This is a genomic window from Halomonas stenophila, assembly GCF_014192275.1.
In the GTDB taxonomy this organism is placed as follows: Bacteria; Pseudomonadota; Gammaproteobacteria; order Pseudomonadales; family Halomonadaceae; genus Halomonas; species Halomonas stenophila.
The window spans coordinates 1-56,080 of the sequence record NZ_JACHXR010000004.1 but is presented as its reverse complement, the minus strand read 5'-3'; the positions used below and the strand labels follow the sequence as shown (position 1 = coordinate 56,080).

47 protein-coding genes (1 of these 47 cut by a window edge) are annotated in these 56,080 nt (G+C 69.8%); 25 read left to right on the top strand and 22 right to left on the bottom strand.

The window, feature by feature from the left end:
• The 3 genes from FHR97_RS08735 to FHR97_RS08725 all read left to right on the top strand — a co-directional run.
• A protein-coding gene (locus tag FHR97_RS08735; RefSeq protein WP_183383419.1) for a prenyltransferase crosses the window boundary here: on the top strand, nucleotides 1-384 show its 3' portion. The gene continues 546 nt to the left of window position 1, outside the view; the window shows 384 of its 930 coding nt (coding positions 547-930); its start codon lies beyond the left edge, outside the window; its stop codon occupies nucleotides 382-384.
• 130 nt (nucleotides 385-514) lie between these two features.
• Nucleotides 515-1,837, top strand: coding sequence for a sensor domain-containing diguanylate cyclase (locus tag FHR97_RS08730; protein WP_183383418.1), 1,323 nt, complete (start codon nucleotides 515-517; stop codon nucleotides 1,835-1,837).
• Nucleotides 1,838-1,910: 73 nt separating this feature from the next.
• Nucleotides 1,911-2,129, top strand: a complete 219-nt coding sequence (locus FHR97_RS08725) for a hypothetical protein (protein WP_183383417.1) — start codon at nucleotides 1,911-1,913, stop codon at nucleotides 2,127-2,129.
• 51 nt (nucleotides 2,130-2,180) lie between these two features.
• On the opposite strand, the gene FHR97_RS08720 is transcribed toward FHR97_RS08725, so the two are convergent.
• The 6 genes from FHR97_RS08720 to FHR97_RS08695 all read right to left on the bottom strand — a co-directional run bounded on the left by FHR97_RS08720 (nucleotide 2,181) and on the right by FHR97_RS08695 (nucleotide 10,284).
• The gene (locus FHR97_RS08720; protein ID WP_183383416.1) at nucleotides 2,181-3,593 is read right to left on the bottom strand and encodes a PhoH family protein; all 1,413 of its coding nucleotides are present in this window, start codon (nucleotides 3,591-3,593) and stop codon (nucleotides 2,181-2,183) included.
• A 433-nt stretch (nucleotides 3,594-4,026) separates the two neighbouring features.
• Nucleotides 4,027-4,401 carry a nitrite reductase small subunit NirD gene (gene nirD / locus FHR97_RS08715; protein ID WP_183383415.1) on the bottom strand — a complete coding sequence of 125 codons (375 nt, stop codon included), beginning with the start codon at nucleotides 4,399-4,401 and terminating at the stop codon, nucleotides 4,027-4,029.
• Between the two features lie 149 nt (nucleotides 4,402-4,550).
• Nucleotides 4,551-7,091, bottom strand: a complete 2,541-nt coding sequence (gene nirB, locus FHR97_RS08710; protein ID WP_183383414.1) for a nitrite reductase large subunit NirB — start codon at nucleotides 7,089-7,091, stop codon at nucleotides 4,551-4,553.
• The gene (locus tag FHR97_RS08705; protein ID WP_183383413.1) at nucleotides 7,088-8,404 is read right to left on the bottom strand and encodes an NAD(P)/FAD-dependent oxidoreductase; all 1,317 of its coding nucleotides are present in this window, start codon (nucleotides 8,402-8,404) and stop codon (nucleotides 7,088-7,090) included. Before FHR97_RS08705 ends, nirB begins: the two co-directional genes overlap by 4 nt.
• A 243-nt stretch (nucleotides 8,405-8,647) precedes the next feature.
• On the bottom strand, nucleotides 8,648-9,694 hold the full coding sequence (locus FHR97_RS08700; protein WP_183383412.1) for a CmpA/NrtA family ABC transporter substrate-binding protein: 1,047 nt from the start codon (nucleotides 9,692-9,694) through the stop codon (nucleotides 8,648-8,650).
• Entirely contained in the window at nucleotides 9,691-10,284 is a 594-nt protein-coding gene (locus tag FHR97_RS08695) for an ANTAR domain-containing response regulator (RefSeq protein WP_183383411.1), read from the bottom strand. Before FHR97_RS08695 ends, FHR97_RS08700 begins: the two co-directional genes overlap by 4 nt.
• A 384-nt stretch (nucleotides 10,285-10,668) precedes the next feature.
• Between FHR97_RS08695 and FHR97_RS08690 the strand changes: the two genes are divergently transcribed.
• From FHR97_RS08690 to FHR97_RS08675, 4 genes are all read left to right on the top strand, one after another.
• Nucleotides 10,669-13,416, top strand: a complete 2,748-nt coding sequence (locus tag FHR97_RS08690; protein WP_183383410.1) for a nitrate reductase — start codon at nucleotides 10,669-10,671, stop codon at nucleotides 13,414-13,416.
• A complete protein-coding gene (gene cobA, locus FHR97_RS08685) occupies nucleotides 13,373-14,296 on the top strand; it encodes a uroporphyrinogen-III C-methyltransferase (RefSeq protein WP_183383409.1) in 924 nt (307 codons plus the stop codon). The genes FHR97_RS08690 and cobA overlap by 44 nt, the downstream gene beginning before the upstream one ends.
• Before the next feature lie 43 nt (nucleotides 14,297-14,339).
• Nucleotides 14,340-14,678: a toll/interleukin-1 receptor domain-containing protein gene (locus tag FHR97_RS08680; RefSeq protein WP_343065586.1), complete on the top strand. Its 339-nt coding sequence runs from the start codon at nucleotides 14,340-14,342 to the stop codon at nucleotides 14,676-14,678.
• Between the two features lie 175 nt (nucleotides 14,679-14,853).
• Nucleotides 14,854-15,423, top strand: a complete 570-nt coding sequence (locus tag FHR97_RS08675) for a hypothetical protein (RefSeq protein WP_183383407.1) — start codon at nucleotides 14,854-14,856, stop codon at nucleotides 15,421-15,423.
• 13 nt (nucleotides 15,424-15,436) lie between these two features.
• Here FHR97_RS08675 and FHR97_RS08670 read toward each other — a convergent pair whose 3' ends face one another.
• The 6 genes from FHR97_RS08670 to FHR97_RS08645 form a co-directional block, all read right to left on the bottom strand.
• Nucleotides 15,437-16,291, bottom strand: coding sequence for a dienelactone hydrolase family protein (locus tag FHR97_RS08670; protein WP_183383406.1), 855 nt, complete (start codon nucleotides 16,289-16,291; stop codon nucleotides 15,437-15,439).
• Between the two features lie 246 nt (nucleotides 16,292-16,537).
• Complete coding sequence (locus FHR97_RS08665; protein ID WP_183383405.1) at nucleotides 16,538-16,966, bottom strand: GFA family protein; 429 nt, start codon at nucleotides 16,964-16,966, stop codon at nucleotides 16,538-16,540.
• A 33-nt stretch (nucleotides 16,967-16,999) separates the two neighbouring features.
• The gene (locus FHR97_RS08660) at nucleotides 17,000-17,488 is read right to left on the bottom strand and encodes a peroxiredoxin (RefSeq protein WP_183383404.1); all 489 of its coding nucleotides are present in this window, start codon (nucleotides 17,486-17,488) and stop codon (nucleotides 17,000-17,002) included.
• A 38-nt stretch (nucleotides 17,489-17,526) separates the two neighbouring features.
• Complete coding sequence (locus tag FHR97_RS08655; protein WP_183383403.1) at nucleotides 17,527-18,219, bottom strand: SDR family oxidoreductase; 693 nt, start codon at nucleotides 18,217-18,219, stop codon at nucleotides 17,527-17,529.
• 140 nt (nucleotides 18,220-18,359) lie between these two features.
• Complete coding sequence (locus tag FHR97_RS08650) at nucleotides 18,360-19,709, bottom strand: MFS transporter (protein WP_183383402.1); 1,350 nt, start codon at nucleotides 19,707-19,709, stop codon at nucleotides 18,360-18,362.
• A gap of 264 nt (nucleotides 19,710-19,973) precedes the next feature.
• Entirely contained in the window at nucleotides 19,974-20,714 is a 741-nt protein-coding gene (locus FHR97_RS08645; RefSeq protein WP_183383401.1) for a murein L,D-transpeptidase catalytic domain family protein, read from the bottom strand.
• A 192-nt stretch (nucleotides 20,715-20,906) separates the two neighbouring features.
• Between FHR97_RS08645 and FHR97_RS08640 the strand changes: the two genes are divergently transcribed.
• Nucleotides 20,907-22,541, top strand: coding sequence for a L,D-transpeptidase family protein (locus FHR97_RS08640; protein WP_183383400.1), 1,635 nt, complete (start codon nucleotides 20,907-20,909; stop codon nucleotides 22,539-22,541).
• Here the strand turns inward: FHR97_RS08640 and FHR97_RS08635 are convergent.
• The 3 genes from FHR97_RS08635 to FHR97_RS08625 all read right to left on the bottom strand — a co-directional run bounded on the left by FHR97_RS08635 (nucleotide 22,538) and on the right by FHR97_RS08625 (nucleotide 27,383).
• Complete coding sequence (locus tag FHR97_RS08635) at nucleotides 22,538-24,406, bottom strand: ABC transporter ATP-binding protein (protein WP_221187741.1); 1,869 nt, start codon at nucleotides 24,404-24,406, stop codon at nucleotides 22,538-22,540. The genes FHR97_RS08640 and FHR97_RS08635 overlap by 4 nt on opposite strands.
• Before the next feature lie 209 nt (nucleotides 24,407-24,615).
• A complete protein-coding gene (locus tag FHR97_RS08630; protein ID WP_183383399.1) occupies nucleotides 24,616-26,319 on the bottom strand; it encodes a peptidoglycan DD-metalloendopeptidase family protein in 1,704 nt (567 codons plus the stop codon).
• A gap of 212 nt (nucleotides 26,320-26,531) precedes the next feature.
• Nucleotides 26,532-27,383, bottom strand: a complete 852-nt coding sequence (locus FHR97_RS08625; protein ID WP_183383398.1) for a pirin family protein — start codon at nucleotides 27,381-27,383, stop codon at nucleotides 26,532-26,534.
• A gap of 99 nt (nucleotides 27,384-27,482) precedes the next feature.
• Between FHR97_RS08625 and FHR97_RS08620 the strand changes: the two genes are divergently transcribed.
• Nucleotides 27,483-28,397 carry a LysR family transcriptional regulator gene (locus tag FHR97_RS08620; protein WP_183383397.1) on the top strand — a complete coding sequence of 305 codons (915 nt, stop codon included), beginning with the start codon at nucleotides 27,483-27,485 and terminating at the stop codon, nucleotides 28,395-28,397.
• 81 nt (nucleotides 28,398-28,478) lie between these two features.
• A complete protein-coding gene (locus tag FHR97_RS08615; protein WP_183383396.1) occupies nucleotides 28,479-29,483 on the top strand; it encodes a glutathione S-transferase family protein in 1,005 nt (334 codons plus the stop codon).
• 43 nt (nucleotides 29,484-29,526) lie between these two features.
• Here FHR97_RS08615 and FHR97_RS08610 read toward each other — a convergent pair whose 3' ends face one another.
• Entirely contained in the window at nucleotides 29,527-29,976 is a 450-nt protein-coding gene (locus FHR97_RS08610) for a YaiI/YqxD family protein (RefSeq protein ID WP_183383395.1), read from the bottom strand.
• A gap of 504 nt (nucleotides 29,977-30,480) precedes the next feature.
• Between FHR97_RS08610 and FHR97_RS08605 the strand changes: the two genes are divergently transcribed.
• Both FHR97_RS08605 and FHR97_RS08600 read left to right on the top strand, forming a co-directional pair.
• Nucleotides 30,481-32,202: a DEAD/DEAH box helicase gene (locus tag FHR97_RS08605; protein ID WP_183383394.1), complete on the top strand. Its 1,722-nt coding sequence runs from the start codon at nucleotides 30,481-30,483 to the stop codon at nucleotides 32,200-32,202.
• 118 nt (nucleotides 32,203-32,320) lie between these two features.
• Nucleotides 32,321-33,319: a DMT family transporter gene (locus tag FHR97_RS08600; RefSeq protein WP_183383393.1), complete on the top strand. Its 999-nt coding sequence runs from the start codon at nucleotides 32,321-32,323 to the stop codon at nucleotides 33,317-33,319.
• Between the two features lie 67 nt (nucleotides 33,320-33,386).
• Here FHR97_RS08600 and FHR97_RS08595 read toward each other — a convergent pair whose 3' ends face one another.
• The 3 genes from FHR97_RS08595 to FHR97_RS08585 all read right to left on the bottom strand — a co-directional run bounded on the left by FHR97_RS08595 (nucleotide 33,387) and on the right by FHR97_RS08585 (nucleotide 35,933).
• A complete protein-coding gene (locus FHR97_RS08595; RefSeq protein ID WP_183383392.1) occupies nucleotides 33,387-34,124 on the bottom strand; it encodes a glutamine amidotransferase in 738 nt (245 codons plus the stop codon).
• 1 nt (nucleotide 34,125) lies between these two features.
• The gene (argE, locus tag FHR97_RS08590; protein WP_183383391.1) at nucleotides 34,126-35,286 is read right to left on the bottom strand and encodes an acetylornithine deacetylase; all 1,161 of its coding nucleotides are present in this window, start codon (nucleotides 35,284-35,286) and stop codon (nucleotides 34,126-34,128) included.
• A gap of 77 nt (nucleotides 35,287-35,363) precedes the next feature.
• Nucleotides 35,364-35,933: a putative antibiotic biosynthesis monooxygenase gene (locus tag FHR97_RS08585; protein WP_183383390.1), complete on the bottom strand. Its 570-nt coding sequence runs from the start codon at nucleotides 35,931-35,933 to the stop codon at nucleotides 35,364-35,366.
• 301 nt (nucleotides 35,934-36,234) lie between these two features.
• On the opposite strand from FHR97_RS08585, the gene FHR97_RS08580 reads away from it, so the two are divergent.
• From FHR97_RS08580 to FHR97_RS08530, 11 genes are all read left to right on the top strand, one after another.
• Nucleotides 36,235-37,002: a FadR/GntR family transcriptional regulator gene (locus FHR97_RS08580; RefSeq protein ID WP_183383389.1), complete on the top strand. Its 768-nt coding sequence runs from the start codon at nucleotides 36,235-36,237 to the stop codon at nucleotides 37,000-37,002.
• A 57-nt stretch (nucleotides 37,003-37,059) separates the two neighbouring features.
• Entirely contained in the window at nucleotides 37,060-38,208 is a 1,149-nt protein-coding gene (dgoD, locus tag FHR97_RS08575; RefSeq protein WP_183383388.1) for a galactonate dehydratase, read from the top strand.
• Nucleotides 38,209-38,320: 112 nt separating this feature from the next.
• Nucleotides 38,321-39,328 (top strand): 2-dehydro-3-deoxygalactonokinase, encoded by a 1,008-nt coding sequence (locus tag FHR97_RS08570; protein ID WP_183383387.1) that lies wholly within the window; start codon nucleotides 38,321-38,323, stop codon nucleotides 39,326-39,328.
• A 41-nt stretch (nucleotides 39,329-39,369) separates the two neighbouring features.
• Nucleotides 39,370-39,984: a 2-dehydro-3-deoxy-6-phosphogalactonate aldolase gene (locus FHR97_RS08565; protein WP_183383386.1), complete on the top strand. Its 615-nt coding sequence runs from the start codon at nucleotides 39,370-39,372 to the stop codon at nucleotides 39,982-39,984.
• A 25-nt stretch (nucleotides 39,985-40,009) separates the two neighbouring features.
• On the top strand, nucleotides 40,010-40,951 hold the full coding sequence (locus FHR97_RS08560; protein ID WP_183383385.1) for an SMP-30/gluconolactonase/LRE family protein: 942 nt from the start codon (nucleotides 40,010-40,012) through the stop codon (nucleotides 40,949-40,951).
• Nucleotides 40,952-41,278: 327 nt separating this feature from the next.
• Nucleotides 41,279-41,881, top strand: coding sequence for a virulence RhuM family protein (locus tag FHR97_RS08555; protein ID WP_221187740.1), 603 nt, complete (start codon nucleotides 41,279-41,281; stop codon nucleotides 41,879-41,881).
• A 420-nt stretch (nucleotides 41,882-42,301) separates the two neighbouring features.
• Nucleotides 42,302-43,714, top strand: a complete 1,413-nt coding sequence (locus tag FHR97_RS08550) for a DegQ family serine endoprotease (RefSeq protein ID WP_183383384.1) — start codon at nucleotides 42,302-42,304, stop codon at nucleotides 43,712-43,714.
• A 490-nt stretch (nucleotides 43,715-44,204) separates the two neighbouring features.
• Nucleotides 44,205-44,597: a hypothetical protein gene (locus tag FHR97_RS08545; protein ID WP_183383383.1), complete on the top strand. Its 393-nt coding sequence runs from the start codon at nucleotides 44,205-44,207 to the stop codon at nucleotides 44,595-44,597.
• A complete protein-coding gene (locus FHR97_RS08540) occupies nucleotides 44,597-45,913 on the top strand; it encodes a carboxypeptidase-like regulatory domain-containing protein (RefSeq protein WP_183383382.1) in 1,317 nt (438 codons plus the stop codon). The genes FHR97_RS08545 and FHR97_RS08540 overlap by 1 nt, the downstream gene beginning before the upstream one ends.
• Before the next feature lie 148 nt (nucleotides 45,914-46,061).
• Nucleotides 46,062-47,795: an SWIM zinc finger family protein gene (locus FHR97_RS08535; protein ID WP_183383381.1), complete on the top strand. Its 1,734-nt coding sequence runs from the start codon at nucleotides 46,062-46,064 to the stop codon at nucleotides 47,793-47,795.
• Between the two features lie 148 nt (nucleotides 47,796-47,943).
• Nucleotides 47,944-48,942 (top strand): Vgb family protein, encoded by a 999-nt coding sequence (locus FHR97_RS08530; RefSeq protein WP_183383380.1) that lies wholly within the window; start codon nucleotides 47,944-47,946, stop codon nucleotides 48,940-48,942.
• 109 nt (nucleotides 48,943-49,051) lie between these two features.
• Here the strand turns inward: FHR97_RS08530 and FHR97_RS08525 are convergent, their stop codons facing one another.
• The 3 genes from FHR97_RS08525 to FHR97_RS08515 all read right to left on the bottom strand — a co-directional run bounded on the left by FHR97_RS08525 (nucleotide 49,052) and on the right by FHR97_RS08515 (nucleotide 54,569).
• Nucleotides 49,052-49,912: an SDR family oxidoreductase gene (locus FHR97_RS08525; RefSeq protein ID WP_183383379.1), complete on the bottom strand. Its 861-nt coding sequence runs from the start codon at nucleotides 49,910-49,912 to the stop codon at nucleotides 49,052-49,054.
• 83 nt (nucleotides 49,913-49,995) lie between these two features.
• Nucleotides 49,996-53,319: an AAA family ATPase gene (locus FHR97_RS08520; protein WP_183383378.1), complete on the bottom strand. Its 3,324-nt coding sequence runs from the start codon at nucleotides 53,317-53,319 to the stop codon at nucleotides 49,996-49,998.
• Nucleotides 53,316-54,569 carry an exonuclease SbcCD subunit D gene (locus FHR97_RS08515; RefSeq protein ID WP_183383377.1) on the bottom strand — a complete coding sequence of 418 codons (1,254 nt, stop codon included), beginning with the start codon at nucleotides 54,567-54,569 and terminating at the stop codon, nucleotides 53,316-53,318. The genes FHR97_RS08520 and FHR97_RS08515 overlap by 4 nt, the downstream gene beginning before the upstream one ends.
• A gap of 76 nt (nucleotides 54,570-54,645) precedes the next feature.
• Between FHR97_RS08515 and nfi the strand changes: the two genes are divergently transcribed.
• Both nfi and FHR97_RS08505 read left to right on the top strand, forming a co-directional pair.
• Nucleotides 54,646-55,350, top strand: coding sequence for a deoxyribonuclease V (gene nfi, locus FHR97_RS08510; protein WP_183383376.1), 705 nt, complete (start codon nucleotides 54,646-54,648; stop codon nucleotides 55,348-55,350).
• Nucleotides 55,351-55,430: 80 nt separating this feature from the next.
• Complete coding sequence (locus tag FHR97_RS08505) at nucleotides 55,431-55,988, top strand: DUF1415 domain-containing protein (RefSeq protein ID WP_183383375.1); 558 nt, start codon at nucleotides 55,431-55,433, stop codon at nucleotides 55,986-55,988.
• Nucleotides 55,989-56,080: the final 92 nt, after the last annotated feature.

Genomic DNA, 56,080 nt, shown 5'->3' with positions numbered 1-56,080 from the left:
CTGGCAATGACCGTCTCCCTGGTGCCGACCCTGCTGGTCAGCGCCTTGCTGCTGCTCAATCAGGTGCCGGATATCGATGCCGACCGTCGGGTCGGCCGGCGTCACCTGGCGATCCTGCTGGGGCGACGTCGGGCCGTGCGGCTGGCGGGCATGCTGGTGCTGGCGGCCTTCCTGGTGGTGCCGGCCGGGGTCGCGGTCGGCCTCCTGCCGGCCGCTACCTGGCTGACCTGGCTGCTGGCCCCGGCGGTCGCCTGGCTGGTGCGCGGCCTGTGGCGGCTGAACGTGGCCGACGTGGCGGCGCTCGTGCCCTGGCTGGGGGCCAACGTGGCCCTCCAGCTCGGCACCCTGGCGCTGCTCAACCTGGGGCTCTGGCTGGCCGGCTGAGCCCGGCCCCTTGGCGGCTCGACGCCGGCCCGGTATAGGCCCTGGCCGGCGGTAGTGCGTGTGCCCCGCGCGCGACTGCGCTAGGGTAGGACGATAGCGGCACGATTCCCTGTCGATGGAGACCCCACGGATGCGGGGTATTTCTCGGATTCTGGACAAGTGGCGCCGGCGACGATCCTCGCCGGCCACCAGCCTGCCCGAGCGGCTCTACGCGCATTTCCCTGGCGCGGTGATGCTGCTGGATGCCCATGGGGTGATCCTCGAGGTCAATCCGTCGATGGCGCGCGTCACGGGGCATGCCGACGAGTCGCTGGTGGGGCGTCGCGTCACCGGCCTGGACGAGCAGCCGCTGCGCGGTCCGCTGTCCCGGGCCCTGGATCATTGCGTCCAGCAGCGCCAGTCCTGGCACGGACTGCTGCATTGCCGCCATGCCGACGGTCGACGGCTCTACCTGGATACCCTCATCCAGCCCCTGGTCGAGGGACCCGACGCCCCCCTCCGGCTGCTGTGCATCCAGCACGACGTCGGTACCCTGCTCGAGCCCGCCATCGCCGACCGGGAGCGGCTGGGCCGGCTGGAGGCGGTCGTGACCGGCTTGCCGGGCGTGGTCTTCCAACTGCACCAGACGCCGCGGGGGGCACTGTCCTTCGGCTACCTGAGCGAGGGGCTGATCGCGCTGTGCGGGTTGACGCCCGACGCCGTGATGGCGTCCCCCGCGCGGTTGCTCGATCGGCTGGTCGGCGAAGATCGCCAGGCCCTGACCAACACGCTGGCCCAGTCGTCGGTGAGTCTCGAGCCATGGCAGTTGGCCTTTCGCATCGAGACACCGGAGGGCGTGCGCTGGCTGGAGGCCACGGCGGGCGTGCGGCGCGAGTCCGGTGGGGGCACGCTCTGGGACGGCTGGCTGCAGGACGTCACCCGCCGCAAGGAGGCGGAACGGCGCACCCAGCACCTGATCAGTACCGACATGCTGACCGGCCTGCTCAACCGGCGGGCCTTCCTCGCCAATGGCGAGGCGTTGCTGGCCCATGCCACCCGCAATCGTCGCCGGGTGCCGGTGGCGATGGTCGACCTCGACCACTTCAAGGCGCTCAATGACACCCATGGCCATGCGGCCGGCGATATCGCCCTGCAGCGCTTCGCCACGACCTGCCGAGACTGCCTGCGTCCCTACGACCTGATCGGTCGCCTCGGCGGCGAGGAGTTCGCCGTGATGCTGGTGGATAGCGAGCCGGAGGAGGCCTGGGGCGTGCTGGAGCGCCTGCGGCAGGCCGTGGCGGACAGCGAGCTGGCGCTGGGCGGTGAAACGCTGCATTTCACGGTCAGCATGGGAGTGGCCTTCCTCGACCCCGGGGGGAATCTCGGCGAGGCGCTGGGCCGGGCCGACCACGCCCTCTACCGGGCCAAGCGGGCGGGGCGCAACCGCATCGTCGGTCCCGAGACGGTGATCTGAGGCACTGACTGGCGAGTCCGCTGTCCCATGGTTCTGAGGTGCCGTCATCAACACCGTGCAAAAGGAGCAGCCGATGTCACTCTCCGAGGATTTTCGTCTACCGGTGGCGTGCCCGAACTGCGGCAGTCACCTGATGCGCGTCTCCAGCGTCAAGAATCCCGACGACCAGGTGCATTGTGCCTCCTGCCAGCGCTTCGTCTGCCTCTATCACGAGGCCCAGACGGTGCTCCGCCACGGGCCCGGCAGCCAGAGCGAGGCCTTGATCGAGAAGGCCGTGAATCGCGGTTCCTGAGCGGGTGCAGGAGGCGGGCGGGCCGACGCCGGGGGCGTCGGCCCGCCGCATTCAGAGCAGCTCCTCGCCGGCCAGCGCCAGGCGCGAGCGCTCCACGCTCTTGAGGGTGACATGGCCGGCATGGGGCCAGTCGCGGAAGCGTTGCACCACCGCCGCCATGCCGCAGGTGTTGGCGGTGAGATAGGGCGTGTCGATCTGGCCCACGTTGCCCAGACAGACGATCTTGGTGTTGCGCCCGGCCCGGGTGATCAGCGACTTGAGCTGCTTGGGCGTGAAGTTCTGGGCCTCGTCGATGATCAGGAAGGTGTCATTCAGGGTCCGGCCGCGCATGAAGCCGGGGGCGCGGATCTGTACCCTCGAGCCGAGCAACTGACGCGTCGCCTCCTGGTTCCAGGTGGAGCTGCCGTCATGCTCGTCGCGCAGCAGGTTGTCCATGTTGTCATGGAAGGCCCCCATCCAGGGCGACATCTTCTCCTCCTCGGTGCCGGGCAGGTAGCCGATGTCCTCGCTCATGGAGATCGGGGCCCGGGTGAACACCACGCGCTCGAAGCGCTTGCCGTCCAGCGTCTGCTGGAAGGCCGCGGCCAGGGTCATGAAGGTCTTGCCGGTGCCCGCACTGCCGGCGATGGTCACCAGGTCGATGCCTTCGTCCATCAGCAGGTTGAGGGTGAAGTTCTGGCGGCTGTCATGGGCATGCACGCCCCACACGCTGGCGCCATGCCGGTAGTTGGTCAGTAGCTCCAGATGGGCATGGCGTGGGCCCAGGTCGCGGACCACCGCCTCGAAGCTTGCCCCGTCATCGCTGTCCGAGACCAGCATGCCGAGGTGCCAGTCGGTGGGGATCTCGCCGGTCAGGCGGTAGATCACGCGACCATTCTCGCGCTCCACCTTGACCTCGGTCTTGAGGGTCTCCCACAGGCCGCTGCCATCCTGGCCCGCCTCGGGAAAGACCCGGGCGCCGCCGATCATGGCATCGCTGTCGTCGAAGGCGCGATCGGTGAGGTAGTCCTCCACCGGCACGCCCAGCGCCGCGGCCTTGACCCTCAGGTTGATGTCCTTGGTGACCAGGATCACCGAGGCGTCGGGGCGCTCGTCGCGCAGCCGACAGGTCTCGGCGAGCAGGCGGTTGTCGGGGCTGTCCTCCAGGTTGTCCGGGACCGAGAGGTTGTCGTAGCACAGCAGGCGCAGTCGACCCTCGGGGCCGGTGAGCCGGGTGATGGGAATGCCGTCGCGGATCTGGTGGAGGTCGACGTTGGCGGTGAGGTCCGAGAGGGTCCGGCTGACCTGCCGGGCGGTGCGGGCGATCTCGCGGATGCCGTTCTTGTGCTTGTCGAGCTCCTCGAGCACGGTCATGGGAATCACCACTTCGTGCTCATCGAACTGATAGAGGGCGGCGGGGTCGTGGATCAGGACATTGGTGTCCAGCACGTAAAGCCGGGTGGCCTTCTTGTCGATGCGTACCATCGGCGCAGCTCTCCTGATTGTCACCGGAACGGCGTCAAGGATGACGCCTCGATGTCGACACTGTCAGCGCCGGATGTCAGTTCCGTGACAAGGCGCGATGTGCCGGTTTCACGGTTTGTGGTGAGCACCTCCTATTGTCATACGACCGCAATACTTGCCAATTGGCTCCCAGCATGGCCCATCTTTGCCGCCCTGCACAATTCCGGCCTCAACGCTGTGTCGTTTCGCTCGCCGCCGACCGGGACGCAGGGATGGCCAGCCCGGAGCGCGATCGCCCGCCTGTTGCGGGAGGAGAGAGCCGTCCTCCCGGGCACGGCCGACACCCCAGCCGGCGGCGGCCGATGGACGTTGATACTGGCCACCCGCTACGCCCTGGACAGGCCCTGGCGGCGTGCCGCCGGGTGGCGCGAGGGGGCGGCCGCCAGGGGCGGGGTCACGCCTGGATCATCACCCGGTCGCCCTCGAAGCAGACCGCCCAGCAGCGCAGTCGCACCGCCTCGTCTTCCAGGCACTGGCCGTCGTCAAGGCGGAAGTGCTGCTTGTAGATCGGGGAGGCCACCACCGGCGCCCCCGAGACGTCGCCGACGATGCCGCGGGCGATGACGTTAGCGTCGGAGAAGGGGTCGTGATGGTCCACGGCGTAGAGCTCGGTGGCATGGCCCGGCAGGTAGAACAGGGCCACCTGGGCCGGTCCCTCGGTCGTCTCGATCCAGGCGGCGACGCCGGAGAAGGGCACCAGGTCGGCCTTGGTGCACAGGGGTTGCCAGGTCTGGGTCATGGTCGGGGCTTCTGCGGTTGCGCTAGTCATAGATTGGTAGTCCTCGCGATGATGTCGAGAAATTGGCGAGCGAGATGAAGCGCTAGGCGCGCGGCGCACCGAAGGCGAGACATAACGGGGGGTTAGGCGAGCCTTCGGGGTGCCGCGCAACAACGCGATTCGCTCGCGCAGCCATTTCCTTACGCAGGGCGGAGCTGGCCGCGCTCCTCGGTCACGATGATGTCCGGGTCGGGGCGTGCGTCGTTGACGAAGCTGCGGAAGCGCTTGAGCTTCTCCGGGTCCTGGAGGGCGCCGGCCCACTCGCACTCGTAGTGGTCGATGACGGTCTGCATCTGCGCCTCGAGCTCGTCATTGATGCCCAGGCTGTCCTCGAGCACCACTTCCTTGAGGTAGTCCAGGCCGCCCTCGAGGTTCTCGCGCCACACCGAGGTGCGCTGCAGGCGGTCGGCGGTGCGCACGTAGAACATCAGCAGGCGATCGATGGTGCTGATCAGCTGCTCGTCGTCCAGGTCGGTGGCGAAGAGCTCGGCGTGGCGCGGGCGCATGCCGCCGTTGCCGCACACGTAGAGGTTCCAGCCGTGCTCGGTAGCGATCACCCCGACGTCCTTGCTCTGGGCCTCGGCGCACTCGCGGGTACAGCCGGAGACCGCGAACTTGAGCTTGTGCGGCGAGCGCAGGCCCTTGTAGCGATGCTCGAGCCGGATCGCCATGCCCACGCTGTCCTGCACCCCGTAGCGGCACCAGGTGCTGCCCACGCAGGACTTCACGGTGCGCAGCGACTTGCCGTAGGCATGCCCGGTCTCGAAGCCGGCCGCGATCAGCTCGCCCCAGATGTCCGGCAGCTCCTCGAGGTGGGCGCCGAACAGGTCGATGCGCTGGCCGCCGGTGATCTTGGTGTAGAGGCCATACTTCTGGGCCACCTGGCCGAGCACCACCAGCTTGTCCGGGGTGATCTCGCCGCCGGCGACACGCGGCACCACCGAGTAGGTGCCGTTCTTCTGCATGTTGGCCATGAAGGTGTCGTTGGTGTCCTGCAGCGGGATATGCGCGGCGTCGGTGATCGGCTCGTTGAAGCAGGAGGCGAGGATCGAGGCCACCGCCGGCTTGCAGATATCGCAGCCAAGCTTCGGGGCTGATGAAGAGCCCAGGCCCTGAGTTTGTGGAGAGCCGTGCTTGCCGATCAGCTCGCCGAAGGTCTTGATGCCCTCGACGCGGACGATGTCGTAAAGCTCCTGGCGGGTGTGGGCGAAGTGCTCGCAGATCGACCGGTCGACCTCCACGCCGCGGGCCTCCAGCTCGTGGTCGACCACGCTCTTGAGCAGGGCCGCGCAGCCGCCGCAGCCGGTGCTCGCCCTGGTCTCGGCCTTGACGGCGCCCAGGTCGGTGGCGCCGGCGTCGAGGGTCGCGCAGATCGACCCCTTGGTGACGTTGTGGCACGAGCAGATGGTCGCGCCCTCGGGGAGGGCGTCGGCGCCCAGGGTCGGCGCGCCCTCGGTGGAGGGCAGGATCAGCGCGGCCGGGTCCTCGGGCAGCTCCAGGCCGTTGCTGTAGTACTGCATCAGGGTGTCGTAGGTGGCGTTGTCACCCACCAGCATGGCGCCGAGCAGCTTCCTGCCGTCGCTGGAGACCACCAGCTTGCGGTATTCCTGCTTGATCTCGTCCAGGTAGCGGAACATCCGAGCGCCGGGATTCTGGTTGCCGTGGGCATCGCCGATGGCGCCCACGTCGACGCCGAGCAGCTTGAGCTTGGTGCTCATGTCGGCGCCCGCGAAGGTCAGCTCGCCGCCCAGCAGGGTGTCGGCGGCGGCCTTGGCCATCTGGTAGCCGGGGGCGACCAGGCCGAAGATGCTGTTGTTCCACAGCGCCACCTCGCCGATGGCCAGGATCGCCGGGTCGCTGGTCAGGCAGCGATCGTCGATCACCACGCCGCCGCGCTCGCCCATCTCCAGGGCGGCGTCACGGGCCAGCTCGTCGCGGGGGCGGATGCCCGCCGAGAACACGATCAGGTCGGTCTCCAGCACCTTGTCGTCCTGGAAGACCATGCGATGGAAGCTGGCCTGGCCGTCCTCGATGTGCTGGGTGGCGCGGCCGGTGAGCACCTGGACGCCCAGCGCCTCGATCTTCTCGCGCAGCAGCTCGCCGCCCTCGGTGTCGACCTGCATCGGCATCAGCCGCGGGGCGAACTCGACCACGGCGGTGTCGAGGTCGAGCCCGCGCAGGGCGTTGGCCGCCTCCAGGCCCAGCAGGCCGCCGCCGACCACCACGCCGGTGGTGGCCGTCTCGGCCGCGGCGCGAATGGCATCGAGGTCGTCCAGGGTGCGGTAGACCAGGCAGTTGTCGCGGTCGTTGCCGGGAATCGGCGGCACGAAGGGGTAGGAGCCGGTGGCCAGCACGACCCGGTCGTAGGCGTAGCGGCCGGCCTCGGTGACCACCTCGCCGGCGTCACGGTCGAGGGCGGTCACCGCCTCGTTCAGGCGCAGCTCGATGCCGTGCTCGGCATAGAGGTCGGCGTCGCACATGGCCAGGAACTGGGCGTCCCGGCCACCGAAATACTCGGACAGGTGGACGCGATCGTAGGCCCGATGACGCTCCTCGCCGAAGACCGTGACGCGGTACTGCTCGGTGGCGCCGCGTTCGATGAGCTGCTCGACCAGGTGGTGGCCGACCATGCCGTTACCGATGACGATCAGGCGTTGTAGTTCGGACTGGGGCGTGTTCATGCGGCCTCCTTCTCGGGGCTATCGGTGTCTCGGAGAGTGGTCTCGTGCTCGGCGAGCAGGGCCTCGACATCGGCCTGGCCGAGGGCCAGGGCCTGCCGGACGGCGTCCAGCCGGGTGCCGGCCCGGGCCTGGGTGAACAGCCAGGGCCCCATGGCGGTGTCGCCATAGAGCACGGCGCCCTCCAGGCGGCCGTCACGCAGCAGCAGGCGGCGGTATTCGCCCTGTTGCGGATCGTGATAGGTCAGCGCCTCGTGGCCCGGCCCGGCCTCGGTGGGGCCGAAGGCATACAGGGACACGCCGCCGACCTTGAGCTTGGTGGCGGTCGGGGCGTCGGCGAAGCCCGCCGTCGCTTCCCCGGCCAGGTGGCGGGCCAGCACCTCGACCTGCTGCCAGATCGGCTCGACCAGCCCGAAGGTGCGGGTCTCGAACTGGCAGCATTCGCCGAGGGCATGGATGGCCGGGTCGGAGGTGGTCAGCCAGGCATCGACCCGGATGGCGCGGTCGCAGGCCAGGCCGGCCTCGCGACCGAGCTCGGCATTGGGCGTGATGCCGGCGGCGATGACCACCCGGTCGGCGGGCAGCCGTTCCCCGGTGGCCAGGCGCGCCGCGGCGACATGGCCGCGGCCGTCGTCCTCGAGGGCGGCCAGTTCGACGCCGGTGTCGATCGCAAGCCCGCGGCCCTCCAGCTCGCGGCGCAGCAGCGCCGCGGCGGTGGCATCGAGCTGGCGGTTCATCAGGCGTTCGCTGCGCTGGAGCACGCGGGCCTGCATGCCGCGCTGGCGCAGGCCCTCGGCGGCCTCCAGGCCCAGCAGGCCGCCGCCGACCACCAGGCCGCGACCGCCGCGCTGCGCGGCTTCGGCCAGGGCCTCGGCGTCGTCCAGGTCACGAAAGCCGCCGACCCCGGCCAACGCGATGCCCGGCACCGCCGGCAGGGCGGTACGCGAGCCGGTGGCCAATACCAGCCGCTCGTAGGCGATGGCCTCGCCGCGCGCGGTCAGTACCCGGCGCCGCTCCCGGTCGATGCGGGTGACCCGCTCGCCGAGCCGGGTGGTCAGGGCGATGCCGGCCCGGTCGGCGATCTCGGGCAGGCGCAGGTCATCATGGCTCATGTCGCCCGCCAGCCAGGGGGAGAGCAGGATGCGGTTGTAGGCCGGGCAGCGTTCCTCGCCGATCACGGTGATGCGGCGCGGCGCATTGGCCTGGCGCACGAGCGTCTCGACCAGGCGCTGGGTGGCCATGCCGTTGCCGACGATCACCAGGTGCTCGATGGGCTGCGGGTTCGGGGCGGACCCGGGTAGGGCATCGGGGCACATGTCGAAACCTCCTGAAACGCAAAAAGACGCCTCGGCACCCCCTGGCATCGGGGGTGCGGAGACGCCTTCGTCTGGAATTCGGTGGGCGATCGCCGTTGATCGCGAGGGAGAGGCCTGGGCCCGCTCCGGTTACCTACAGTCTTTCAATTATCGAGCCAATATTTTGTTTGTTTCAATTAAATCAAATATTTACGTTCGTCGTGGCGGACGGCGGCGGGATGCCCGCCGCCGCCCGGACGGGCCTTATGCACGCTCCTGGTGCGTGGCGGCATCGAAATGCACGGGGCTGTAACAGGCCGACAGTCGGGCGGGGGCCAGCCGGCCACCGCGGGCCCGCAGCGCATGGTCGAGGTGGGCGGCCATGGGGGCCATGGCCGCGGGGGAGGGCCGCAGGTCGCCGCCGAGGCGTTGGCGTGCCGGGCCCGTGTCGGGTGCCAGCGTCTCGAGATGGCTCGCGGCCCGGTCCAGGTAGGGCGGCAGGGCCAGCCAGTCGCGTGCCTGGCGGGCATGCTCGGGTGAGGCCCCGAGCCAGTCGGCGGCCCCGGTCAGGCCACGGATCAGGGCGGCGAGGGTCGCGGGGTGGCGCTCGGCCCAGGACGCGGTGACCCCGAGGACCTTCTCGGGGTGGTCCGGCCAGAGCTGGGCGCCGCTGGCGACGATGCGACCGCCTCCCCGGCGCTGGGCCAGGCTGCCCCAGGGCTCGCCGACGCAGAAGCCGTCGATGCGCCCCTCTTCCAGGGCCTCGGCCATGCGGGACGGTGGCAGGACCACCCGCTTGACCTCGTGGTCGGCGTCGATGCCGCCGAGTGCCAGCCATTCGCGCAGCTGGTAATGCTGGCACGAGAAGGGATGGACGATGGCCAGGCAGGGCGGCGGTCCGCCACGATGGCGCAACCGCCGGGCGAAGTCGCGGGCGCCGGCGGCGGGATCCGGGTCCCCCGGCGGGATGGCGGTCTCCGGCAGAGGCATGCCCTCGCTCCAGCGCGACGACAGCACCAGGGTGTTGCCGTTGCGCCCCAGTACCAGCGGGGCCAGGGTCTCGCAGGCGGCGCCGGAGATCCCCAGGCTCATGGCCAGGGGCAGCGGGGCCAGCATGTGGGCGCCATCCAGCAGGCCGGCGGCGAGCTTGTCGCGCAGCGTCGACCAGGCATTCTCGCGGGACAGCGCGACGTCGAGCCCTTCGGCGGCGAAGAAGCCGCCCTCGCGGGCGATGATCGGCAGGGCGGCATCCAGCAGCGGAATGAAGCCCAGCGTCAGGCGCTCGAGCCCGGCGGTGCGACTCGCGGTCATAGGCCTTTCTCCAGTCGTTCGAGGATATCGATCACGTTGGCGGCCACCTCGCCGATGCGCTGGCCGCGGTCCATGGCCAGCTTGCGCAGCATGCGGTAGGCCTGTTCCTCGTCGCAGTCCTGGTGCTTCATCAGCAGCCCCTTGGCGCGCTCGATGCGCTTGCGGTCGGCCAGCTGGCCGCGCGCCTTGTCGAGCTCGGTGCGCATCGACTGGAAGGAGGCGAAGCGGGCGATGGCGACCTCGAGGATCGCCTTGACCCGGCTGGGCACCAGGCCGTCCACCACATAGGCGCTGACACCGGCCTCCAGGGCGGCCTGCATGGTGTCGGGCTGGTGCTGGTCGGCGAAGAACACCACCGGACGCGGGTTCTCGCGATTCAGCAGGGACATGCTGTCGAGGGTGTCGCGATCGGGGGATTCCATGTCGATGATCACCACATCGGGGGCGTGACGCGCGACCATCTCGTTGAGGCTGGCCGGACTCTGCAGGCGGCAGACGACCTCATGGCCCTCCTGGCCGAGGGCCTCCTCGACCATGGCGGCGCGCACGATCTCGTCATCGACCAGCAGGATCTTCAGGGGCTGGGGCATAGGGCGTGGCTCGTTGCATCGGTCGTTTGCAGGGACTAATGCAAGATCCGTTCCAGGCGTCGCGATGCCGGAAAGGAGCGGGGTCGGGCGCCGGTCCTGGCGCCGACGCCCTCGACCGCCGAGAAGATTGTTGCACCGCAGCGGTGCGGAATCGGGCGCCGACGGCCCCGGCTGGTGCAGATCGGCGCGAATGCCCGGCACCGGCCGGCCCGGAAGCCCCACCACTGGAGGCTTCGGGTCTGTTGGCACGCGGTTTGCTTGATACTGGTCAATCATCTCCCGGGCCGCCATGGCGGTGGCCTCAGGCAACGACGCCCACCATCGCGCTGACTACCGGCGCGGTGGTGGGCGTCGTCGTTGGGACCCACGATCGAGGAGTGCGTTATGCATCAGGCGCGAACCACTTGCCCCTACTGCGGTGTCGGCTGCGGCGTGCTGGCCGACATCGACGGCGACCGCATGGTCGGCGTCGAGGGCGACGCCACGCATCCGGCCAACTTCGGCCGCCTGTGCGTCAAGGGCTCGGCGCTCGCCGAGACCCTGGGCGAGCAGGGGCGTCTGACGCGCCCCCGGGTGGACGGGGTCGAGGTGGACTGGGGCACCGCGCTCGACGCCGTGGCCGAACGGCTCCAGGCGACCCGCGAGGCCGCCGGCGACCCGGCGGTGGCCGGCTACCTGTCCGGGCAGTTGCTCACCGAGGACTATTACGTCGCCAACAAGCTGTTCAAGGGGTTTCTCGGCACGCCGCACCTGGATACCAACTCGCGGCTGTGCATGGCCTCGGCGGTGGCCGCCTACAAGCGTTCGCTGGGCGCCGACGCCGTGCCCTGCAACTACGAGGACCTGGAGGAGGCCGAGCTGGTGGTGCTGGTGGGGTCCAACCTGGCCTGGAATCACCCGGTGCTCTTCCAGCGCCTGCGTACCGCCAAGACCCGTAACCCGCTGATGCGGGTGGTGGTGATCGACCCACGGGTCACCGACAGTTGCGAGCTGGCCGACCTCTACCTGGGGCTCGCGCCCGGCAGTGACGCTCGGCTGTTCAACGGCCTGCTGGCCTGGATGGCCGCCAAGGGCAAGCTCGACCGGGTCTACCTGGAACAGCACACCCGGGGGCTGGATGCGGCGCTGGCCGCGGCCCGCGAGGACGACTGCGCCGTCGAGGCCATCGCCGCCGACTGCGACGTCGACCCGGAGCGCCTGGAGACCTTCTTCTACTGGTTCGCCAGCCAGCTGCACGTGGTGACCCTCTATTCCCAGGGCATCAACCAGTCGTCCAGCGGCACCGACAAGTGCCACGCCATCATCAACTGCCACCTGGCCGGCGGCAAGATCGGCCTGCCCGGTGCCGGTCCCTTCTCGATCACCGGCCAGCCCAACGCCATGGGCGGTCGCGAGGTGGGGGGCCTGGCCAACCAGCTGGCCGCGCACATGGACTATGACAGTCCCGGCGCCCTCGATCGGGTGCGCCGCTTCTGGACCACCGAGCATCTGGCGCCGACCCTGCCCGAGGGGCCCGGTCACAAGGCGGTGGCCCTGTTCGAGGCCATCGAGCGCGGCGAGATCCAGGCCCTGTGGATCATGGCCACCAACCCCGTGGTCAGCCTTCCCGATGCCGACCGGGTGCGGGCGGCCCTGGCCAGATGCCCGCTGGTGATCGTCTCCGAGTGCATGGCCAACACCGACCTGCTGCCCTATGCCGATATCGTGCTGCCGGCCACGTCCTGGTCCGAGAAGGACGGCACCGTGACCAACTCCGAGCGGCGCATCTCCCGCCAGCGGGGGCTGCTGCCCCCGCCCGGGGAGGCGCGTCACGACTGGTGGATCATCGGCGAGGTCGCGCGGCGGCTGGGCTATGGCGAGGCCTTCGGCTATGCCCATCCCGGCGAGATCTTCGCCGAGCACGCGCGGCTCTCCGGCTTCGAGAACGCGCCCGACCACCCGGGCCATGGTGCCCGGATGTTCGATATCTCGGCGCTGGCCGAGCTGGATCGCGAGGGCTACGACGCCCTGGCGCCGATCCAGTGGCCGGTGACCGCCGACGCCCCTCATGGCACCGCCCGGCTGTTCGAGGATGGTCGCTTCGCCACCGCCGACGGGCGTGCCAGGCTCTTTCCGGTGCGCCCGCGGGGGCCCGTCCAGGCGCTCGACGCGACCCATTCGCTGCGGCTCAACACCGGACGCGTGCGCGACCAGTGGCACACCATGACCCGCACCGGCCGCGCGGCGCGGCTGATGAACCACCGGGCCGAACCCTTCATCGAGATCGCCCCGGAAGATGCCCAGGCGCTCGGGCTCGGCGACCAGCAGCTGGCGCGCCTGACGAGTGCCACCGGCGAGTACCGTGGCCGGATCCGGCTGTCGCGCGGCCAGCGACGCGGCGAGGTGTTCGTGCCCATCCACTGGACCGATCGCTTCTCGTCCCGGGCCCTGGCCGGCAGCCTGCTCGCGGCCCATGTCGACCCGCTCTCCGGCCAGCCCGAGACCAAGCACGGCGCCGTGGCGGTGACGCCGCTGGCCACGGCCTGCGAGGCCACCCTGGTGGTCGCGGAGGACCACGAGGTCGCCGGGACCGTGCGACAGAGCGCCGACTACTGGACGCGGATCCCGCTGGCCCATGCCGACCGCTGGCAGCTGGCCTGGGGCGAGGGGGAGGTGGGCCTGGCCCGCCTCACCGAGAGCCTGCCGGTGCCGGCCTCGCTGTGGTGTGACGATCCCGCCACCGGCCGCTGGCGGGCGGCCGGCCTCGAGGACGGCCGCTTGCGCTGGTGGCTGATGGTGGGGCCGCCCGCCGAGCTGCCGGGCCTGGCCTGGCTCGACGCACGCTTCGCCGAGGCGGCCGAGGGCCTGCCCCTGGAGGACGGGCGTCGCCGTCGGCTGCTGGCCGGCTGCGATGACGGTGGCGCCGCCAACGGCCCGCTGGTCTGCAGCTGCCACCAGGTGGGCCAGGCCGCCATCGTCGCTGCCATTCGCGCGGGCGACGCCAGCGTCGAGGCGCTGGGCGCGCGACTTGCCTGCGGCACCCAGTGCGGCAGCTGCATTCCCGAACTGAAATCCCTTATTGAAGAAAGTAGCGAAGAGGAGGGGCCCCATGCGCGCTCCGAGCAGACGCCTGAAGCCGTCCAAGTGGTCTGACGTCGTGGCACGCGTCCCCGATGTGCTGGTGCGGCTGGGCCGGGACGCCTCGCGTTGGCTGGCCGCCCCCTGGGTCTCGCGGCACGCCCCCGAGCTCCCGGGACGCTCCCGGCAGGGGGACTGTCGCCCGGGCAGCGTCTACCTGGTCGGCGCCGGCAGCGGCGATGTCGAGCTGCTGACCCTCAAGGCGGCCCGACTGCTGCAGCAGGCCGACGCGGTGGTCTACGACCGCCTGGTGGGCGATGACGTGCTGTCCCTGGTGCCCGCCGGTCGCGAGCGCTATTACGTGGGCAAGGCGCGGGGCCATCACAGCGTGTCCCAGGCCGAGATCGGGGCGCTGCTGGTCGAGCTGGCGCGGCAGGGCAAGGCGGTGGTGCGCCTCAAGGGCGGCGACCCGGGGGTATTCGGGCGCATGGGCGAGGAACTCGCCGCACTCGCCGAGGCAGAGGTACCGGCGCACATCGTGCCCGGTATCACCGCGGCCTCGGCGGCCTGTGCCTCCATGGGCATTCCGCTCACCGACCGTGGCCACGCCCAGCAACTGCGCTTTATCACCGCGCAACTGTGCCGGACGGAAGGGACCCCCGATTGGGCCGCGCTGGCCCGGCGGGACGAGACCCTGGTGTTCTACATGGGCCTGGCCAAGGTCGCGGCGATCTGCGCCGGCCTGCGCAGTGCCGGGCTGCCCGACGACTGGCCGATCATGCTGGTGGCCAATGCCAGCCTGCCCGACCAGGCGGCCCTCACCGGCACCCTGGCCGATATGCCGGACAGGCTCGCCGCTCACCCGCTGCCGTCGCCATGTTTGATCGTGGTGGGCAGCGTGGTGAGGATGGTCGAGACCAGCCCGGCGGTGGCGACGGCGGGTCATCTGGGCTGATTGCAGCCGTGCACCAGGGCGAGCCAGGGCTCGTTGATGAGCGATATCTTTATCAGCTACAAGAGAGACCGAGGCCAGGGCGTTGGCAGGGGCACTCGAGGCCGACGGCTGGTCCGTGTGGCGGGCCCCGAGGCTCCGCACGGGTGAGCACGTCGACGCGGCCATCGAGCGTGAACTCGGCGAGGCGCAGTGCGTGATCGTGCTCTGGTCCAGCCGCTTCATCGCGTCGCAAGACGTGAAGGACGAAGCGACCTACGGGCTGACGCTGAACAAGCGGGTCCTGATGGCCATCGACGACGTCACTCCCTCCTTTCGCCCCCAGGGGCGACATACGCATTACCTGCGCGACGGGGCATCGCGACCTTCCATACTTAAAAAATGAAGGTATTGGAAGTATCGATCAAGGTGGCCGATGGTGAAGTTACGGGATCTTTCACTTCGTTGCCCGTATTTCCACGAGGCGTCACGACTGTCCGGGACACCGTGGGTTCCCGAATATCTCTCGCGGCAACAGCAGGGTTGGCGGTCGAGGCGCACGGTAGAGGAGGGCATCCATCATGTTTGACACCGAACAGTTCATCGCCGATTGTCGCAGCGCGCTTGCCGCCGACGAATCCCCCCGGCTGGTGCGGGAAGTGGTCGCGAGAGCGGTTTCCGATCCGGCCGCCATTCTCAAGGAACTCGGGGAACCGACACGCGGCGGGCTCCACCCGCTCTATCGCTCGGAGGATCTGACCATCATCAACATGGTGTGGGCGCCTTACATGACGCTTATGCCACACGACCATCGAATGTGGGCGGTGATCGGCATCTATACCGGTCGCGAAGACAATATTTTCTGGCGGCGGCTTTCAAGCCGGCACGGGCACATCGAGGCAGTGGGCGCCAAGGCACTGGCCGCCGGTGATGCCGCGCCGCTGAAGCACGACATCATTCATTCGGTGACCAACCCGATTCCCCGTTTGACCGCGGCGATCCATATCTACGGAGGCGACTTCTTCGCCGTAGAGCGCAGCGAATGGGACCCGGAAACGCTCGATGAGCAGCGCTGGACTACCGAACACGCCATGCGTCGGTTCGAGGAATCCAATTGGATCATCGATCATCTCGGGGTCGATGCCGCGTGATGTCGTCGTCCGGTCAGTCGTTGTCGTTGAGGGCGGCGTCCAGGGTCAGCAGCGCCGCCTGCCAGGAGGCGGCATCGGCGGCGGCATCATAGGCCAGCGGCAGATCGTGCTGGGTGGCCAGCGCGTCGGCCTCGGGATTGGTGAAACCGTGCTTGGCCAGGGGATAGTTCGTCACCTCGACGTCGGCGCCCTGGGCCTCGAGGGCCTGGGCCATCGCCATCAGGTCGTCGCGGGCGACGAAGCCGTCCTCGGCGCCGTTGTGGATGCGCACGCTGCCCTCGAAGGCCTGGGGCATCTTCACCGCCATCGTCGGGCCCCCATGAAAGCTGATGGCGGCCTCGAGCGGCATGCCGGACAGCGCCATGTTCATCACCACGCTGCCGCCGAAACAGTAGCCGATCGCCGCCATGCCGCCATCGGCCACCGCCGGATGCTCGCCGAGCCTGGCCATCGCGGCCTCGAGCCGGGCGCGTGCCGCCGGCCAGTCCTGCATCACCCGGGTGGAGAATGCCTGGGCCTCGGTGGGATGCGCCGCCAGCCGGCCATCGCCGTACATGTCCACCGCCAGGGCCACGAAGCCGAGCGCCGCCAGTTGATCGGCTCGGGCGCGGGCATAGCGGTCCAGCCCCCACCATTCATGCACCACCAGCACCGCCGGTTGCGGCTGGTCGATGCTGGCATTGCGCGCCAGGTAGCCCTCATAGGTGGTGCCGCCGGTGGCATACTCGAAGACCTCACCGACCACGCGTGGCCCCGACTGGATGGTGACCTGCTCGTCGCCGGGCGAGGGCTCGTCCTGTGCCTGGATGCCGGCCGCGCCCGCCATCAGGCCCGCGGCCAGGCATGCCAGGGTGAATAGGTGTCGCATCAGGGATCTCCTTGCCTGTGATCGGGGTCGTCCTCGACGTCGGTCGCCTTCGCTCATTCATTCTTTCTTAATATAGCCAGACGGGACGGCGGGCGTCACCCGTTTCGGCCAAGGCGTGTCGTGGCGCGGTCGCGCGGCGGAGGCGGCACGATCCCCTACCCCCGGAATGGCCGGGAGACAGGGGCCGTCGGCGGGAGGAGGCGTATCGGCTCCGGGACCGCCGATGTCGCGCGATCCCGGGGCCGCTCAGTCCTTGCGTGCCTCGAACGCCTCGAAGACCTCGCGCCCGGTCAGGTCGCGGGTGGCGTTGGCGAAGTGGTACCAGGGCGGCTTCTCGTCGATGAAGATCTGGGTATCGAAGGTCCAGGCCTCCCCGTCATCGACCAGTCCCGCCGGCACGGCATAGTGCTCGCCGGTTCTCAGGCGATAGAAGAGGTGGGTGCCGCAGTGGCGGCAGAAGGCGCGCTCGGCCCAGTCCGAGGAGGCGAACACGGTCACGCTGTTCTCGCCCTCGATCTCGACGCGGGAGACCGACTCCAGGGCCAGCAGCGGGCCGCCGCCCCAGGTGCGACACATCCGACAGTGGCAGGCGCCGATGTTCTGCCGGGCGGCCTCCACCGCCAGGGTCACGGCGCCGCACAGGCAGCTGCCGCTTAGGGTCATGGCATCGTGCATGGTCGTCTCCTCGATGCGGGCCGCGGCCTCGGATCAGCCCTTGAGCCGGGCCAGGATGGTGTCGGCGCTGCTGGCCTCGATCACCCCCTTCTGGGTGTCGACGCCGAGGTACTCGACCACGCCATCATCGGCAATCAGCGCGAAGCGCTTGCTGCGGGTGCCCATGCCGCCGGCACTGGCATCCATCTCCAGGCCCAGGGCCCGGGTGAAGTCGGCGTTGCCGTCGGCCAGCATGGTGAAGCGTCCGGCGTTCTGGTTCTGCTGCCAGGCATCCATCACGAAGGCATCGTTCACCGCCAGGCAGCCGATGGCATCGGCACCGGCGTCGAGGATATCGTCGGCGCGGACCACGAAGCCCGGCATGTGGGTGTTGGAACAGCCCGGGGTGAAGGCGCCGGGGACGGCGAACAGCACCACCCGACGGCCGGCGAAGAAGTCGCCGGTGGAAAGGTCCTTCGGTCCCTCGGGGCCGTTGGTCTTGATGGTGATGTCGGGAAGGCGGTCACCGGTGGCGATCGTCATGGTGTGGCTCCTGTCGTCATGGGGAATGAGGTGTGGCGTCAGTCATCGTCCCGGGGCGGCGTGGGACGCACCAGGATCTCGTTGACGTCCACGTGCTCGGGCTGGCCGACCGCGTAGAGGACGGCCGCGGCGATGTCCCTGTCGTGCAGGGCATGCTCGGGGGGCTCGTCGAAGAAGGGCGTGTCGACCATGCCGGGCTCGATCAGGGTCACGCGAATGCCGCTGCCACGCAACTCCTCGCGCAGGTTGTAGCCGAGCCCGGTCACCGCCCACTTGGTGGCCCCGTACATGGAGCCGGGAAGGGTGGCGCGGCCGGCGGCGGACCCGGTGAGCAGCACATGGCCGCGGCTCTTGCGCAGGGCCGGCAGGGTGGCCTGCACGGTGAGGCCCACGCCGTAGATGTTGGTGAGGATCATGTCGCGCCAGGCCTCGTGGTCGGCCCCGCCGAAGCCTCCGGGGGAGCCGCCGCGGCCGGCATTGGCGAAGACCACATCGAGACGGCCGAAACGCTCCAGCGCCTGTTCCACCATGGCCTGCTGGGCGGCCATGTCGGTCACGTCCATGCCGACGGTCAGCACGTTCTCGGGACCGAGCTCCTGGGCGAGGCCGGCGAGGCGTGTCTCGGAGCGGGCGGCCAGCACCAGCTTGTAACCCTCCCGGGACGCGGCCCGGGCGGTGGCCGCGCCGATCCCGCTGGACGCCCCCGTGATCAGGAATACACGATCCACCATGCGCTTCTCCCTTTCGGGTCACTACCCGCTTCCAGCATGGCCAGAACTGCGGTCCCCTGCAAACGCGAACGCCACCGCCGCGGCGAGGCGACGATGGCGTGACGAGGGGGATGGGGCATCCCTGCCCCTCGAGCCGGGGCTCAGCGCAGCGACAGGGCCGCCGCGGGCTGGTCGCCGGCCGCATCCTGGTAGGCGGCATTCTCCTCGGCCTCGACCTCGGGGGAGAAACGCACCAGCAGGGCGCACAGCGAGGCGATGATCACCGCCATCCCGAGGTAGAACAGGCCCTGCTGGTAGGTCAGGGCCTCGGAGCGGAACAGGAAGCCGGCGGCCACGGCCCCGGCGTTGCCGCCCGCGCCGACGATGCCGGCCACCGCGCCCAGCGCCTTCTTGTTGATGAAGGGCACCACGCCGAAGGTGGCGCCCTCGGCCATCTGCACGAAGAGGCTGAACACCAGCATGATGCCGATGGCGAGCGCCAGGACATGCATCTGCGAGAAGAACATCAGGGCCACGCCCTCGCAGAGCATGGCGATGAACAGCCAGCGCACCCGCCCCTTGAGGCCCGAGTTGCGGGCGAAGAGGTCGGAGAAGATGCCGCCCAGGGTCCGCGCGAAGAGGTTCATCAGGCCGAACAGGCCGGCGATCAGGCCGGCGGTGGCCAGCGTCAGGCCGAAGTTGTCGAAGAAGTAGATGGCGGCGATGTTGTTGATGGTCAGCTCGACGCCGAAGCAGGCGGCATAGACCACGAACAGGGCCCAGACGCGGATGTCCTTGGCGGCGGTGGCGAAGCTGGCGCCCATGCCGTGCTCACCGTCGGCCTCGGGCAGTTCGCCGCGGGCACGCAGTTCGTCGAAGTTGCCGTTGGGCGCGTCCTGGGTGAAGAAGTAGTAGGCGATACCGGTGAGGAACAGCACGATGCCCGGGACCACCATGGCCAGACGCCAGCCGAGGGCCTCGTTGACGCCGAGCATCAGGATGCCGGAGAAGATCAGCGGCATCAGGATCTGGGTCGTGCCACCGCCCAGGTTGCCCCAGCCGGCCGAGGTGGCGTTGGCGGTGCCCACCACGTTGGGCGCGAACATCACCGAGGTGTGGTACTGGGTGATCACGAAGGAGGCGCCGATGGCCCCGATGGCCAGGCGCGCCAGGAAGAAGGACTCGAAGCTGTCGGCGAAGCCGATGCTCATCACCGGCAGCGAGCCCAGGCACAGTAGCCAGGTATAGGCGCGGCGCGGGCCGATCTTGTCGCATAGCACGCCGATCGCCAGGCGCACGATCACGGTGATGGCCACCGAGGCGATGATGGTGTTGCCGATCTGGGTCTTGGTCAGGCCGAGGTCGTCACGCACCACCGCCATCAGGGGGGCGATACCGAACCAGCCGAAGAAGCAGATGTGGAAGGCGAACCAGGAGAAGTGGAAGGCGCGCATCTGCGGCATCTTCCAGTTGAACAAGCGTATCCTGTTGGCCTTGTCTTGGATTTCCATGGGGCATACCTCGTCGAATGACGTTCGAACACACGATCTTGGGCCTTCGCCGTTGAAGGTCGGGTCCGACGCACTCGTACCCCAGGGGCCTGGTCCACGTCTGGCACTCTCTGCCCTTGGCTATGCATATGCATTGCCATCTCTTTTGTTTTTCCTTTTATTCAGGTGGTTACGATATCGATGAAGGGAGGAGGCGAGGTGTCGACGGGGGCGTGATGGTGCAAAGCAGCAAGCTCTGGCGGGGCCTTGCCCCGCCATGGTGCCTCACTGCATGGCGAGGCGCTGGTCGCCCTGGTCGCCGCGGGGACAGCGCAGGAACTCGGATTGGGCGAGCCACTCGGGGTCGGGGTAGTAGGTGAACAGGTACTGACTGTCCTTGAGGCTGTCGATCAGCGGCACCGCGACCTCGGAGCGTACCGCCGGGCAGCCATGGCTGCGCCCCAGCCGCCCGGTGCGCTCGATGAAGGCCTCACTGACGTAGTCGGCGCCATGCATGACGATGGCCCGTTCGAAGGCCAGGTCGTTGACGCCCGGCTCGAGGCCCTCCAGGCGCAGCGAGTAGCCGTTGCTGCCCTGGTAGCTGTTCAGGGTGCGGAACAGCCCGAGGCTGGACTGGTGGCTGTCGGGGGTGTTGGAGAAATCGCTCGCCATGGCGTCACCGGAGCCCTGGCCGTGGGAGACCAGTTCGCGGAACAGCAGCCGCGCCTGGCGCAGGTCGAAGACCCAGAGCCGCTCCTCGGTGGAGGGCCGGGAGAAATCGATCACCGCCAGCCGTTCGGCCTCGGGATCGGCACAGTGCAGCGCGCGGGCGGCGAGGCGCAGCACCTCGGGGTCGGCATTGGGCGCCAGCCGGGTCAGGCGCTGGGCGAGCAGGGAGGACGGGGCCGCCGCCGGAGTGTGGGCCTGGGCGAGGAAGTTCCCCGAGAGGGCGGGGGGCGTCAGGGTCATCAGGGCGACGGCCAGCAGGGGGCCCGTCGCTCGGCGAAGCGAACGCAGCGATGGCATGCGGAGTCCCAGAATTGTTGGCTTGCACGATTCGGTTGACGCATGAACGCCCGGCGATGGGCGGGATGTCGCTGGCTCAAGGGGCGTATCATGAGGATCGCGGCCAGGCGGACCCGTCCCGACCATCTATCGGCAGGAGGCGGTCTCATGCGAACAGGGGGTACTCTAACACGAGGGGTCGGTCGTTGGAGTATGGCCTTTCTGGTCCTTCTGGCTTCCTTGGGCGTCTTCGCCGACGCGACGGCAGCGGCGGCCAAGCCGCCGCACCCCTTCCCGATGGGCGATGTCGGCCGGGTCCAGCCGCTGCCGGTGCCTGTGGAGGAGGCCCTCCGCGCATCGCCGCCGCGTGTCTCGGCCTTCTACGTGCGCCGTGGAGGCGAATTGGCCTGGCAGGATCGGGCCAAGGTGGCCGCGCTGGTCGACCTGCTGTATGCCCTGGGCGACGAAGGCCTGACCCCGCCGGACTATCGGCCCGCCCGGCTGGAACGCGAGGCGGGGGGCGCTCTCGATGCGAGCGCCGATGAGGCGGCTCGGGCCCGCTTCGATGTGCTGGCCAGCGACACCCTGCTCCGCGCCCTGAGCCACCTGCAGCGCGGACGGCTCGATCCTCGCGACGTCTACCCGGGCTGGGAGATCCCGGTGCCACCGCCCGAGCTGGACCTGGTGGCCATCACCCGGGCCCTGGAGGCCGGCGAGGTCGATAGGGTGCTGGCCATGGCGCGGCCCGCCACCGAGGGTTACGACGCCCTGCGTCGCTCACTGGCGCGCTATCGCAACATCGTCCGCCTGGGCGGCTGGCCGACGCTGCCCGAGCGACGGAAATCGCTGCGGCCCGGCGACGTGGACGCGGACGTTGCCCTGCTGCGCCGGCGCCTGGCGGCGATCGGCGAGCTGGAGGTCATGGCCGCGGACGTGGCGCATTACCCGGATGTCGCCCTGGAGGCACTGGCGCCGCATCACTATGGTGCCGGCCTGGTCGAGGCGGTACGCCGCTTCCAGCGGCGACACATGCTCGATGACGATGGCGTGGTCGGGCCCCGTACCCGGGCGGCGCTCAATGTCCCGGCCGCCCAACGCCTGGCGACGATCCGTGCCAACCTCGAACGGGCGCGCTGGCTGTCGGGGGCACCGCCCGAGCATCGCGTGCAGGTGGACGTCGCCGGCCAGCGCATCCACTACCGGCGCCCCGACGGCGAGACATGGCAGGCCCGCATCATCGTCGGCCAGCCCGGTCGAGCCACCCCGGTGCTGCACTCGTCGATCACCCACCTGACCCTGCATCCCACCTGGACCGTCCCGCCGACCATCCTGCGCGAGGACGTGCTGCCCCGGGTGCGCCGCGATCCCGGTTATCTGATCGATCACGACATGGTGGTGCTCACCCCCAGCGGGCGTCGCCTGAACCCCTGGCGCATCGACTGGTGGCGGCCGGGGCGGGTGATCCTGCGCCAGCGGGCCGGCCCCGAGAACCCCCTCGGCCAGCTGGTGCTGCGCTTTCCCAACGACCATCTGGTCTATCTGCACGATACGCCGGCGCAGAGCCTCTTCCGGCAGTCCCAGCGGGCCCTGAGCTCCGGCTGCATTCGCGTGGAAGGGGTCATGGCGTTGGCACGGATGCTGTTCGAGGACACCGGGACATCCTGGAATCTCGGGGCCCTGCTCGCCGATGGCGCGACCCGCAACGTCTCCCTGGCCCGGGAGGTGCCCCTGATGCTGCACTACTGGACGGCCCGCGCGGAGGCGGGCGGCCTGCCGAGCTTCCGGCCGGATATTTATGATCGCGACCCGGCGCTGGTCGCCGCCCTGGCTCGGCCGGTGGTGCGCTAGGGGTCTTCATAGCCCCTGGCCTGCAGCCGGAACAGCCGGGCATAGCGGCCGTTCTCGGCCATCAGGCTGTGGTGGTCGCCGCGCTCGAGGATGCGCCCGCCGTCGATGACGAGGATCTGGTCGGCGGCGCGCACCGTGGAGAAGCGGTGGGAGATCAGCACCGTCATCTTGTCCCGGGCATGGTCGCGGAAGTCGGCGTAGACCGCCGCCTCGGCGGCGGCGTCCATGGCCGCGGTGGGCTCGTCGAGCACCAGGATATCGGCGTCCTCGCGCATGTAGGCCCGGGCCAGGGCGATCTTCTGCCACTGTCCGCCGGACAGTTCCTGGCCGCCCTTGAACCAGCGGCCCAGCTGGGTGTGGTAGCCCGCCGACATGGTGGCGATGAAGTCCTCCGCCAGGCCTCGCCGGGCTGCCTCCTGCCAGCGCGCCTCGTCGTCGAAGGCCGCGACGTCGCCGGCGCCCAGGTTCTCGCCCACCTTGAGCTGGTAGCGCACGAAGTCCTGGAAGATCACCCCGATGCGCCGACGCAGCGTGGCCAGGTCCCAGTCGCGCAGGTCGCTGCCGTCGAGCAGGATGCGCCCCTCGGAGGGGTCGTAGAGCCGGGTCAGCAGCTTGATCAGGGTGGTCTTGCCCGAGCCATTGACGCCGACCAGGGCCAGGCTGTGGCCCGGCGTCAGGTGCAGGTCGATGTCGGCGAGCGCCGGCGCATCGGCGCCGGGGTAGGTGAAGCTCACCCCCTCGAAGCGGATGCCGTCGCCCGGCCGGGTGCCCCGGGTGCACCGGCCGGTCTCGCGGGCCACCGGCTGCTCCAGGTATTCATAGAGGTTCGACAGGTAGAGGTTGTCCTCGTACATGCCGCCGATCGCGGTGAGGCTCGCCGACAGCGCCGCCTGGCCCTGCTTGAAGACCATCAGGTACATGGTCATCTCGCCCAGTGTCAGGGCGCCGGCCACCGTCTCCACCACCACCCAGGCGTAGGCGGCGTAGAGGGTCAGGGTGCCGAGCAGGCCGAACAGGAAGCCCCAGGACTCGCGGCGGATCGTCAGGCGGCGATCCTCGGCGTAGAGGGTGTCGAAGATGCGCCGGTAGCGGTCGAGCAGCAGCGGCTCCAGGCCGAACAGCTTGACCTCCTTGATGCTGTCCTCCCGGGCGAGCACCGTCTCGAGGTACATCTGCATGCGGGTCTGGGGCGAACGCCAGCGGAACAGCCGGAAGGCGTCGCCGGAGAAGCGGGCCTCGGAGACGAACACCGGCAGGGCGCCGATCACCAGCACCACCAGGGCCCAGGGCGAGAACTGCACCAGCAGCACCCCGAAGCTGACCAGCGAGATGCCGTTCTGGGCCAGGCCGAAGGTCTTGTTGACCAGGCCCAGGGGCCGGGTCGAGGCCTCCCGCCGGGCCCGGGTCAGCTTGTCGTAGAACTCCGAGTCCTCGAACTGGGCGAGCGACAGCGTGCCGGCCTTCTCGAGGATCATCACGTTGACCTTCTGGCCGAGCAGGGCACGCAGCAGCGATTGCTGGGCCGAGAGGCCGCGCTGGGCCAGGGCGATCAGCGCCACCACCCCGGCCTCCATCGCCACGTAGCGCAGCACCGGCCCGAGCAGGTCGACGAGCGGGGCTGAGCCCTCGCGGTGCTGGGCCATGGCGGCGACCACCGCATCGACGATCAGCTGGCCGATCCAGGCGGCCACCGCGGGCAGCACGCCGGCCACCAGGGTGCACAGGGCCAGCCCCAGGGTCAGGCCCCGTGAGGTCTGCCAGACCAGGCCCAGGGCCCGGTGGCTGTAGCGAAAGACGCCGAGGAAGGCGGGCAGGCGCCCCTCCCCGGGCGGGGTGGTCTCGGCGTGGGCATCACGGCTGGGCAAGCGTGGGCTCCGGCTGGGGATCTCATCGCCAGTGTACCGGGCCGGAGGCCGCTGCACAGGCGCGCGGAGCCACGGAGGTGGCGGCCGTCCCGACGATGCTGAGTCAAGGAGGCGGCCCGCGCCGAGGCGGTGTTTGCCGCCCCAACGGCGGGGACACACACGACGACGCCCCGCACGAGCGGGGCGTCGTCATGAGGGCCGGGGCGGGCTCAGCTCTCGTCGTCGGAGTCGCTGACCTCGGCTTCCGTGCTGGCCACCGTGGTGCCGGTCTCGCCGCTCTGCAGGGCCGCCAGCACCGGCTCGGCCTGGCGCTGGAAGGCCACCAGGGCATCGCCGCTGAGGCTCTGGCTCTCCGGCAGCTCGACCTTCATGGCGTCCACCTGGCGGTTGTTGACCAGCACCTCGTAATGCAGGTGGGGGCCGGTGCTGCGGCCGGTGTTGCCGGACAGGGCGATGCGCTCGCCGCGGGTCACCCGGTCGCCGCGATTGACCATCGGCCGCGACAGGTGCAGGTAGCGGGTCTTGTAGCCGTTGTCATGCCGGACGACGATGTAGCGGCCGGCCGCCGGATGGTTGCCGACCTTCTCCACGCGGCCGTCGGCGGGCGCGGTGACCGGCGTGCCACTCGGCATGGCGAAGTCGGTGCCCTTGTGGGGGCTGATGCGCCCGGTCACCGGGTGGTGGCGACGCGGGTTGAACGGCGAGCTCAGACGGTAGTGGCCAGCGAAGGGCCGCCGGTCGAAGGCCGGATCGAGACTGGCGCCATCCGGGGTGTAGAAGCGGTTGTCCTCGCCGTTGCGCACCAGGGTCAGGTCCATGCGCGCGCCGTCGTAGTTGACCGCCAGCACCCGCGGGTCGAGGCTCTCGCCATCGATGATGTCGGATTCCACCAGCACCTGAAAACGATCGCCGCGACGGGTGTCGCGGCGGAAGTCCAGTTTCTTCTCCAGCACGTGGGCGAGCTCGGCCACCTCGGCGCTGGTCAGGCCCGTGGCCTGTGCCGAGCGGGCGAAGCTGCCGCTCACCGTCCCGGCAAAGAGCCGCTGGGTGGCCTCGCCGGCGCGCTCGATGGTCGCCACGTCGACGCCCTGCTCGCCACGCTCGACCAGGTAGCCGTCCCGGGCGTTCTTCATCAGGCGCAGGGCGAGCAGCTCGCCCTTGGCGTCGAGCTGATACTCGAAGTGGTTGCCGACCCGCCAGTGGGTCAGCAGGCGCGGCTCGGGCATCGCCTCCAACAGGGTCATGACCTCGCTGTAGCCCATGCCCAGGTGCTGCTGGGCCATGATCGCGAAGGTATCGCCCGGCTGGACGGTGTAGGTCTGCCACTCGGGGACATAGGGCTCGCTGGCGGCGATCTCTTCCTCGAAGAGGATCGGGCCCTCGTCGAACAGCTCGAGTTCGTCCTCGGAGACCTCCTCGTAGGAGGTGGCGTCGGCCACCAGGCGCTCGTTGGAGGCGAGCATGCCGCTGGCCAAGGTGCCGAGCACGATGGCCATGTGGCGGGCGTCCTCCTCCAGGGGAGAGGAGGCGGTGCCCATGGCCTCGCGTTGCGCGTCATCGCCCTCGGCCGAGGCAAGGGCCGGCCTGGCCCGGGCCGTCTCGATGAGGTCGAGGTCGACGATCTCGGAGGCGGCCAGCCGTGACAGGGGCACGGGCTCGCGGGTGGCATCCATGGCCCGTGAAGCCACCTGGATGGCCTTGGCGACTGGTTCGCGATCGAGGGACAGCGAGGGCACGCCCGGGGAGGCATTGGCGTCGAGGGGGACCAGGACGGTGTCGAGGGGTTGCCGGTCATGCCGGGCATCCTCGACCGAGGTGAGAATCTTGTGGGCGCCCAGCACAGTGACCATGGTGGCAACGGGTAACAACAGTAACTTGTGCGTGCGGGGCAGCGAATGGAGGATTCGCATCATGTATTTGGCCGTAATAAAAAAGGTGTAGAGGACATAGAAAAAGTCACTAAAACCATAACCTATGATGGTTGAAGTGCCTAGTCTGTACACCCATACAGTAAGACGCACAGCCCCTTGCCTTGGGCAGGAGCCGGCGGTTGGATAGCGAACACTGTTTACTAAGGCCAACGATGACACGACTCGTGGCGGCTTGGCAACCCCCGGGGATGGCGTCAGGGGGCGGTGAAGGTCCCGTCGCGGTAGTCGCGCATGGCCTGCTCGAGCTCATGGCGATGGTTCATCACGAAGGGGCCGTAGTGGGCGATCGGCTCCCCATGGGGTTCCCCGGCGAGCAGCAGGGCCTCGGCCCCGCTATCGCTGGCGAGGGGCAGCCGCTCGCCGGGGCCAAGGCGCACCAGCTCGCCGCGCGACACGGCTTCGTCGGCGATCGCCAGGCGGCCGTCGAAGACGAACACCAGCAGGGTGGTCGCGGTGTTCTCCAGCGCGAGGGCGCCGCCGGCCGCGAGATGCAGGTGAGCCATCGCTCCCTGGCCCGCTAGGGCCTCGAGGGGACCGCGTATCGCCTCGCCGTCGGCGAGCCGCCAGTCGCCGCCCAGGGCGATGAGCTCGGCGCCGGGCCTGGCGAGATGCGGCATCTCGGCGGCCCGGACATCGCGATAGGTGGGCGTGGACAGCTTGTCCCGGGCCGCCAGGTTGAGCCACAGCTGGAAGGCATGCAGGCCCCCATCGTCGGTGAAGGGCGTCTCGCCGTGGATGATGCCGCGTCCGGTGTGCATCCACTGGGCATCGCCGGCGCCGATGCTGCTGTGATGTCCCAGGTGGTCCTCGTGGCGCAGGCCGCCCCGCAGCGCGTAGGTGAGGGTCTGGATGCCGCGATGCGGGTGCGGGGGAAACCCGCCGATGTCGTCATCATCCGGGGCGGCTTCCAGCTCGTCGAGCATCAGGAAGGGGTCCAGGCCGCCGCCGAAGTCATGGAGGCGACGGATCGCGACGCCGTCGCCGTCCTGGCTGGGTTGGCTGCTCAGCCGCCGCGCGATGCGGCGGGTCGTGGCACTGGCCGGCATGGCGTGTCTCCTGTCAGGGTATCGATGACTGGCATTATAGGCCGATTTTTTCGAAGATTAAGCGCATCATTTCGCGCAATCGGTTCGAGGAATTCGAAAATGTCTCGCGTCACCCTTGCACAGTGGCAGATGCTCGCCGCGGTGGTGGACCATGGCGGCTTCGCCCGCGCCGCCGAGGCCATCCACAAGAGCCCCTCCACCCTCAACCATGCGGTGCACAAGCTCGAGGAGCAGCTCGGCGTGGCGGTGCTGGAGCCGGTGGGGCGTCAGGTGCGGCTGACCGAGGCCGGCGAGATGCTGCTGCGCCGGGCCCGCCAGCTGATCGAGAACGCCGACTCGCTGGAGGATGTGGCTACGCGGCTGGCCGAAGGGCTGGAGGCGGAGATCGTGCTGGCCATCGACCAGATCTTTCCCCCGGATGCCCTGGCCCGGGCCCTCGAGTCGTTCTCGGCGACCTATCCCCATGTGCGCGTACAGCTCCACGAGACGGTGCTCAACGGCGGCGTCGAGATGCTCCAGGACGGCCATGCCGACCTGCTGGTCTCGGGCCTGGCCGCCCGCGGCTTCCTGGGCGAGCCGCTGGTGACGGTCGGCTTCATCGCCGTCGCCCACCCCGACCATCCGCTGCATCGCCTGGGACGGGCGCTGGACCTGCGTGACCTGGAGCAGCACCGCCAGCTGGTGGTGCGCGATTCCGCCCTGCGCCAGTCGCTGGATGCCGGCTGGCTGAAGGCCGAGCAGCGCTGGACGGTGAGCCATCTCGACACCTCCATCGACATGCTCGAGCGCAACCTCGGCTTCGCCTGGGTGCCCGAGACGCGCATCCTCGACGCCCTGCAGGCCGGGCGCCTGAAGCCGCTGCCGCTGGCGGCCGGCGGCGTGCGCGAGGTGCCGATCCAGCTGATCCACCGCGACCAGGACCGTGCCGGGCCGGCCACCCGGGCCATGGCCCGGCACCTGCAGGAGGCCGTCATGGCCTGCGCGCCGCCGCATCGGTTCGAAAAGATCGAATGATCGTCGGCAAATTGTGCGCTTGAGCTTCGATTTTATTGGCTTACGCTAAGGGTAACCCTTACCAGTAACGAGGAGGCCGAGATGGGGCTCTTGATCGACGGACAGTGGCACGACCAGTGGTACGACACCGAGAAGCACGGCGGGGAGTTCGTTCGCGAATCCGCCAAGCTGCGCGACTGGGTCACCGCCGACGGGGCACCGGGACCGGATGGCCAGCCGGGTCGGCCCGCCGAGGCGGGGCGCTATCACCTCTACGTCTCACTGGCCTGCCCCTGGGCCCACCGCACGCTGATCATGCGGCGCCTCAAGGGGCTCGAGGGACTGATCGGCGTGTCACACACCAGCCCGCTGATGCTCGACCAGGGGTGGACCTACCACCAGGACGAGGGCTCCAGCGGCGACCCGCTCAATGGCGTCGACTACCATCGCGAGCTCTATACCCTCACCGACCCCCACTACACCGGGCGGGTAACGGTGCCGGCCCTGTGGGACAGGCAGGACGGCCGGATCGTCAACAACGAGTCGGCGGATCTGGTGCGCATCTTCAACACCGCCTTCGATGGACTCACCGGCAACCGGCTCGACCTCTATCCGGCGGACCTCCGCGAGACCATCGATGCCGTCAATGCCGATGTCTACGACCATGTCAACAACGGGGTCTACAAGGCCGGCTTCGCCACCGAGCAGGCCGTCTACGAGAAGCACGTCGAGGCACTGTTCGCCGCCCTCGACCGGCTGGAGACCCGGCTCGCCGAATGGCGCTACCTGGCCGGCGAGTGGCTCACCGAGGCAGATATCCGCCTGTTCACCACCCTGGTGCGCTTCGATGCCGTCTATCACGGCCACTTCAAGTGCAACCTGCGGCGCATCGAGGATTACCCGAACCTGTCGAACTACCTGCGCGAGCTCTATCAGTGGCCGGGCGTGGCCGAGACGGTGAACCTGGACCATATCCAGCGCCACTATTACATGAGCCACAAGACCATCAACCCCAACGGCATCGTGCCCGCCGGGCCGCTGCTGCGGCTCGACCGGCCCCATGACCGGAAGCGCCTGCCGGGCCGGGGGATTCGCGAGAAGGGGTGATGAGGGGCGAGGCGTGAGGAGCGAGGAGTGAGGGGTTAACCCCTTACTTCTGCTTCGCCAGCCAGCGGTCCAGGGCATTGGCGAACTCGCGGCGATCCACGTCCGAATAGCCCTTGGGGCCACCGGTGTGCTCGCCGCTGGCGCGCAGGGTCTCCATGAAGTCCCTCATCTGCACCCGCGCGCGGATATTGCTCTCGTTCAGGGCCTCGCCGCGGCTGGTCATCACCCTGGCGCCGCGCTCGATGGCGGCCATGGCCAGCGGCAGGTCCGAGGTGACGACGAGGTCGCCCGGCTGGAGGCGTTCGACGATCTCGTCGTCGGCGGCGTCGAAGCCGTGGCTCACCGCCAGCCCCTTGACCCACTTCGAGGGCGGCAGGGGGACCTGGTGGTTGGCCACGAAGGTGGTCGGGGTGGCGGTACGCTCGGCGGCGCGCACGATGATGTCGCGGGCGATGCGCGGGCAGGCATCGGCGTCGACCCAGAGGTTCGGCATGGGAGCTCCTCGAAGATGTGGTCGGGTTGAGAGACGCTCGGGGCTGATCCGTCGACAGGTCCATTTCTTCCTCTACGACCTGTCCCCGGCGCCCCTCGTCGCGCCCCATGGCGATAGCGCGGAAAATGGAAAAGGCTGGCCAGGTCAGCGCGACGATGGTAGCATGCGCGCTCCTCGCATGTGCTGACCCCACCATCATGACGATGCGACCCGCTCACGCCAGGTGAGCGCGATGATCGCAAAACGCCAGGCCCCGTGCCCCGCGCGTTCGAACTGTGAAGATGGAGCGCCAACGAGAATTCGCCACCCGGGCGAGTTCGGCGCAGACGGTCGCCACGACGGTTCGCCTGCCAACAGCAGGTGTCAACCGGATGCCAGGTGCGACCGGCGTCCCCGACTCCGATGTAGTTGCCTTGCCCCGTGCAGGGTCCTGACCGTGTTGACCGCGTCAGGGGCGCCAACGATGTTTTTCGCCGGCCATGCCGGCCTACCAAGGTGTGATTCATGACCTCGACTTCTGTCGCCTCGCCGAGCTTCGGCGATCTGGCCCTGCTGCCTGACGTTCTCTCCGCCATCGAGACCCTCGGCTACGAGACCCCGTCGCCGATCCAGGCACAGACCATTCCGGCCCTGCTGGAAGGCCGCGACATGCTGGGCCAGGCCCAGACCGGCACCGGCAAGACCGCTGCCTTCGCCCTGCCGTTGCTCTCGCGGCTCGACCTCGGGCGTCGCGTGCCCCAGGTGCTGGTGCTGGCCCCGACCCGTGAGCTGGCCCAGCAGGTGGCCGTGTCGTTCACCAAGTACGGCCAGAACCTCAAGGGGCTGGAAGTGGCGACCCTGTGCGGTGGCCAGGAATACCGCGAGCAGCTCAGCGCCCTGCGGCGTGGCGCCCAGGTCGTGGTCGGGACCCCCGGCCGGGTCATCGACCACCTGGACCGCGGCAGCCTGAAGCTCGACGGCCTGTCCGCCCTGGTGCTCGACGAGGCCGACGAGATGCTGCGCATGGGCTTCATCGACGACGTCAAGCGCGTGGTGGCCGACACCCCGACCGACGCCCAGCGGGTGTTCTTCTCCGCCACCCTGCCCACCGAGATCGAGCGGATCGTCAACCGCTACCTGGTGGAGCCGGTCAAGGTGGCCATCGAATCGCGCACCACCACCGGCGAGAACATCGAGCAGCGCCGGGTGCGCATCGAGGGCGGCGCCAAGCTGGAAGCCCTGGCGCGCATCCTCGAGGTGGAGCCGGTGGACGGCGCCATCGTCTTCGTACGCACCCGCGCGGCCTGCACCACCCTGATGGAGCAGCTCTCCGCCCGCAGCGTGAACGTGGCCAGCCTGTCCGGCGACCTGGACCAGAGCCTGCGCGAGCGCACCATCACCCGCCTCAAGCGCGGCAAGGTCGACGTGCTGATCGCCACCGACGTGGCCGCCCGTGGCCTGGACGTGCCGCGCATCACCCACGTCATCAACTATGACCTGCCGCAGGATTCCGAGGCCTATACCCACCGCATCGGTCGTACCGGGCGGGCCGGCCGCGACGGCGTGGCGATCACCTTCGCCGGCAATCGCGAGAGCCGCAAGGTCGGCTGGCTGGAGCAGGCCACCGGCCAGAAGATGAGCGAGATGCCGCTGCCCGACGAGGCCGCCATCCGCGCCCATCGCGACCAGGTCTTCCACCACCGGGTGGTCGCCTCCCTGACCAAGGGCGCCGACGAGCAGCGGGCCCTGGTGGAGCGGCTGGTCGAGGAGGGGCATGATCCCGTCGAGCTGGCCTGCGCCTTCGCCGCCCTGGCCCGCGCCGACGAGGCGCCCATCGGCCGCCTCCAGGCGCCGCGCAAGGAGCGCACCGAGCGTGCCGAGCGCGCCCCGCGTGATGGCAAGGCACCGCGTCGCGAGGGCGGCCCCCGCGACGGTGCCCCCAGCGAGGGCATGACCCGCTACCGCGTCTCCGTGGGCCACAAGGACGGCGTCAAGCCGGGCCAGCTGGTCGGCGCGCTGGCCAACGAGGGCGGCATCGAGGGCAACCGCATCGGCCGGATCGACATCCGCAATGCATTCTCCGTCGTCGAGTTGCCGAACGGCCTGCCGTCCAGCATCCTGGACAAGATGGCGCGCGCCCGGGTGGCCGGTCGTCCGCTGGAGATCAGCGAGGACCGCGCCCCCGATCGCGCTCCCCGTCGTCGCCGCGACGACGACGGCCCGGTGCCCCGCCGCGAGCGGGCCTGAGCCGCGTCGCCGGGGAGCCCCCGGCGACGCCCGTAACGACCAGCAGGCCGGGGGAATCCCCGGCCTGCTGTCGTTGTTATCGCCGCCACCTTGCATTGCCCACGGGGAGGGAGCTCGCATGTGGAAGCGCTTGCCGTTCCGGTTGCGCGGTTACCTGATCACCATGACCGGAGTGCTCCTGCTGTCGCCGGATGCCCTGCTGGTCAAGGACACCCAGGTGGACGTCGCTACCTTCATGTTCTGGCGGGGCCTGTTGCTGGGCGGGGTGCTGCTCGCCATTGCCGCGCTGCGCTACGGGCGCGCCCTGCCCGCGGCCCTGCGCGCCTGCGGGCCCGCCATCTGGTGGTGTCCGCTGGCCTTTGCCGGCAGTGCCTGGGCCTTCGTCATCGGCAACCGGCTGACCTCCGCCGGCAACGTGCTGGTGATGATGAACCTGGCGCCGCTGGTCGCCGGACTGATCGGCCTGCTGTGCTTCGGCCAGCGGCTGCGTCGCCAGACCTGGGTGGTGATCGGCATCTGCGTGACCGGGGCGAGCCTGATGGCGGCGGGGGAGGTCGGGCAGGGGAGCCTGCTGGGCCTGGCGGTGGCGCTGTTCGTGCCGGCCGCCATCGCCATCAATACCACCGTGGCCAGCGTCCAGAAGGGCGATCGCCAGCGCGGGGTCGATACCACCGTGGTGCTGCCGCTGGGCTGCCTGGCGATGCTGCTGCCGGCCATCCCGCTGGGCGGGGTGCAGCTGCCGCCGGCCGACGACATGCAGCGCATCGCCCTGATGGGCCTGCTGTTGCCCGCCGCCTACTTCCTGATCCAGACCGGGCCGCGCTACCTGCCCGGGGCCGAGGTCAGCCTGGTGATGCTGCTCGAGACCCTGGTCGGGACCCTGCTGGTCTGGGCCTGGCTCGGTGAGGTGCCGACGCTGCTGGCCTTCGTGGGCGGGGGGCTGATCGTCGCCGCCATGCTGCTCAGCGGCCTGCGCGACCTGTATCGCCAGCGTCGCAAGGCCGCCGCCGGGGCCCCGGACGCCCAGCGTCTCCAGCAGAGGCTCGTCGAAGAGGAGGGGACCGCCGAGGCCGGCGAGGCGACAGGCCGCGGGGAGATGGGTAGCGAGCGCCCCTGAGACGGCGTGCCGTCGATGCGATGTCGAGACGCCCCTGCCGGTGACGGCGGGGGCGTCGTCGTCTGGCTCAGAGCTCGCCGGCGACCAGCCGCTCGGCGAAGCGTCGCAGTACCGAGGAGGCCGCGGGCGCGGGCGTCACGGCCTCGATCAGGGCGTCGGCATCCTGTCCCTGCTCGGCCAGGACCTCGTGCTGGTGGCTCAGGTAGGCGCGCATCACCGGGGCGGTGAATTCCGGATGGAACTGCACGCTCCACTGACGAGGCCCATGGCGCAGGGCCTGGTAGGCGTCATGGGCATTGTAGGCCAGCACCTCGGCCCGCGGCGGGGCCTCGAGCACCGACTGGGCATGGGTCAGCTGGGCGGTGAAGGTGGCGGGCAGCTCGCCCAGCAGGCGATCGCCGCGGCCGGCCTCGGTCAGGGTGATCGCCTGGGTGCCGGTTTCCCGGCCCGCCGGATGGAAGCCGACCGTGCCGCCGCAGGCCGCGGCCATCAGCTGGTGGCCATAGCAGACGCCGAGCATGGCGATATCCCGGTCGATGGCCTCGCGCAGCCAGGGCAGCAGCGCCTCGCTCCAGGGCTCGGCGTCGCTGAGCATGGCATGGGAGCCGGTGATCACCAGGGCGTCGAGGGTGTCCAGCGCGGGCGGGGCACCGTCGCGGCGGGCATCGAAGACCGATAGCGACAGGGCGGGATGGCGCCTGGCCAGCGGCCTCAGCACGGCCAGGAAGAGCTCCTCGAAATTGCCGTGGACCCGCGCCACGTCCTCGAAGGTATCACCGGTCTTGACGATCAGCAGTCGGGGCATCTCAGCGGGCCTCCGCCAGTTGCCGCCCCAGGGCCTGCATGAAGGCCACCCCCGCCTCGAGCTGCTCGATCTCGAGGTACTCGTCCGGCTGGTGGGCCTGACTGATGCTGCCCGGGCCGCAGATCACCGTCGACAGGCCGGCGCGCTGGAACTGGCCGGCCTCGGTGGCATAGGCCACCGCCCCGGAGGGCACCTCGCCGACCAGCGCCCGGCATAGGGCCAGCACCTCGGCGTTGTCGTCATCGGCCAGCGCCGGCACGGTGCTGGTGAGCCGCTCGGTGCGGATCCCCGTCTCCGGGGCCCGGGCACGCATCTCGGCCTGCAGCTCGTCGGCGTAGGCCTCGACCCGGCCCAGCAGGTCCTCGAAGCGGTCCCCCGGCAGGTGGCGCACCTCCCAGTCGAAGCTGCACTCCCGGGCCATGATGTTGATGGCGGTGCCGCCGGCGATCTTGCCCACGTGCAGGCTCGAGTGGGCGACGTTGAAGGCCTCGTCGACCCGGCCCTCGGCACGCAGTTCGGCCATCACGTCCTCGATGCGGGTCACCAGGCGGGCGGCGACGTGGATCGCCGAGACGCCCTGGTTGACCTGGCTGGAGTGGGCGGCGCGGCCGGTCACGGTGGTGCGCAGGTTGGTGCTGCCCTTGTGAGCCACCACGGGCTGCATCAGGGTCGGCTCGCCGACGAACACCGCCGCCGGGCGGGGATGGTCGGCCAGCAGCCGCTCGATCAGCCGCGGCGCGCCCAGGCAGCCGACCTCCTCGTCGTAGGAGAAGGCCAGGTAGAGGGGCCGCTCGAGGTCCAGGGTCACCCAGCGCGGCACCTCGGCCAGGGCACAGGCGATGAAGGCCTTCATGTCGCAGGTGCCGCGGCCATAGAGGCGGCCATCGCCGCCGTTGCGCAGGGTGAAGGGGTCGCTGGACCAGGGCTGGCCGTCCACCGGCACCACGTCGGTGTGGCCGGACAGCACCACGCCGCCCTCCACCGCGGGGCCGATCCGGGCCAGCAGGTTGGCCTTGGTGCCGTCGTCGTTGTCGACCCGCCAGTGCTCGACGCCGTGGCCGTCGAGATAGTCCTCGACGAAGGCGATCAGGTCCAGGTTCGAGTCGCGGGAGACGGTGGCGAAGCCCACCAGGGTCTCGAGGAGCTGAGCGGCGTCGGTCATGGTCGGGCTCCGAATAAGGGAAACGACTGCCAGCCTACCATGCCTCTCCCGGTGGGTGAGATGGCCCGCGGCGCCACTCAGGCTCTCAGCAGGCGCGCCAGGCGGGGCAGGGGCGCGACCTCGCCGCGCAGCCAGGGGCCCAGCAGCCGGGTCGAGAGGGGAATGAACAGGAAGACCATCACCGGGGTGAGCATCAGGGTGCTGGCCAGCACCCGTGGCACCAGGGGCAGGCCCGCCAGGGCCTCGCCGAGCAGCCACTGGAAGCCAAGCGAGACGGGAAAGAAGGCGAGCCAGATGGCGATGGCCTGCTTCCAGCGCGGCGGTGCGGCGCTGCCGGCGGGCTGGAACCAGTGGTCCAGGCCGGTGGCGCGGTGCTCCTGGGGCGCCTCGAACAGGCCCTGGCCACGGGCCAGCCAGGCCCGACGCGAGGCGGAGTGCTCCCAGGTGGCGAGGGTCTCGGCATCGCGGAAGCGGAAGATGATCTGGTACTCGTCATCGCCGGGGGGCGGGGCCAGCACGCCGGAGCCCAGGTAGCCGCCGAAGTCCGCGGCCAGCGCGCGGCCCTCGTCGAGCCAGGCGAGGAAATCACGGTAGCGGCCGCGGGCCACGCGACGCGCCACCATCAGGGTGACGGGGTCAGAGGACATGGTGGTTCTCCTGATCGGTCCTGCGGCCCGGGTAGGGCCGCCGACGCTACAGCCGAGGGGTGTCTCCGCTGTCGAGGCAGGAGAATAATCCAGAAGGTGATCTTTATCCACTCTGTTGGCCTGAAGGATTGGATTTTCATGGAATGGTCGTCTGGAAGTGAGGCGTGCCCTCAGCGAGTCGTTGTGTGACCCGGTCCGCCGCCAGACCGCTGCGACCAAGGTCTAGCAGGCGGGGAGTCAGGGGAGCTGGAATAAATGTCAGACATTTCGTATAGTAAGGTCAGATATTTCGGAGGTCCCCTTGACGACGCTATCCCAGCTTCCGCTGCCTCCCGATGCCGGCGGGGCCCAGGCCCTGGCCACCACGCTGGCGCATGCCATCCTGTCGGGCAAGTGGGCGAGCGGAGAGACCTTTCCCCGCGAGAGAGACCTGTGCGAGCACTTCTCGGCCAGTCGCAATCGCGTGCGCAACGCCCTCGCCGAACTGAGCGGCAGCGGCCTGATCGAACGCACTGCGGGGCGCGGCACGGTGGTGCGCGATATCGAGGACTGGCATCTCCTCGACCCGCAGATGAGCGAGTGGATGGCCGGCCTCGAGGCGCCGCATCCGCAGCTGGTCCGCGAGGTCTTCGCCTTTCGCCTGTCCGCCGAGCCGTTCGTCAGCGAGCTCGCCGCCCTGGCGGCCACGGGACAGGACCTGGCGCGGATCGAATCGGCGCTGGTCGGGATGTGCGACAGTGCCGCCGACCCGGCGCGGCGAGAGGAGCATGCCGACCATGACGTCGCCTTTCACGACGCCATCTACCGCGCCAGCCACAACCTGGTCTGGCGCCAGATGGGACTGCTGCTGCGGCCCTCCATCGTCGCCCTGATCCAGCACTCCCATCACCAGGCCGGCTCCCTGGACGACAGCCTGGAGCGTCATCGCCAGGTCTTCGACGCCATCCGCCTGCGGGATCCCGAGGCGGCTCGCGACGCCACGGAACGTGTCCTGGCACGCACCGCCGCCGACCTCGGCGTCGAGCACGGCACGCGCCCGCTGACGCGTCCGGCCTCGCTGCCCGACTGACTCGCGGCCGCGTCGCGGCGCGGCCGTTGCCACTTGCCCCACCCGAGGACCCACCCCATGAAGATCACCCGACTCAAGACCTGGCAGGTGCCGCCGCGCTGGCTGTTTCTCAAGATCGAGACCGACGCGGGCGTCTACGGCTGGGGCGAGCCGGTCATCGAGGGCCGCGCCGCCACGGTGGAGGCGGCCGTGCATGAGCTTTCCGACTACCTGGTCGGCCAGGACCCGCACCGCATCGAGCACCTGTGGAACGTGATGTATCGCGCCGGCTTCTATCGCGGCGGCCCGATCCTGATGTCGGCCATCGCCGGCATCGACCAGGCGCTCTGGGACCTCAAGGGTCGCGACCTGGGCGTGCCCGTGCACCAGCTGCTGGGCGGCCCGGTGCGCGACCGGATGCGCATGTATGCCTGGACCGGCGGCGACCGCCCCGACGACGTGGGCGCCGGCGCCCGTGCGCTGGTCGAGCAGGGTTTCACCGCCTTCAAGATGAACGGCACGCCGGAGCTGCAGATCGTCGACTCCCACCGCAAGGTCGACGAGGCCGTGGCCCGGGTGGCGGAGGCCCGGGACGCCGTGGGACCGGACGTCGGCATCGGCATCGACTTCCATGGCCGCGTGCATCGCCCCATGGCCAAGGCCCTGCTGCGCGAGCTGGAGCCCTTCCACCCCATGTTCGTCGAGGAGCCGGTGGCCCCCGAGCACCTGCCGTGCCTCAAGCAAATCGCCGGCGGCCTGGGCTACCCGCTGGCCACCGGCGAGCGCCTGCACACCCGCTTCCAGTTCCGCGACCTGCTGGCCGACGGCATGATCGACATCGTCCAACCGGATCTCTCGCACTGCGGGGGCATCAGCGAGGGCCTCAAGATCGCCGCCCTGGCCTCGGCCCATGACGTGGCCCTGGCGCCGCACTGCCCGCTGGGGCCCTTGACCCTGGCCACCTCGCTGCACGTGGATGCGGTCTGCCACAACGCCTTCATCCAGGAGCAGAGCATGGGTATCCACTACAACAAGGACAACGACGTGCTCGACTACCTGGTCGACAAGTCGGCGCTGGCCATCGAGGACGGCTTCTGCGCCATTCCCCAGGGGCCGGGGCTCGGCGTGGAGATCGACGAGGCCTTCGTCGAGGAGCGCGCCAAGGTGGGCCACCGCTGGCGCAACCCGGTGTGGCAGCACGAGGACGGCTCGGTGGCCGAGTGGTAAGGCGTGAGGCGTTAGCAGTGAAGAGTGAGGAGAGAGAGATGAGTTCCAGCTTCCACGCCCTGACCATCGGCGACCCGAAGGGCCGGCCCCCGGTGGTCGAGGGAGGGCGAGCATGAGCGTGTCGACCAACACGACCGTCTCCCCGGCCTGGATCGCCGTGGACTGGGGCTCCAGCAACCTGCGGGCCTGGGCACTGGACGGCGACGACCGAGTCATCGCCGAGGCCAGCGCCCCGCGCGGCATGCTGGGCCTGGCCGCTGACGAGTTCGAAGGGGCGCTGCTGGAGGTGGTCGGCGACTGGTTGCCGCCGGCGGCCGGGAACCGGCCGACCGAGGTGCTGGTGTGCGGCATGGCCGGGGCCCGCCAGGGCTGGGTCGAGGCCGCCTACCTGGCGCTGGATGCCGGGGCGACCGATACCCTCGGCCGCCTCGGCGGCCAGCTGACCCCGGTGATTACCCGCGATGCCCGCCTGCGTGTGCGCATCGTGCCGGGGCTCTGTCAGCATGCCTCGCCGGACGGCGGCGAGGCCTTCGACGTGATGCGCGGCGAGGAGACCCAGCTCTCCGGTCTGGTCGCCAGGCACCTCGACTTCAGCGGCGCCGTCTGCCTGCCGGGCACCCACGCCAAATGGGCACGCCTCGAGGCGGGCCGCATCACCGGCTTCACCACCTTCATGAGCGGCGAGCTCTACCAGCTGCTCAGCCGGGACTCGGTGCTGAAGCACTCGCTTCACGCCGATGACCTTGCCGACGCGGCCCAGCGCGCGGCCTACCTGGGCGGCATCGACACCGCCATGGCCGCTCCCGAGCGCCTGAGTGCCGAGCTGTTCGGCATCCGCGCCCGGGACCTGCTCGATGCCTCGCTGCCCGGCGATGCCCGGCGCGGCGAACGGCTGGCGGCGCGCCTGTCCGGCCTGGTGCTGGGCCTCGAGCTGGCCGGTGCCACCGCGACGCTGGCCCCCGGCAGCCCCGTCGTGCTGATCGGTGCCGAGGCGCTGTGCCGGCGCTACCGGATCGCCCTGGAGCACCGGGGCTTCGCAGTCGGCCAGCACGCCAATGCCGACATGATCCTGGCCGGCCTGGGGCGCATCCACCACGCCACGCCGCCCGCAACCCCCTGAGGCGCGGCCGCCCGGCCGCCCCGAGACTGCAAGGAGCCTTCATGAGCCTGCCACTGGTCGCCATCCTGCGCGGCGTCACGCCGGACGAGATCATCGCCATCGCCGAGGCCGTCATCGGCGCCGGCATCACCCGCATCGAGGTGCCGCTCAATTCCCCCGAGCCCCTGGAGAGCCTCCGCCGCCTGGTGGCGCACTGCGCCGGGCGTGGCGGCGAGGAGATCCTGGTGGGGGCCGGCACCGTGCTGACGCCCGAGCAGGTGCGCGAGGTGCACGCCGCCGGGGGTCGCCTGATCGTCTCGCCGAACACGAACGAGGCGGTGATCGGCGAGAGCCGGCGCCTCGAGATGGTCTCCCTGCCCGGTATCGTCACCCCCACCGAAGCCTTCGCCGCCCTGGCGGCAGGCGCCTCCGGCCTCAAGCTGTTCCCCGCCTCCCAGGTCGGCATCGCCAACATGAAGGCGATGATGGCCGTGCTGCCCGCGGGCACCGAGCTCTATGCGGTGGGCGGCATCGGCAGCGACAACTTCGCCGACTGGCGCGCCGCCGGCGTGCACGGGGCGGGCCTGGGGACCGCCCTCTATACGCCGGGGCTGACGGCCGCCGAGGTGGGCGAGCGGGCCCGCGCGCTGGTCACGGCCTGGCAGCAGGCACTCTGACACGCCCCGACAGGAGAACCCGAGCATGAGCGAGTCCCCATCCGACCAGACCTTGCCGCCCGGCCCGTGCCTCGGCCAGGCGCAACTGCTGATCGACAGTCGCTGCGAACTGGGCGAGGGCCCCGGCTGGGACGCCGAGCGCAGCGAGCTGCGCTGGCTGGATATCCTGGCCGGCGAGCTGCACCGTGCCCGCGGCGATGGCCGTGAACATCGCGTCACCCGGCTGGATCGCCGGACCTCCTATGCGGCGCTGACCCGCGACGGCGACTACCTGCTGGTGGCGGAGAACCGCCTGTCGCGCTTCGACCCGCAGACCGGCCAGACCCGCGACTTCCTGCCCTTCGAGGCCGACGACCCCGTCACCCGCAGCAACGATGCCCGCGTCGACCCCCACGGCAGCCTGTGGCTCTCCACCATGGGGCTCGGCGCCGAGGCGGGCGCCGGCAGCCTCTATCGCCTGCACCGCGGCGAGCTCACCCGGCTGCGCCGGGGGCTGACCATCCCCAACGCCCTGTGCTTCTCGCCGGACGGCCGCCATGCCTATTTCAGCGACACCGCGACTGGCTGGGTGATGCGCTGGGCACTGGACGACCAGGGCTTTCCCGCGCGCGGCGGCGATGGCGCCTTCGCGGAGCCCGAGCCCTGGGCCGACCTGCGCGATTCGGGGGGCGGCCCCGACGGGGCCGTGATGGATAGCGACGCCTGCCTGTGGCTCGCCCTGTGGGGCGCCGGGCGCGTGGCCCGGCTCAGCCCCGAGGGCAACGAGATCGCCCACGTGAGGGTGCCCGCGCGCCAGCCCTCCTGCCCGGTGTTCGGCGGCGCGACCCTCTCCACCCTCTATGTCACCACGGCCCGGGAGGGCATGGCGTCTCCGGAGGAGGCAGATGGCGGCGTCTTCGCCATCGAGCTGGCCGAGCGCCTGCCCGGCTGCCGGGGTCTGGCCGAACCGCCACTCAGGCTTGCTTGAGCCGCGCGCTGGCGACCGGTCATGTCCACCCCATCGACATGTCATCACGACATGTTTAAAAATCGCGATTATTTCGACACGTCCCCTGGATATGTCGATGGTATCGACATGTCGGGACACCTGGGCGCGCCCCCTCAGGCTGCTGAAACTGCAATAAGGCGCCGACATGGCCGGCGCGGGCTTGCTCTGGCAGCCGGCAGCGATTGGCGCCACGAGGCGCCGCGGCGTAGCATGACAGCTCTATGCATCCACGGGCAGTTGCCCACTTGCATAACAAGAGGGCATAAGCCTCAGGTTTCGGCAGACGGCAGGGACAGGGACGACGACATGAGCACCCATAGCCAGGCATCCCTGAGGATCTACCAGCAGAGCGATCATCCCGTTGAAGTACGACTGGATGCCGAACGGGATACCGTCTGGTTGACGCAGGCACAGATGGCCGAACTGTTCGACGTCAAGCCTCAGAACATCACCATGCACCTGAAGAACGTCTACGCAGATGGCGAACTGGTGGAGGAGGCAACTTGTAAGGATTTCTTACAAGTTCAGCAGGAAGGGCAGCGAGAGGTTAAACGCAAGCGCAAACACTATAGCCTGGATGCGGTGATCTCGGTGGGCTATAGGGTCAGCTCCGCACGGGCGACCCGCTTCCGGATATGGGCCACGCGCATCCTGCGCGAGCATCTGACTCAGGGTTGGACGCTGAACCGCCAGCGCTTCGAGGAGAATGGCCGGGAGCTGGAAGCCGCCATGGCTCTGGTGCGCAAGACGACCGGCAACCCCGCGCTCGATACCACCCGTGGTCGGGGGCTCGTCGATATCGTCACCCGCTATGCACAGACCTTCCTGCTGTTGCAGCGTTACGATGAAGGCCTGCTGACCGAGCCCAAGGCCGCAGGCCGGTGGCGAGTTGCCGACCATGGAGAGTGACCTGATGGGTCAATCAGGAGTGATACCGCTACGTGATCTACAGCGCCTCGTAGACTCCCAGCGAGAGCATCGCCACTGACGGGGCCTTGCCGCGGGGGATGATCAATGGCGCCTGAAATCACAGGCCCGTCGCATGGTCTTGGCCAGGTGAGCGCGAACGGCGATATAGCGGGTGACCTGCAGGGCTTGGGTGGTGGTGCCATCAGGCCGAGGGCTCCCGTTACATCAACCGCCTCGAGGCCAGCGTGCTGCCGCTGGGGCTGGTGGTCCACAATGGCTGATGGGGCAACGCCGTGCTGACGGCCTGACCGAACCCATCACACACCAGGGTTGGCTTGTGCATCAGGAACTTTGGAAAGTGAGCGCTGTATCAAGAGCGCTGACAAGTTCCATGCAACCGAAAAACAGGAGCCAATCGAGATGCACAAGCCCCATTCGCTCTCCTGGGTGACGAGCCTGGTGCTATTGCTGATGGTGGCAACGCCAGCCCTCGCCGAGCCAAGACTGCCAGACTTCACGGAACTGGTCGACAAGGCAGCGCCGGCCGTGGTTAACATCTCCACCTCTCGCGAGGTCGAGAGGTCCATGACCTCCTCCCGGCAGTTCGGGGGACAGGAGGTGCCGGACATTTTCCGCCACTTCTTCGGTGACCGCTTCCCGATGCCCCCGGGCGGTGGTCCCAATCGCGGTGACGAGCAGCGTCAGTCACTGGGCTCGGGCTTCATCTTCGATGAGGACGGCTACATCATGACCAACGCCCATGTGGTCAAGGATGCCGACGAGATCCTGGTGCGCCTCAACGACCGCCGTGAACTCGAGGCTGAACTGGTCGGTGCCGACGAGAAGACCGACGTGGCGGTCCTCAAGGTCGAGGCGAACAACCTTCCCACTCTGGAGCTGGGCAAGTCCACCGACCTCAAGGTCGGGCAATGGGTCGCCGCCATCGGTTCTCCTTTCGGCTTCGATCACTCTGTGACGTCTGGGATCATCAGTGCCATCAATCGCACCCTGCCTCAGGACGTCTACGTCCCCTTCATCCAGACCGACGTGGCGATCAACCCGGGCAACTCGGGCGGACCGCTGTTCAACCTCGACGGCGAGGTCGTGGGTATCAATTCCCAGATCCTGACCCGCAGCGGCGGCTACATGGGCCTCTCCTTTGCCATCCCTATCGATGTGGCCATGGATGTCGCCAACCAGCTGCGTGAAGAAGGCTACGTGAGCCGTGGCTGGCTGGGCGTCAGCATCCAGCCGGTGTCCGAGGACTTGGCGGAATCCTTCGGCATGGAGCAGGCCAAGGGCGCCTTGATCGCCGAGCTTGACTCCAGTGGCCCCGCGGCCAAGGGCGGCCTCAAGGCCGGTGACGTCATCCTCGAAGTGAACGGCCAGCAGGTGGACCACTCCACCACTTTGCCACGCCTGGTCGGTGACACGGCCCCTGGCGAAGAGGTGGAGCTCTCCGTATTGCGCGATGGCCAGCGAGAGACCATCACGGTAGAGGTTGGCGAGTGGCCGAATGCTGGCCCCGGTCAAGCCGACGGTGACCCGGTTCGACTCGGCATCGCGGTTCAGCCATTGAACGAGATGGAGAAGCGCCGGCTCGGTATCGAGCACGGGGTGCGCATCGTCAAGGTCGATCCGACCGGCCACGCCGCCGCTGCCGGTATCCTTCCTGGGGATGTCCTGGTCCGCCTGGGCAACCAACCCGTAGAGGGTCCCGAGCAACTGAAGGGGATGCTGGCTAACCTGCCGGACGATCAAGCGGTCCCAGTGCTCCTCAACCGCGACGGCCAGGCCTACTTCGTGGCCTTTCGGCTGGGCAACGACGGCTGATACTGGCTGAGGTGGAACCTGTAGGGTACCGGCCACGTTATCAACCGGTACCCTACTGATATTTTTGCAACTTTCTGTTTTCTCGACGGTTTCCAAAGCGTCACTATGCCGGTATGCACGTTATCAGGCGGTCCTTTCTGGGCATCGCCCTTTTCGTCGTTGTGATCGGCACCGCCGCGGCGTTGGTGCTCTCGGAAGTTCCTGCGTTGCGCATAGGCGGCGTGATTCTCGTGGCGGCCTTCCTGTTCATCTCCTACGCGGCGGATTGGTTCGAGGCTCGGAGTAATGAGAGGCATGTGGAACAGCGACCGGATCTGCCTTGCCGTGGGTGATGATCAACGGCGCCTGAAATCACAGGTCCGTCGCTTGGTCTTGGCCAGGTGAGCGCGAACGGCGGTATAGCTGGTGACCTGCAGGGCTTGGGTGGCGGTGTCGTCAGGCTGAGGGCTCCCGTTGCTATGCTGCGTGCATTGGGGGAGGGGAGGGAGCCATGTCGTACGGGCCGCTGTTTGCTGTGCTGATCCTGTCGGCATCCATGGCCCAGGCCGAGGAGGCGGGCGTGGACTTCGCCATGGGCGGCGAGCGCTTCGTGTTGACCCCGGCCTGCATCCAGCGGGTCGAGCACGCCGCGGGCGATGCTGGGCTCGTGCATCTCCGCTTCGACATGGCCGAGACGCCGGGCTGTTTCGGCGCCTTCCGGCGGCTGCTCTCCACTCACCAGGGCGAACGTCTGACCGTGACCTTCCGGGGCGAGAGGCTGCTGGAGGCGGTGCTCCATATTCCCCTGGAGCCCGAGAATAACGTGCTGGTATCGCGGCATCCGGGAGCGGCCGTGGCGGCTGCCGAGTTCCTGCGCGGCGTGCCGCACGCAGAGGCGCCCTGATGGGCAGCGCCGTGGGTTTCCGTCGCCTCGTCGTGGGGCTGGTCGCCTCCCTGGCCGGGTTGGCGTTGCTGGTGTGGCTGGCACTGTGGTGGCTGTCGCCGGCGGCGGTGACGGGCCAACTGGTCGAGTATCACGGCGATGTGCCGGTGGCCGGCGCCACCATCACCGTGCGCCGCCAGGGCTGGGGGCGCAGCGAGCATGATGGGCAATTGATCTGGGACAAGGGCTATGTGGTCACCTCGACCACCGACGCCGAGGGGCGCTTCCGCGTGCCCATGCCCGGCCCGGTCTGGCTGGTGGGCAGCGGTGGCGGCCGGCTCACGGCGGAGGCCGAGGGCTTTCACTCCCTGGCGGTGGGCCATGTGCCGCCGGGGGCGGACCTGCGCCTGCAGACGGTGGCCGACCACGCCGAGCGGCTGCCCGGCGGCACCGCCTATCTGGGCTGGGATGAGGCGGGCGAGCCCTTCGGCTGGTCGTTCCTCGATCACGCCCCGGCTCGCGACCCGGCGCGGGTCGATCTCTATCCCCTCGCTCTGAGTCGCGAGCCCCTCGAGGCCATACTGGCGGTGCCCGAGGGGGGAGGGCTCCACTTCGTGCCGGCCGCTGCCCAAGGCATCGCCACGCCCTCCTGGGATCATCTGCTGCGCTATCTGGATGCATCGCCCGAGCCGCCCGCGGCGTCACGCCTGGTGCTGGACGACACCCCGGGCACCCTCTTCCTGCGCACCCCGCAGGGGCGGCACGCCAAGCTGGCCTGGGAGCCCGGCGCGGTGACCGCCATGTCGGGGACGGTGCCGGGGCTCGATACATCCAGCGAGCGGCTGCTCTCGCTGCGCTTCGTCTATCGCCCCGGCCCCGGGGACGAGCTGCCGTACCAGCCCCCGCTGAGGCCGGTCGAGCCCGCACGCGCCGCGCTGCTGGCGGCGCTTCCCGAGGAGGGCACGTCGGCCATGGGGCCGCGCACCTATCGGCTGGTGGTGAGCGATGCGCAGGGCGGGGAGCTGGAGCGGCAGCGCGTCGAACTCACGCCGGGTGTTCCCGTGGACCTGGCGAGCTGTGCCGAGGATGCGCCGCTGGCCTGGCGAATCGAGTCGCTGCGCCTGGAGTATGGCGAGGATACTCTGCCGCGCCTGCAACTGACGCTGGACGGCGAGCGCTTCGTGCACCACTCGGCGCCGCGACTGGTCAGCATGCGCCACGCCACCGTGTTCGAGGTCCAGGCCTTCGATACCGACTACCGGCGCCATGACCTGCGGTTCAGGATTCGCGAATTGCCCGGCGATACCGGCCCGGCCGGTTGCGTGGCGCCGCCTTGAGCCCGGACATCAGCGGAAATCGGGGACGGGTCCTTGAAAGTCACTGACGGAGTCGCTGGCGTGTTGCGATGCTTGGCGCCCCGCGGCGGTGCGGCGTAGCATTGGCTGCTTGATTCTCAGGCAGTCAGGCGCTGGAAGGGCTTCAAGAATGGCAGCAACGCAGGATGAGGCGGCACTCCTTTCCGACCGGCAGCTGGCCATGCTCGCCGGCGAGGCCGCCTTCGGACGCGGCGTGGAGTATTACCGCGAGGGCATGGTGGTCGGCTGGAACAGGAAAGGCGCCACCATCACCGCCGATGTGGAGGGCAGCGAGCGCTATCGCGTGGTGCTGAAACTGAGCAAGCGGGGCCTGGATGGCGGCTGCGATTGCCCGGCCTCGGAGGGCATCGACTTCTGCAAGCATTGCGTGGCGACCGCCCTGGCGTACCGCGCGGATCAGGCCGAGCAGACGCGGCTGACGGAGGGCGATGCAGCGGAGCGGATTCGCGCCTACCTGCAGCAGATGGACAAGCCGTCGCTGGTCGAGGCGCTCCAGTCACTGATCGAGAATGACCCGGTGCTGCGCCAGCAGTGGTCACTGCGGGCCGATGCGGTGCTCGGCGTGCTGGATCACAAGGCGCTGAAGAAGCGCATCACGGCGGCGTTTCCCATCAACCGCGATCTTTACCGTTACGGCCAGGTGAGGGCCTACTTCGCCAGGGCGGAGGCCGTCGTCGACCAGCTCGCCGAGCAGGCGCCGCAACTGCCCGCGGACAAGTGCCTGACGCTGGTGGACTATGCGCTGTCACGCATGGCTCGGGCGCTGGAGACCATCGACGATTCCGGCGGCTTTCGTTTCCATTGCGAGGCGACCCTGCAGACGCTGCATGTCCAGACCGTGACGCGGCTCGACTGGTCACCCGACAAGCTGGCAGCGTATCTCTATGACAAGGCATTTGGTGGCGGCGAGGACCTGTACCCCGAGATCCCCGATGCCTATGAGGAGGCGCTGGGCGAGGCGGGCATGGCGGCCTATCATGCCCGCCTGCAGCGGGCCTGGGACGCCTTGCCGGAGCTGCCGGCAAAGGCGGGGTGGTCGGAGCAGTATCGCTACATTCGCCTGCGCGACCCCTTGTTCAAGCATGCCGAGGCCGCCGGCGACTTGCCGGCCATGCTGGCGCTGTACCGGAAGACCGCCAGCAACGAGCGGGACTGCCTGGATGCCGCCGAGCTGTGCATCGCGCATGAGGCCTGGGATCAGGTGGAGCCGTGGCTGACGCGAGCGAAGAAGGCGGCGTCCGACCAGCATCCCCATCAGCAGATTGAACGGCAGCGCCTCGAGGTGCGCCTGCAGCTGCAGCGTGGCGAGGCGGAAGCCGCGGCGGCGCTGCAATGGGACATCTACCGGCACACGCAGCGTCTGGAGGATTATCGCCAGCTGGTGGCCAAGGCCTCCGAGCATGGCCTGGCCGTCGATTATCGCCAGCGGGCCCGCGACTGGCTGGTGGACCGGCTCGATCAATCCTCGGAGTCATCCTTCGGGTGGGCACCGCGGACGGCAGACAGCTTGCTGGAAATCCATCTGTTCGAGGGGCGCCTGGCCGAGGCCCAGGCGCTGTGCGCCGAGCGGGCGGTGTCGTTCTGGCTGCTGCTCCAATTGGCGCAGGTGCTGAAGGACCCCGACGAGAGCCTGCCGTTGTACCTGCGCCTGGTACGCCATATGGTTCGCCAGACCAACAACCAGGGCTATCGCGACGGCATCGCCTTGCTGGAGGAGCTGCGGGACACGCTGGACACCTCGGCGCAGCGCCAGGCATTCGAGCAGGCGCTGATGCAGCTGCGCACCGAGTTCAAGCAAAAACGCAACTTCATCACGTGGCTGAACGAGGCCTTCCCGGCCTGAGAGGGGGCAGGGCGGCGTAGAGACGATCGCCGATCGAGCCGGTGTGCGTCGTGCTGGTGGTGTTTCTCGACCGGCCGGTCGATGCTTCTGGGGGGGAATGGCATCGAGCCCTTGCCCGCGGGAAGGGCCGGGCTCGAGGGAGGCCGAGATGTTCAAAGCGGTGACCCTGTCAGGGCTGATGCTGGCCGCCTTGTACGTGGGGGGCGCCGTGGCACTGTCGGCAGACGGTGACGAGGGCGTCCGGCTCGAGATCACGGAGTGGGACGTGCCCTTCGACGGCGGGCGCGCTCGGGATCCCTGGGTGGATGCCGAGGGCCGGGTCTGGTTCGTCGGCCAGCAGACCCACTATGTCGGGCGGTTCACGCCCGAGAGCGGCGAGTTCGAGCGCTTCCCCCTGGAAGACGGCACCGGGCCGCACACGGTGATCACCAATGAGCAGGGGGTCTGGTACGCCGGCAACCGGGCGGCACACATCGGCTTGCTGGATCCGGCCAGTGGCGCGATCGAGACATTCGTGCCGCCCGGCGATGGTCGCCGGGATGTGCACAGCATGGCCTTCGACGGGGACGACAACCTCTGGTTCACCGAACAGGGCGGCAACCGCATCGGCCACTTCGATCCCCGACGCCGTGCTTTCACCATGCACGAGGTCTCCCGGGCGTGGGCGCGTCCCTATGGCATCGTGGTGCACGACGACCAGCCCTGGATCGCCCTGTTCGGCACTCACCGGCTGGCGACGGTGAAGGGCGGCGAGGTGCAGGAGATCGACCTGCCGCGTGCGGAGGCCCGGCCGCGGCGGCTGGACGTCGCCTCCGACGGCGGCGTCTGGTATGGCGATTACGCGACCGGCCATATCGGCCGCTATGATCCGGACAGCGGGGAAGTGAAGGAGTGGCCGGCGCCCTCGGGGGCGCGGTCGCTGCCCTACGCCGTGGTCATGGACGGCGAGGACCGCTTCTGGATAGTGGAAACCGGTGTCCGGCCCAACCGCTTCGTCGCCTTCGATACCCGGGAGGAAACCTGGACCGAGGCCTTCGAGATCCCCAGCGGGGGTGGCACCGTGCGCCACATGGTGTACGACCCGGCGCGTGACGCCATCTGGTTCGGCACCGACGAGAACACCCTCGGCAGGGCCGCGCTGAAGTGACATGCGCCGTCGCGTGACGCCGGCATCGCGGGTGTCTGGGCCTGCTGGTGGTCGCCGAGCGGGGCCATGGCATCCGGCGAGAGCCGGGCCGGGATCGTTGTGGAGGCGCTCACTCCCGCTCGTCCCGGGTCGAACGCAGCAGCACCCGGTCCATGCCCCGGGTGCTGAGCACCCGTTTGAGCGCCGCGAACAGGTGGGTGGGCAACGTCACGGCGTAGCGGGGCCGCGGGCGCTTGCTCTCCAGGGCGTGGATCAGCTTTTCCACCACGGCGTCGGGGCCCAGCGTGAAGGGCGCCTTGTCCTCCGTGCTGGCCAGGCGGGCCTCCACCTTCCGGTAGGTGTCGGCATGGGCGCTGTGGGTGGTGTCGATATTCGCCCTGAAGGCGCGGTAGGCGTTCTCGCGGAAGCGGCTGGTGATGGGGCCGGGCTGGATCAGGCTGACGTGGATGCCGCTGCCCTGGAGCTCCTGGCGCAGGGTGTCGGTGAGGCCCTCGAGGGCGAACTTGGAGCAGACGTAGGCGCCGCGATAGGGCAGGGCGGCGAAGCCCAGTACCGAGCTGTTCTGCACGATGCGGCCGTGGCCCTGGGCACGCATCATCGGCAGCACCCGGGTGGTGAGCTCGTGGGTGCCCAGCAGGTTGGTTTCCAGCTGCTCCCGCAGCACCGCCCGCGACAGGTCCTCCACCGCGCCGGGCTGGCCGTAGGCGCCGTTGTTGAACAGCGCCGTCAGCCGCCCCCCGGTGCGTTCCCGCACTTCCTCCACCGCGGCCTCGATCGAGGCGCTGTCGGCGAGGTCCAGCGGCAGGGCCTCCAGGCCTTCCTCGCGCAGCCGGGCGATGTCCGCCTCGGAGCGCGCCGTGGCGAAGACCCGCCAGCCGCGCGCCGCCAGGGCATGGGCCGCGGCATGGCCGATGCCGCTCGAGCAGCCGGTGATCAACAGGCTTCGCATCGCCTCTCGGCTATCTGACATCCTCGTCTCCTGTTTCGCCATCTCCGGCACTCCCGGCCGGTACGGCGTTCGATGGGGGCACCGCCTGCGGTGTGGGGCGTGTCTCAAGCACTGACCAGCCTCGCCCGGCTGGTGCCGTTGCCCAGCGGCTCGACCCGGATCTGCACCGGGATGCGCTCGTGCATCTCCTGGACGTGGGAGATCACCCCGACTCGGCGGCCCAGCGCCTGCAGGCCGTCGAGCGCCTCCATGGCCAGCGCCAGGGACTGCGGGTCGAGGCTGCCGAAGCCCTCGTCGATGAACAGCGACTCGATGGTGAGCTCGCCCGACGCCATGGAGGCGAGCCCCAGCGCCAGGGCCAGCGAGACCAGGAAGGTCTCGCCGCCGGAGAGCGAATGCACCGAGCGACGCTCGTCGCCCATGTCGTTATCCTCCACCAACAGGCCCAGCTCGCTGCCGCCGCGCACCAGCCGGTAGCGGCGGCTGAGCCCGGCCAGGTGGGCGTTGGCGTGCTCCAGCAGCTGTTCCAGGTTGTAGGCCTGGGCGATGCGCCGGAACGCCTTGCCGTCGGCGGAGCCGATCAGCTCGCTGATCCGGCCCCAGCGGCAATATTCGGCCCGCGCCGCCTCGAGCTCGGCCTGGGCGTCCCGCTGGCGCTCGCGCCGGCGGTCGTCGTCGCGCAGGGCATGGACGGCCTCGTCGCGTCGTTGCTGGGCGGTCTCCAGCCGCGGGGCGAGGGCCTCGCGCTCGCCGACCAGGGCCTCCCGGCGGCGGGCGATCTCGGCCTCCATGGCCTCGCCGAGCCATGCCTCGTCGTGGGCGTCGTCCTGCTCGCCTCTAGCGTCCGTGGCCAGGGCCTGGTCGCGGCGGTGGGCGATCAGCGCCCGGCGACGCTCCTCCAGGCTGGCGGCGGCCTGCTGGTGGGCCTGCTCGGCCTCCTCCAGCTGCCGCTCCTGGCGCTCGGCCTCGTCGTCCGGCTGGGCCAGCAGCCGGGCGAGCCGGGCGTCCGTCAGCTCGGGATGCGCCGCGCGCCATTCCGCCAGCTCGCTCTCCAGGGTGTCGCGCTCCCGGCGCAGCGCCTCGCGCCGCTCGTGCTCGTGGGTCGCCTGCTGGGCGAGCCGCTGGCGGTGCTGCTGGGCCTCGTGGAAGCGGGCCAGCGCCCCGTCCCGGGCCTGGCGGGCGGCGTCCTGGCGAGCGTCGAGGTGGCTCTGCCAATCGTCCGGCGAGGCATGCTCGCCGAGCAGGCTCCGGAGTTCGCTCGCCACGGCGTCGCGCTCGCGGCGCAGGGGCGGAATCCGCTCGGCCAGCGTGGCCCGTTCCCGGTCGAGATCGGCGTGCTGGGTGTCGAGTCTGGCGATCTCGACCTCGTCCTGTTGCAGTGCTTTCTCCAGGGGGGCCAGTTCGGCCTCGGCGCGGGCGATCTCGTCGAGGACCCGCTGGTGTTGCGCCCGCTGTGCCTCGACGGATTGACGCTGGTGGGCCAGCCAGGCCTCGCGCTCGGTGGCGGCGATGGCGGAAAGCTCTTCGTGCAGCGGATGCTCGCCGAGGGCCTGGTTCGCCTCGGCCCGGCGTCGTTCGGCGGTGGCGAGGTCCGTGCGCTGCTGGGTCACCGACGCCTTCAGGGCGCGGTATTCTCCCTCGAGCTCGTCGCGCTGTCGCTGGGCCTGGTCCCGCCATTGCCGGGCCTCGGTGAGCTGGCGCTCCTCCTCCGCCTGCTGGGCGTCGAGCTGGACGGCCTCGGGCGTGGCCGGCGGCCGGTGGCGCCAGGGGTGCTCGAGGCCGCCGCACACCGGGCAGGGCTCGCCGTCCACGAGGCCCTTGCGCAGCCTGACGACGCTCTCGCTGCGCACGGCGCGGCTGCGTTCGACGACGGCCTGCACGCTCTGGTGGTGGCGCTCGCGGTCGTCGAGGCGTCGCCGGGCGACCCGGCCCTGCTCGACCAGCGTCTCGAGGCGTTGGTCGGCCTCCGCCAGGCGTGTCGTCAACGCCTGGTGGGCCTGGTCGGCATGGCATGCCTCCTGCCAGCGGCTGTGCAGCTCGCCGAGCTGCAGCTGGCGGCGAGCGGCCCGGTCATGGGCCTGTCGGGTCGCCTGGCGGGCGCTCTCCAGGCCGTCGTGATCGCCGATCAGCCGCTTCAGGGTGGCGTGCCACCGGTCGCGCCGTTCGCGCCGCTGGCGGTGTTCGCTATCCGTCCGTCGGCGCTGCTCGGCGAGTTCGTCGGCGCGTCGGCGGTGCTGGACCTGCGTGGCCTCGAGTTCCGCCAGCTGTTTGTCCCGGGCGGCGAGCGTCTGGGTCCGCTCGCGGGCCTCGCGCAGGGGCGCTTCGGCCTGGCGGCGCGCCTCGACGGCCTCGTTGAGTGTCCGCTCGGCGGCCTCGCTGGCCTGCCGGGCCTGCTCGCGCGCGCTGTCGGCATCGGTGAGCGCTCGCTGCGTCTCGGCGTGGGTCGCCGCCAGGGCATCGAGCTCGCCGGGCAGGTCGGCCTGGCGCGTGAGCCGATGGCGCTGGGGCAGGATCGCCCGGCGCCACGCCAGGTCCTCTCGGGCGGGGGCCAGTGCCTGCCAGCGGGCCTCGGTGTCCCGCCGGCGCTGGTCTCCCTCGGCATGGGCGCTCCGCAGCCGTTCGTCGGTCGTGTGCCACCGCTCGCGTGTCTCGAGGCGCTTGGCGTCGCGCTGCACGGCGTCGAGCTCGCCCTGGGTGGCCTCGGCCCGGCGCTCGAGTTCGGCGCGGGCCTCGGGCTCGGCGGGCAGGTCGTCGGCGAGCCGGGCCTCGACCTTCTCGACGGCCTTTCGGGCCTCGCTGGCGCGGCGGTAGGCGGCCATCGAGATGGCGGAGTATTCGGTGGTGCCGGTCAGCCGCTCCAGCAGGTCGCTGCGCTCGTTGTCGTCGGCCTTGAGGAAGGCGGCGAACTCGCTCTGGGCCAGCAGCACGGCGCGGGTGAACTGCTCGAAGGTCAGCCCCAGGCGCTCGGGCAGCAGGCGGTCGAACTCGCGCTTCTGGGTGGTCAGCAGGCGGTCGTCGTCCAGATCACGCAGCGACTGCTCGGTGGCCTGCAGGCGCCCGGCGGCCTTCTCGCGGGCGCGGCGCACCGCCCAGCGGGCCCGGTAGCGGCGGCCGTCGCGGCCCAGGAAATCGACCTCGGCGTAGCCGCTCGCCGTGCCGCGGCGCAGCAGGGTGCGCGGGTCGGCGGTGTTGAGCGTCTCGCTGCCCACGTCGGGCAGCGGCGCCTCGCGGCCGGGCGCCTGGCGCAGCCGTGGGGTGCCGCCGTAGAGCGCCAGGCACAGGGCGTCGAGCAGGGTGCTCTTGCCGGCGCCGGTGGGGCCGGTGATGGCGAACAGCCCGGCGTCACTGAGCGGCGGGGAGGTGAAGTCGAGCGCCAGCGGACCGGGCAGGGAGGCCAGGTTGGCCAGGCGCAGGGCGAGGATCTTCATGCTGGCTCCTCCCCGTCGTCATCCAGCACGTCCTGACGTAGCCGGTCGAAGTCGGTGAGCACGTCCTCGCTCGGCGGTTCGCCCCAGCGCGCCTGCCAGGTGCGCTCGAAGAGTCGGCGGGGACCGAGGGTCTCCAGGTCGATGCGCTCGGGGCCGTCTTCGGCCTCGACCCGGGGCAGGCGGCGCTCGAGGCGCAGCAGGCGCAGTGCCTTGCCCTCGAGGGCCGCGTCCACCCGGGCGCGCAGGTCGGGCATGGGGGCGTCGAGCTCGACCCGCAGCTCCAGCCATGGCCAGCGCTCCCTGGCGAGAGCCGGATCATCCTTCAGGGCCTCGAGCTCGGCCAGCACTGCGTCGAGGGAGGCGGGGCCGAGGCGGTGCATGGCCACCGGGCGGGGCACGGGCAGCGCCTCGACGTCGGCCAGCGCCTCGCCCTCCAGGGTCACCTCGAGCACCTGGTGGGGGTAGGCCACCTCGCTGAAGTCCAGGGGCAGGGGGCTGCCGCTGTAGCGGATGCGCGCCTCCCCGACCCGTTGGGCGCGGTGCAGGTGACCGAGCGCCACATAGGCGATGTCCTCGGGAAACAGGGCCGCCGAGATCGATTCCTCGCCGCCGATGACGATGGGGCGTTCGCTGGCCTCGGAGACGGCGGCGCCGCGCAGGTGGGCATGGCTCATGGCCACCAGGGCCTGGCCGGGGGCGCGGCGCGCCCGGGCGGCCGCGATCAGCTGCTCGTGGACGCGGCCGATGCCGGCCACATAGGCGTTGCCGGGCCCGTCGGCCTCGTCGCCCCCCCGACCGGTGACCTCGGCCGGCCGCAGGAAGGGCAGCGCCAGGCACCAGGCGCGCGTCTCGCCGGACGCGTCGGTCAGCGGCACCAGCAGGCGCTCGGCGTCGAGTTCGCCGGCCTCGGTCCAGGAGACTCGGCCCAGGGCGTGGGTGCGCAGCCGCTGCATCAGCGGGGCCGGCAGCTCGATGCGGTTGCCGCTGTCGTGGTTGCCGGCGATCAGCACCAGGTCCAGGCGAGGCAGGCGCTCGTGGGCCTCGACGATGAAGTCATAGAGCAGGGCCTGGGCCTGCAGGGAGGGATTGACCACGTCGAAGAGGTCGCCGGCCACCAGCAGGGCGTCGGCTCGGCGTTCGACCAGGGTATCCAGCAGCCAGGTCAGGAAGGCGCGGTGCTCGGCGTGGCGCTCCTGGCCGTGAAAGCTCTGGCCCAGGTGCCAGTCGGCGGTGTGGATCAGTCTCAGCATCGGCTCCCCGGTGTTCCATCACACGGCAAAGGCTCTAGTCTAACCCGAGCCACCCCCATGATTCAGGGAGCCCGTGATGTCATCGACGCCATTGCACGACTGGGGCCTCGCCCCCGCCGAGGCCGTCGCCCTGCAGCGGCGCCTGGCCGGGCGGGTCGAGCGGGGCGACCGCCTGGACCCGGTGAGCCGCATCGCCGGGGTGGATATCGGCTTCGAGCAGGATGGCGAGATCACCCGCGCCGCCGTGGTGGTACTGGCCTGGCCGCCGGCGGCCGACGGCGCCTTCGAGGTGGTGGAGCAGGCGGTGCACCGCGAGCCGACGCGCATGCCCTATATCCCGGGGCTGCTGTCGTTTCGCGAGGTACCCGCGGCGCTGGCCGCCTTCGACAAGCTCTCGACCCGGCCGCAGCTGGCGATGGTCGACGGCCAGGGCATCGCCCATCCGCGCCGGCTGGGCGTGGCCAGCCACCTGGGGCTGTGGCTCGACCTGCCGACCATCGGCGTGGCCAAGACGCGGCTGGTGGGCCGCCACGACGAGCCCGGGGCCGAGCGTGGCGACTGGGCGCCGCTTGTCGATCATGGGCCCGAGGGCGAGGAGGTCATCGGCGCGGTGCTGCGCTCCCGTGAGGGCGTCAAGCCGGTATACGTCTCGCCGGGGCATCGGCTGTGCCTGGAGACCGCGGTGGGCTGGGTGGTGGCCTGCCTGGGCAAGACCAAGCTGCCGGAACCCACCCGGCTGGCCGATCGGCTGGCGTCCCGGCGGGACCAGAAGCGGCGCTGAGCCGCTCTTCTGGGGGCGTCGCTTGCCTTCCGTGGCCGGGCGGCGGACCATGAGCGATTCCCTTTTCTCGGATGCCCGCCATGACCGCCTCGCCCGTCACCCCCCTCGACGCCACCCGTGCCTGGGTCGAGACCTTCGTGGTCGGCCTCGAGGTGTGCCCCTTCGCCGGCCGCGAGGTCGCCCGAGACAGCATCCGCTACACGGAGGTGGACGCCAGCGATCCCGCCGCCGCGCTGATGCGGCTGATGGAGGAGTGCTGGCATCTCGATGAGTGCGCCGAGACCGAGACCACGCTGTTGGTGCTGAGCGAGGGCCTGGCCGACTTCGACGACTACCTGGACGCGCTGGGGATGGCCGAGGCGCTGCTGGTGGAGCAGGGCTACGAGGGGGTCTACCAGCTGGCGAGCTTCCACCCGGACTACCAGTTCGACGGCGAGGCGGAGGACGCCCCGCGCAACTACACCAATCGCTCGCCCTGGCCGATGTGGCACCTGATCCGCGAGGCCGGCCTGGAGCGAGCCCTCGCCCACTATCCCGACCCCGAGGCGATCCCCGAGCGCAATGCGGCGCTGATGGAGGCCAAGGGCCGCGAGCGGCTGGCCGCCTCGCTGGCGGCGCTGCGCGGGGCGGCCTCTTAGTACTACTGTGTCACAAACATCGCCAGGCGCTGTATAAGGCTGCCATGATCCCTTGGTGCAGCATCCAGCGCAGGGTGGTGATTGAATCACTC

What these genes read in the sequence shown, in the direction of transcription:
- FHR97_RS08730 (WP_183383418.1), top strand. Translation starts at nt 515, where the DNA reads ATGCGGGGTATTTCTCGGATTCTGGACAAGTGGCGCCGGCGACGATCC.
- FHR97_RS08725 (WP_183383417.1), top strand. Translation starts at nt 1,911, where the DNA reads ATGTCACTCTCCGAGGATTTTCGTCTACCGGTGGCGTGCCCGAACTGC.
- FHR97_RS08720 (WP_183383416.1), bottom strand. Translation starts at nt 3,593, where the DNA reads ATGGTACGCATCGACAAGAAGGCCACCCGGCTTTACGTGCTGGACACC.
- nirD (WP_183383415.1), bottom strand. Translation starts at nt 4,401, where the DNA reads ATGACTAGCGCAACCGCAGAAGCCCCGACCATGACCCAGACCTGGCAA.
- nirB (WP_183383414.1), bottom strand. Translation starts at nt 7,091, where the DNA reads ATGAACACGCCCCAGTCCGAACTACAACGCCTGATCGTCATCGGTAAC.
- FHR97_RS08705 (WP_183383413.1), bottom strand. Translation starts at nt 8,404, where the DNA reads ATGTGCCCCGATGCCCTACCCGGGTCCGCCCCGAACCCGCAGCCCATC.
- FHR97_RS08700 (WP_183383412.1), bottom strand. Translation starts at nt 9,694, where the DNA reads ATGACCGCGAGTCGCACCGCCGGGCTCGAGCGCCTGACGCTGGGCTTC.
- FHR97_RS08695 (WP_183383411.1), bottom strand. Translation starts at nt 10,284, where the DNA reads ATGCCCCAGCCCCTGAAGATCCTGCTGGTCGATGACGAGATCGTGCGC.
- FHR97_RS08690 (WP_183383410.1), top strand. Translation starts at nt 10,669, where the DNA reads ATGCATCAGGCGCGAACCACTTGCCCCTACTGCGGTGTCGGCTGCGGC.
- cobA (WP_183383409.1), top strand. Translation starts at nt 13,373, where the DNA reads ATGCGCGCTCCGAGCAGACGCCTGAAGCCGTCCAAGTGGTCTGACGTC.
- FHR97_RS08675 (WP_183383407.1), top strand. Translation starts at nt 14,854, where the DNA reads ATGTTTGACACCGAACAGTTCATCGCCGATTGTCGCAGCGCGCTTGCC.
- FHR97_RS08670 (WP_183383406.1), bottom strand. Translation starts at nt 16,291, where the DNA reads ATGCGACACCTATTCACCCTGGCATGCCTGGCCGCGGGCCTGATGGCG.
- FHR97_RS08665 (WP_183383405.1), bottom strand. Translation starts at nt 16,966, where the DNA reads ATGCACGATGCCATGACCCTAAGCGGCAGCTGCCTGTGCGGCGCCGTG.
- FHR97_RS08660 (WP_183383404.1), bottom strand. Translation starts at nt 17,488, where the DNA reads ATGACGATCGCCACCGGTGACCGCCTTCCCGACATCACCATCAAGACC.
- FHR97_RS08655 (WP_183383403.1), bottom strand. Translation starts at nt 18,219, where the DNA reads ATGGTGGATCGTGTATTCCTGATCACGGGGGCGTCCAGCGGGATCGGC.
- FHR97_RS08650 (WP_183383402.1), bottom strand. Translation starts at nt 19,709, where the DNA reads ATGGAAATCCAAGACAAGGCCAACAGGATACGCTTGTTCAACTGGAAG.
- FHR97_RS08645 (WP_183383401.1), bottom strand. Translation starts at nt 20,714, where the DNA reads ATGCCATCGCTGCGTTCGCTTCGCCGAGCGACGGGCCCCCTGCTGGCC.
- FHR97_RS08640 (WP_183383400.1), top strand. Translation starts at nt 20,907, where the DNA reads ATGGCCTTTCTGGTCCTTCTGGCTTCCTTGGGCGTCTTCGCCGACGCG.
- FHR97_RS08630 (WP_183383399.1), bottom strand. Translation starts at nt 26,319, where the DNA reads ATGATGCGAATCCTCCATTCGCTGCCCCGCACGCACAAGTTACTGTTG.
- FHR97_RS08625 (WP_183383398.1), bottom strand. Translation starts at nt 27,383, where the DNA reads ATGCCGGCCAGTGCCACGACCCGCCGCATCGCGCGGCGGCTGAGCAGC.
- FHR97_RS08620 (WP_183383397.1), top strand. Translation starts at nt 27,483, where the DNA reads ATGTCTCGCGTCACCCTTGCACAGTGGCAGATGCTCGCCGCGGTGGTG.
- FHR97_RS08615 (WP_183383396.1), top strand. Translation starts at nt 28,479, where the DNA reads ATGGGGCTCTTGATCGACGGACAGTGGCACGACCAGTGGTACGACACC.
- FHR97_RS08610 (WP_183383395.1), bottom strand. Translation starts at nt 29,976, where the DNA reads ATGCCGAACCTCTGGGTCGACGCCGATGCCTGCCCGCGCATCGCCCGC.
- FHR97_RS08605 (WP_183383394.1), top strand. Translation starts at nt 30,481, where the DNA reads ATGACCTCGACTTCTGTCGCCTCGCCGAGCTTCGGCGATCTGGCCCTG.
- FHR97_RS08600 (WP_183383393.1), top strand. Translation starts at nt 32,321, where the DNA reads ATGTGGAAGCGCTTGCCGTTCCGGTTGCGCGGTTACCTGATCACCATG.
- FHR97_RS08595 (WP_183383392.1), bottom strand. Translation starts at nt 34,124, where the DNA reads ATGCCCCGACTGCTGATCGTCAAGACCGGTGATACCTTCGAGGACGTG.
- argE (WP_183383391.1), bottom strand. Translation starts at nt 35,286, where the DNA reads ATGACCGACGCCGCTCAGCTCCTCGAGACCCTGGTGGGCTTCGCCACC.
- FHR97_RS08585 (WP_183383390.1), bottom strand. Translation starts at nt 35,933, where the DNA reads ATGTCCTCTGACCCCGTCACCCTGATGGTGGCGCGTCGCGTGGCCCGC.
- dgoD (WP_183383388.1), top strand. Translation starts at nt 37,060, where the DNA reads ATGAAGATCACCCGACTCAAGACCTGGCAGGTGCCGCCGCGCTGGCTG.
- FHR97_RS08570 (WP_183383387.1), top strand. Translation starts at nt 38,321, where the DNA reads ATGAGCGTGTCGACCAACACGACCGTCTCCCCGGCCTGGATCGCCGTG.
- FHR97_RS08565 (WP_183383386.1), top strand. Translation starts at nt 39,370, where the DNA reads ATGAGCCTGCCACTGGTCGCCATCCTGCGCGGCGTCACGCCGGACGAG.
- FHR97_RS08560 (WP_183383385.1), top strand. Translation starts at nt 40,010, where the DNA reads ATGAGCGAGTCCCCATCCGACCAGACCTTGCCGCCCGGCCCGTGCCTC.
- FHR97_RS08555 (WP_221187740.1), top strand. Translation starts at nt 41,279, where the DNA reads ATGAGCACCCATAGCCAGGCATCCCTGAGGATCTACCAGCAGAGCGAT.
- FHR97_RS08550 (WP_183383384.1), top strand. Translation starts at nt 42,302, where the DNA reads ATGCACAAGCCCCATTCGCTCTCCTGGGTGACGAGCCTGGTGCTATTG.
- FHR97_RS08545 (WP_183383383.1), top strand. Translation starts at nt 44,205, where the DNA reads ATGTCGTACGGGCCGCTGTTTGCTGTGCTGATCCTGTCGGCATCCATG.
- FHR97_RS08540 (WP_183383382.1), top strand. Translation starts at nt 44,597, where the DNA reads ATGGGCAGCGCCGTGGGTTTCCGTCGCCTCGTCGTGGGGCTGGTCGCC.
- FHR97_RS08535 (WP_183383381.1), top strand. Translation starts at nt 46,062, where the DNA reads ATGGCAGCAACGCAGGATGAGGCGGCACTCCTTTCCGACCGGCAGCTG.
- FHR97_RS08530 (WP_183383380.1), top strand. Translation starts at nt 47,944, where the DNA reads ATGTTCAAAGCGGTGACCCTGTCAGGGCTGATGCTGGCCGCCTTGTAC.
- FHR97_RS08525 (WP_183383379.1), bottom strand. Translation starts at nt 49,912, where the DNA reads ATGTCAGATAGCCGAGAGGCGATGCGAAGCCTGTTGATCACCGGCTGC.
- FHR97_RS08520 (WP_183383378.1), bottom strand. Translation starts at nt 53,319, where the DNA reads ATGAAGATCCTCGCCCTGCGCCTGGCCAACCTGGCCTCCCTGCCCGGT.
- FHR97_RS08515 (WP_183383377.1), bottom strand. Translation starts at nt 54,569, where the DNA reads ATGCTGAGACTGATCCACACCGCCGACTGGCACCTGGGCCAGAGCTTT.
- nfi (WP_183383376.1), top strand. Translation starts at nt 54,646, where the DNA reads ATGTCATCGACGCCATTGCACGACTGGGGCCTCGCCCCCGCCGAGGCC.
- FHR97_RS08505 (WP_183383375.1), top strand. Translation starts at nt 55,431, where the DNA reads ATGACCGCCTCGCCCGTCACCCCCCTCGACGCCACCCGTGCCTGGGTC.